This window comes from Sphingopyxis sp. YR583 (assembly GCF_900108295.1).
Taxonomy (GTDB): Bacteria; Pseudomonadota; Alphaproteobacteria; order Sphingomonadales; family Sphingomonadaceae; genus Sphingopyxis.
This window is the reverse complement of record NZ_FNWK01000001.1, coordinates 1,191,328-1,246,115: the sequence shown is the minus strand read 5'-3', so window position 1 is coordinate 1,246,115 and position 54,788 is coordinate 1,191,328. Positions and strand designations below refer to the sequence as shown.

At 65.5% G+C, this 54,788-nt stretch carries 57 protein-coding genes (2 of these 57 only partly in view); 26 read left to right on the top strand and 31 right to left on the bottom strand.

The genetic code is table 11. The features are described from left to right. The 4 genes in view from BLW56_RS05725 to BLW56_RS05710 are tightly spaced (each overlapping or abutting the next) and all read right to left on the bottom strand, a layout consistent with a single transcriptional unit that may run on beyond the window. Window positions 1-81: the beginning of a DUF979 domain-containing protein gene (locus BLW56_RS05725; RefSeq protein WP_093509640.1), read on the bottom strand. 858 nt of this gene lie to the left of the window's left edge; the window shows 81 of its 939 coding nt (coding positions 1-81); its start codon is at window positions 79-81; its stop codon lies off the left edge, out of view. Continuing rightward, complete coding sequence (locus BLW56_RS05720; protein WP_093509639.1) at window positions 78-749, bottom strand: DUF969 domain-containing protein; 672 nt, start codon at window positions 747-749, stop codon at window positions 78-80. Before BLW56_RS05720 ends, BLW56_RS05725 begins: the two co-directional genes overlap by 4 nt. Continuing rightward, window positions 750-4,367, bottom strand: a complete 3,618-nt coding sequence (locus tag BLW56_RS05715) for a hydantoinase B/oxoprolinase family protein (RefSeq protein ID WP_093509638.1) — start codon at window positions 4,365-4,367, stop codon at window positions 750-752. Next, window positions 4,351-5,970 (bottom strand): CHASE domain-containing protein, encoded by a 1,620-nt coding sequence (locus BLW56_RS05710; RefSeq protein WP_093509637.1) that lies wholly within the window; start codon window positions 5,968-5,970, stop codon window positions 4,351-4,353. The genes BLW56_RS05715 and BLW56_RS05710 overlap by 17 nt, the downstream gene beginning before the upstream one ends. A gap of 169 nt (window positions 5,971-6,139) precedes the next feature. Here BLW56_RS05710 and BLW56_RS05705 point away from each other — a divergent pair, with 169 nt between their 5' ends. Further along, a complete protein-coding gene (locus BLW56_RS05705; RefSeq protein WP_093509636.1) occupies window positions 6,140-6,790 on the top strand; it encodes a glutathione S-transferase family protein in 651 nt (216 codons plus the stop codon). Window positions 6,791-6,799: 9 nt separating this feature from the next. Here BLW56_RS05705 and BLW56_RS05700 read toward each other — a convergent pair whose 3' ends face one another. From BLW56_RS05700 to BLW56_RS05685, 4 genes are all read right to left on the bottom strand, one after another. Then, window positions 6,800-7,468 (bottom strand): helix-turn-helix domain-containing protein, encoded by a 669-nt coding sequence (locus BLW56_RS05700; protein ID WP_093509635.1) that lies wholly within the window; start codon window positions 7,466-7,468, stop codon window positions 6,800-6,802. An 87-nt stretch (window positions 7,469-7,555) separates the two neighbouring features. Beyond that, window positions 7,556-9,160, bottom strand: a complete 1,605-nt coding sequence (locus tag BLW56_RS05695) for an ABC-F family ATP-binding cassette domain-containing protein (RefSeq protein ID WP_256203318.1) — start codon at window positions 9,158-9,160, stop codon at window positions 7,556-7,558. Between the two features lie 134 nt (window positions 9,161-9,294). Beyond that, window positions 9,295-10,380, bottom strand: coding sequence for a PepSY-associated TM helix domain-containing protein (locus BLW56_RS05690; protein WP_093510808.1), 1,086 nt, complete (start codon window positions 10,378-10,380; stop codon window positions 9,295-9,297). An 18-nt stretch (window positions 10,381-10,398) separates the two neighbouring features. Beyond that, on the bottom strand, window positions 10,399-12,543 hold the full coding sequence (locus BLW56_RS05685; protein WP_093509634.1) for a TonB-dependent receptor: 2,145 nt from the start codon (window positions 12,541-12,543) through the stop codon (window positions 10,399-10,401). A 125-nt stretch (window positions 12,544-12,668) separates the two neighbouring features. Here BLW56_RS05685 and BLW56_RS05680 point away from each other — a divergent pair, with 125 nt between their 5' ends. Beyond that, window positions 12,669-14,981 (top strand): patatin-like protein, encoded by a 2,313-nt coding sequence (locus BLW56_RS05680; protein WP_093509633.1) that lies wholly within the window; start codon window positions 12,669-12,671, stop codon window positions 14,979-14,981. On the opposite strand, the gene dnaJ is transcribed toward BLW56_RS05680, so the two are convergent. Together dnaJ and dnaK are read right to left on the bottom strand one after the other, a co-directional pair. Further along, on the bottom strand, window positions 14,982-16,103 hold the full coding sequence (dnaJ, locus tag BLW56_RS05675; RefSeq protein WP_093509632.1) for a molecular chaperone DnaJ: 1,122 nt from the start codon (window positions 16,101-16,103) through the stop codon (window positions 14,982-14,984). A gap of 61 nt (window positions 16,104-16,164) precedes the next feature. Further along, window positions 16,165-18,075 (bottom strand): molecular chaperone DnaK, encoded by a 1,911-nt coding sequence (gene dnaK, locus BLW56_RS05670; protein WP_093509631.1) that lies wholly within the window; start codon window positions 18,073-18,075, stop codon window positions 16,165-16,167. A 166-nt stretch (window positions 18,076-18,241) separates the two neighbouring features. On the opposite strand from dnaK, the gene BLW56_RS05665 reads away from it, so the two are divergent. The 5 genes from BLW56_RS05665 to rmuC are packed head-to-tail and all read left to right on the top strand — an operon-like array spanning window position 18,242 to window position 21,695. Further along, window positions 18,242-18,775, top strand: a complete 534-nt coding sequence (locus BLW56_RS05665; RefSeq protein ID WP_093509630.1) for a copper chaperone PCu(A)C — start codon at window positions 18,242-18,244, stop codon at window positions 18,773-18,775. 6 nt (window positions 18,776-18,781) lie between these two features. Next, window positions 18,782-19,258: a vgr related protein gene (locus BLW56_RS05660; protein ID WP_093509629.1), complete on the top strand. Its 477-nt coding sequence runs from the start codon at window positions 18,782-18,784 to the stop codon at window positions 19,256-19,258. Then, the gene (locus BLW56_RS05655) at window positions 19,259-19,831 is read left to right on the top strand and encodes a hypothetical protein (RefSeq protein WP_093509628.1); all 573 of its coding nucleotides are present in this window, start codon (window positions 19,259-19,261) and stop codon (window positions 19,829-19,831) included. A gap of 15 nt (window positions 19,832-19,846) precedes the next feature. Next, a complete protein-coding gene (locus tag BLW56_RS05650) occupies window positions 19,847-20,290 on the top strand; it encodes a PH domain-containing protein (RefSeq protein WP_093509627.1) in 444 nt (147 codons plus the stop codon). A 52-nt stretch (window positions 20,291-20,342) separates the two neighbouring features. Next, complete coding sequence (rmuC, locus tag BLW56_RS05645; RefSeq protein ID WP_093509626.1) at window positions 20,343-21,695, top strand: DNA recombination protein RmuC; 1,353 nt, start codon at window positions 20,343-20,345, stop codon at window positions 21,693-21,695. Window positions 21,696-21,704: 9 nt separating this feature from the next. Here the strand turns inward: rmuC and BLW56_RS05640 are convergent, their stop codons facing one another. Genes BLW56_RS05640 through BLW56_RS05605 form a run of 8 tightly spaced genes read right to left on the bottom strand, consistent with a single transcriptional unit; the run spans window position 21,705 to window position 27,752 of the window. After that, window positions 21,705-22,406: an META domain-containing protein gene (locus BLW56_RS05640; RefSeq protein ID WP_093509625.1), complete on the bottom strand. Its 702-nt coding sequence runs from the start codon at window positions 22,404-22,406 to the stop codon at window positions 21,705-21,707. Between the two features lie 53 nt (window positions 22,407-22,459). After that, window positions 22,460-23,272: a TrmH family RNA methyltransferase gene (locus tag BLW56_RS05635; protein ID WP_093509624.1), complete on the bottom strand. Its 813-nt coding sequence runs from the start codon at window positions 23,270-23,272 to the stop codon at window positions 22,460-22,462. Window positions 23,273-23,276: 4 nt separating this feature from the next. Beyond that, window positions 23,277-23,555: an HPr family phosphocarrier protein gene (locus tag BLW56_RS05630; protein WP_037555414.1), complete on the bottom strand. Its 279-nt coding sequence runs from the start codon at window positions 23,553-23,555 to the stop codon at window positions 23,277-23,279. Then, window positions 23,552-23,980, bottom strand: coding sequence for a PTS sugar transporter subunit IIA (locus BLW56_RS05625; RefSeq protein ID WP_093509623.1), 429 nt, complete (start codon window positions 23,978-23,980; stop codon window positions 23,552-23,554). Before BLW56_RS05625 ends, BLW56_RS05630 begins: the two co-directional genes overlap by 4 nt. Before the next feature lie 14 nt (window positions 23,981-23,994). Next, a complete protein-coding gene (gene rapZ / locus BLW56_RS05620) occupies window positions 23,995-24,936 on the bottom strand; it encodes an RNase adapter RapZ (protein ID WP_093509622.1) in 942 nt (313 codons plus the stop codon). 7 nt (window positions 24,937-24,943) lie between these two features. Further along, window positions 24,944-25,390, bottom strand: a complete 447-nt coding sequence (locus BLW56_RS05615; RefSeq protein WP_093509621.1) for an HPr kinase/phosphorylase — start codon at window positions 25,388-25,390, stop codon at window positions 24,944-24,946. 54 nt (window positions 25,391-25,444) lie between these two features. Further along, window positions 25,445-27,052 (bottom strand): sensor histidine kinase, encoded by a 1,608-nt coding sequence (locus BLW56_RS05610; protein ID WP_256203317.1) that lies wholly within the window; start codon window positions 27,050-27,052, stop codon window positions 25,445-25,447. Beyond that, window positions 27,042-27,752, bottom strand: coding sequence for a response regulator transcription factor (locus BLW56_RS05605; RefSeq protein ID WP_093510807.1), 711 nt, complete (start codon window positions 27,750-27,752; stop codon window positions 27,042-27,044). The genes BLW56_RS05610 and BLW56_RS05605 overlap by 11 nt, the downstream gene beginning before the upstream one ends. Between BLW56_RS05605 and BLW56_RS05600 the strand changes: the two genes are divergently transcribed. From BLW56_RS05600 to BLW56_RS20585, 3 genes are read left to right on the top strand one after another with little or no spacing between them, the layout of a single operon-like run. Next, window positions 27,739-27,969, top strand: a complete 231-nt coding sequence (locus BLW56_RS05600; protein WP_177175838.1) for a hypothetical protein — start codon at window positions 27,739-27,741, stop codon at window positions 27,967-27,969. The two genes, BLW56_RS05605 and BLW56_RS05600, sit on opposite strands and share 14 nt — an antisense overlap. Window positions 27,970-28,028: 59 nt before the next feature. Next, on the top strand, window positions 28,029-29,630 hold the full coding sequence (locus BLW56_RS05595; RefSeq protein WP_093509618.1) for a phosphoenolpyruvate carboxykinase: 1,602 nt from the start codon (window positions 28,029-28,031) through the stop codon (window positions 29,628-29,630). Window positions 29,631-29,679: 49 nt separating this feature from the next. Further along, window positions 29,680-30,159: a hypothetical protein gene (locus tag BLW56_RS20585; RefSeq protein ID WP_093509617.1), complete on the top strand. Its 480-nt coding sequence runs from the start codon at window positions 29,680-29,682 to the stop codon at window positions 30,157-30,159. Here the strand turns inward: BLW56_RS20585 and BLW56_RS05585 are convergent. The 3 genes from BLW56_RS05585 to BLW56_RS05575 all read right to left on the bottom strand — a co-directional run bounded on the left by BLW56_RS05585 (window position 30,128) and on the right by BLW56_RS05575 (window position 33,126). Then, the gene (locus tag BLW56_RS05585) at window positions 30,128-30,613 is read right to left on the bottom strand and encodes a hypothetical protein (RefSeq protein WP_177175837.1); all 486 of its coding nucleotides are present in this window, start codon (window positions 30,611-30,613) and stop codon (window positions 30,128-30,130) included. The two genes, BLW56_RS20585 and BLW56_RS05585, sit on opposite strands and share 32 nt — an antisense overlap. 145 nt (window positions 30,614-30,758) lie before the next feature. Next, window positions 30,759-32,603 carry a DUF885 domain-containing protein gene (locus tag BLW56_RS05580; protein WP_093509615.1) on the bottom strand — a complete coding sequence of 615 codons (1,845 nt, stop codon included), beginning with the start codon at window positions 32,601-32,603 and terminating at the stop codon, window positions 30,759-30,761. A gap of 124 nt (window positions 32,604-32,727) precedes the next feature. Beyond that, window positions 32,728-33,126, bottom strand: coding sequence for a DUF3597 domain-containing protein (locus BLW56_RS05575; protein ID WP_039577117.1), 399 nt, complete (start codon window positions 33,124-33,126; stop codon window positions 32,728-32,730). Window positions 33,127-33,302: 176 nt separating this feature from the next. Between BLW56_RS05575 and BLW56_RS05570 the strand changes: the two genes are divergently transcribed. Continuing rightward, window positions 33,303-33,908 (top strand): DUF937 domain-containing protein, encoded by a 606-nt coding sequence (locus BLW56_RS05570; protein ID WP_093509614.1) that lies wholly within the window; start codon window positions 33,303-33,305, stop codon window positions 33,906-33,908. 32 nt (window positions 33,909-33,940) lie between these two features. Here the strand turns inward: BLW56_RS05570 and BLW56_RS05565 are convergent, their stop codons facing one another. The 3 genes from BLW56_RS05565 to rplU form a co-directional block, all read right to left on the bottom strand. After that, window positions 33,941-34,549, bottom strand: coding sequence for a GNAT family N-acetyltransferase (locus BLW56_RS05565; protein WP_093509613.1), 609 nt, complete (start codon window positions 34,547-34,549; stop codon window positions 33,941-33,943). Between the two features lie 240 nt (window positions 34,550-34,789). Next, entirely contained in the window at window positions 34,790-35,059 is a 270-nt protein-coding gene (gene rpmA / locus BLW56_RS05560) for a 50S ribosomal protein L27 (protein ID WP_093509612.1), read from the bottom strand. A gap of 51 nt (window positions 35,060-35,110) precedes the next feature. Beyond that, window positions 35,111-35,590, bottom strand: coding sequence for a 50S ribosomal protein L21 (gene rplU, locus BLW56_RS05555; RefSeq protein WP_093509611.1), 480 nt, complete (start codon window positions 35,588-35,590; stop codon window positions 35,111-35,113). Between the two features lie 228 nt (window positions 35,591-35,818). On the opposite strand from rplU, the gene BLW56_RS05550 reads away from it, so the two are divergent. Continuing rightward, complete coding sequence (locus tag BLW56_RS05550) at window positions 35,819-36,328, top strand: hypothetical protein (protein ID WP_093509610.1); 510 nt, start codon at window positions 35,819-35,821, stop codon at window positions 36,326-36,328. Window position 36,329: 1 nt separating this feature from the next. Here BLW56_RS05550 and pspF read toward each other — a convergent pair whose 3' ends face one another. Continuing rightward, the gene (gene pspF, locus BLW56_RS05545) at window positions 36,330-37,352 is read right to left on the bottom strand and encodes a phage shock protein operon transcriptional activator (protein WP_093509609.1); all 1,023 of its coding nucleotides are present in this window, start codon (window positions 37,350-37,352) and stop codon (window positions 36,330-36,332) included. A gap of 178 nt (window positions 37,353-37,530) precedes the next feature. Between pspF and BLW56_RS20580 the strand changes: the two genes are divergently transcribed. The 10 genes from BLW56_RS20580 to BLW56_RS05500 all read left to right on the top strand — a co-directional run bounded on the left by BLW56_RS20580 (window position 37,531) and on the right by BLW56_RS05500 (window position 41,196). Continuing rightward, window positions 37,531-37,701: a hypothetical protein gene (locus BLW56_RS20580; protein ID WP_177175836.1), complete on the top strand. Its 171-nt coding sequence runs from the start codon at window positions 37,531-37,533 to the stop codon at window positions 37,699-37,701. Between the two features lie 97 nt (window positions 37,702-37,798). Then, window positions 37,799-38,461 carry a phage shock protein PspA gene (pspA, locus tag BLW56_RS05540; RefSeq protein ID WP_093509608.1) on the top strand — a complete coding sequence of 221 codons (663 nt, stop codon included), beginning with the start codon at window positions 37,799-37,801 and terminating at the stop codon, window positions 38,459-38,461. Window positions 38,462-38,473: 12 nt separating this feature from the next. Continuing rightward, window positions 38,474-38,749 carry an envelope stress response membrane protein PspB gene (gene pspB / locus BLW56_RS05535; RefSeq protein ID WP_093509607.1) on the top strand — a complete coding sequence of 92 codons (276 nt, stop codon included), beginning with the start codon at window positions 38,474-38,476 and terminating at the stop codon, window positions 38,747-38,749. Between the two features lies 1 nt (window position 38,750). Continuing rightward, a complete protein-coding gene (gene pspC / locus BLW56_RS05530) occupies window positions 38,751-39,131 on the top strand; it encodes an envelope stress response membrane protein PspC (protein WP_093509606.1) in 381 nt (126 codons plus the stop codon). Between the two features lie 43 nt (window positions 39,132-39,174). After that, the gene (locus BLW56_RS05525; protein ID WP_093509605.1) at window positions 39,175-39,474 is read left to right on the top strand and encodes a hypothetical protein; all 300 of its coding nucleotides are present in this window, start codon (window positions 39,175-39,177) and stop codon (window positions 39,472-39,474) included. A 14-nt stretch (window positions 39,475-39,488) separates the two neighbouring features. After that, window positions 39,489-39,806, top strand: a complete 318-nt coding sequence (locus tag BLW56_RS05520; protein WP_177175835.1) for a hypothetical protein — start codon at window positions 39,489-39,491, stop codon at window positions 39,804-39,806. A gap of 16 nt (window positions 39,807-39,822) precedes the next feature. Further along, window positions 39,823-40,086 carry a hypothetical protein gene (locus BLW56_RS05515; RefSeq protein WP_093509604.1) on the top strand — a complete coding sequence of 88 codons (264 nt, stop codon included), beginning with the start codon at window positions 39,823-39,825 and terminating at the stop codon, window positions 40,084-40,086. 30 nt (window positions 40,087-40,116) lie between these two features. Beyond that, complete coding sequence (locus BLW56_RS05510; protein ID WP_093509603.1) at window positions 40,117-40,386, top strand: hypothetical protein; 270 nt, start codon at window positions 40,117-40,119, stop codon at window positions 40,384-40,386. Between the two features lie 23 nt (window positions 40,387-40,409). After that, on the top strand, window positions 40,410-40,655 hold the full coding sequence (locus BLW56_RS05505) for a hypothetical protein (RefSeq protein WP_093509602.1): 246 nt from the start codon (window positions 40,410-40,412) through the stop codon (window positions 40,653-40,655). A gap of 130 nt (window positions 40,656-40,785) precedes the next feature. Continuing rightward, window positions 40,786-41,196, top strand: a complete 411-nt coding sequence (locus BLW56_RS05500; RefSeq protein ID WP_093509601.1) for a SufE family protein — start codon at window positions 40,786-40,788, stop codon at window positions 41,194-41,196. Between the two features lie 100 nt (window positions 41,197-41,296). On the opposite strand, the gene BLW56_RS05495 is transcribed toward BLW56_RS05500, so the two are convergent. From BLW56_RS05495 to BLW56_RS05485, 3 genes are all read right to left on the bottom strand, one after another. Beyond that, complete coding sequence (locus tag BLW56_RS05495) at window positions 41,297-44,746, bottom strand: TonB-dependent receptor (protein ID WP_093509600.1); 3,450 nt, start codon at window positions 44,744-44,746, stop codon at window positions 41,297-41,299. Window positions 44,747-45,016: 270 nt separating this feature from the next. Continuing rightward, entirely contained in the window at window positions 45,017-46,288 is a 1,272-nt protein-coding gene (clpX, locus tag BLW56_RS05490) for an ATP-dependent Clp protease ATP-binding subunit ClpX (protein ID WP_093510805.1), read from the bottom strand. A gap of 189 nt (window positions 46,289-46,477) precedes the next feature. Further along, window positions 46,478-47,128 (bottom strand): ATP-dependent Clp protease proteolytic subunit, encoded by a 651-nt coding sequence (locus BLW56_RS05485; protein ID WP_093509599.1) that lies wholly within the window; start codon window positions 47,126-47,128, stop codon window positions 46,478-46,480. Between the two features lie 177 nt (window positions 47,129-47,305). Here BLW56_RS05485 and BLW56_RS05480 point away from each other — a divergent pair, with 177 nt between their 5' ends. Continuing rightward, on the top strand, window positions 47,306-48,124 hold the full coding sequence (locus BLW56_RS05480; protein WP_093509598.1) for a DUF2711 family protein: 819 nt from the start codon (window positions 47,306-47,308) through the stop codon (window positions 48,122-48,124). A gap of 18 nt (window positions 48,125-48,142) precedes the next feature. Here the strand turns inward: BLW56_RS05480 and fdxA are convergent, their stop codons facing one another. From fdxA to BLW56_RS05465, 3 genes are all read right to left on the bottom strand, one after another. Then, window positions 48,143-48,481 carry a ferredoxin FdxA gene (gene fdxA, locus BLW56_RS05475; protein ID WP_093509597.1) on the bottom strand — a complete coding sequence of 113 codons (339 nt, stop codon included), beginning with the start codon at window positions 48,479-48,481 and terminating at the stop codon, window positions 48,143-48,145. A 171-nt stretch (window positions 48,482-48,652) separates the two neighbouring features. Beyond that, entirely contained in the window at window positions 48,653-48,952 is a 300-nt protein-coding gene (locus BLW56_RS05470; RefSeq protein WP_093509596.1) for an RNA-binding S4 domain-containing protein, read from the bottom strand. Further along, the gene (locus BLW56_RS05465; protein WP_093510804.1) at window positions 48,952-51,729 is read right to left on the bottom strand and encodes a helicase-related protein; all 2,778 of its coding nucleotides are present in this window, start codon (window positions 51,727-51,729) and stop codon (window positions 48,952-48,954) included. Before BLW56_RS05465 ends, BLW56_RS05470 begins: the two co-directional genes overlap by 1 nt. A gap of 301 nt (window positions 51,730-52,030) precedes the next feature. On the opposite strand from BLW56_RS05465, the gene BLW56_RS05460 reads away from it, so the two are divergent. The 3 genes in view from BLW56_RS05460 to BLW56_RS05450 are tightly spaced (at most 60 nt apart) and all read left to right on the top strand, a layout consistent with a single transcriptional unit that may run on beyond the window. Further along, window positions 52,031-53,548 (top strand): M23 family metallopeptidase, encoded by a 1,518-nt coding sequence (locus tag BLW56_RS05460; protein WP_256203316.1) that lies wholly within the window; start codon window positions 52,031-52,033, stop codon window positions 53,546-53,548. Window positions 53,549-53,608: 60 nt separating this feature from the next. Next, window positions 53,609-54,613 carry a porphobilinogen synthase gene (hemB, locus tag BLW56_RS05455; protein ID WP_093509594.1) on the top strand — a complete coding sequence of 335 codons (1,005 nt, stop codon included), beginning with the start codon at window positions 53,609-53,611 and terminating at the stop codon, window positions 54,611-54,613. Between the two features lie 4 nt (window positions 54,614-54,617). Then, on the top strand, window positions 54,618-54,788 hold the 5' portion of the coding sequence (locus BLW56_RS05450) for a fused MFS/spermidine synthase (RefSeq protein WP_093509593.1). 2,082 nt of this gene lie beyond the right edge of the window; the window shows 171 of its 2,253 coding nt (coding positions 1-171); the start codon lies at window positions 54,618-54,620; its stop codon lies beyond the right edge, outside the window.

Sequence of the window (54,788 nt, the reverse complement as noted above, 5' to 3'; positions counted from 1 at the left end):
GGTCCGATCCTGCAAACCAAGCGCGGCGAAAGCGGCGAAGGTCAGTCCCGCGAAGACATAGACGAAGCCGAGCGTGATCATGCGCCCGCCTCCCGCTTCTGCATCCGTTTTTCGAGGCGGCGGAGACGCAGGCCGTGGATCAGGAAGGCGGCGATCGCGGTCGGGATCGCCCAGAGCGAGAAGTGCAAAGGCTCGATCTGATAACCGTAGCCGTCGAGCAGGCCCTTCATCAGCAGGATCGAGCCGATCGCGAGGAAGATATCCTCGCCGAAGAAAAGGCCGATATTGTCCGTCGCGGCCGAGAAGGCCTTGACCTCTTCGCGCTGTGCGTCGGTGAGCGCTTCATTCCCTGCTTCGGCAGCGGCCTCAGCCATCGGGGCAACGAGCGGGCGGACGGTCTGGGCATGGCCCGCGACCGAGGTCAGCCCGACCGCCGCCATCGCCTGCCGGAGCAGGAGATAGCCGGTTAGCAGGCGGCCGAGCGTCGCGCCCTTCATCCGGTCGATCAGGCTGCGGGCGTGCTGCTGGAGGCCATAGGCTTCGAGAAGGCCGATAACGGGGAGGACGATCCAGATGATAGAGACGTAGCGCGTGTCGTTGAACGCCTTGCCGAAGGCGGCGATGATCGCAGTGATATCGAGCCCCGCGGCGAGGCCCGTCGCGAGCGCCGAGGCCATGATGACGAGCAGCGGGTTGAAGCGGAGCAGGAAGCCCGCGATGATGATCAGGATGCCGATCAGGACGAGCATCTATTCCTCTCCCGCATTTCCATAGCCGCCGCCGCCCGGCGTTTCGATCACGAAAGCGTCGCCCGCGCCCAAATCGGCGCTGCCGGTCGCGGCCAGCATTTCGACCCGGCCGTCGGCGCGTTCAATCCAGTTTCGGCCGGGAGCGGCGTCCGCGCCGCCCGCAAGGCCCGCGGGCGCGATCCGGCGGCGGTTCGCGAGGATGTTCGCGGCCATTGGCGCGCGGAAGCGGATGCGGCGCCGCGCGCCGTCGCCGCCGTGCCAGCGGCCCGCGCCGCCCGAGCCGCGGCGGATCGAGAACTCCTCGACGATCACGGGGAAGCGCGTTTCCATGACCTCGGGATCGGTCATGCGGCTGTTGGTCATATGCGTCTGGATCACGCTGGTGCCGTCGAAGCCGGGGCCGGCGCCCGAGCCGCCGGCGATCGTTTCATAATATTGGTGGGCGTCATTGCCGAAGGTGAAGTTGTTCATCGTCCCCTGCGCGCCCGCCATCGCGCCGAAGGCGATGAACAGCGCATCGGTGATGACCTGGCTGGTCTCGACGTTTCCGGCGACCACCGCGGCGGGATAGCGCGGCGAGAGCATGGAATCCGGCGGGACGATCAGCGTGACGGGGGCGAGGCAACCCTCGTTCATCGGGATCGGGTCGTCGAGCATGGTGCGCAGGACATAGAGCACCGCGGCGCGAACGACAGGCGTCGGGGCGTTGAAGTTGTCGGGGAGGGTGAGCGACGAGCCGGTGAAATCGATCGTGACGTGGCGTGCTTCGCGGTCGACCGTCACCGCGACCGCGACCTCGGCGCCATTGTCCATCGGATAGCGGAAGGCCCCGTCGTCGAGGCGTGCGATGAGCTGTCGCACCGCGGCTTCGGCCTGCCGCTGGCCGTGCGCCATATAGGCGGCGACGGTTGCCGCGCCGTGTGCGGCGCAGAGGTCGGCAAGCGCGCTTGCGCCGCGCTGGCAGGCGGCGACCTGTGCTTTCAGATCGGCGATATTGAGCGCGGGGTTGCGGGCAGGCCAGTTGCCGACGTTGAGGTGCGCGTGGACGGCCGCGTCGAGGAAATTGCCGTCATCGACGATCAGTTCGTTGTCGAAGAGGATGCCCTCGTCTTCGATGCTGCGGCTGCCCGGGGGCATCGAACCGGGGGCGATGCCGCCGAGGTCGGCATGGTGGCCGCGCGCGGCGACGAAGAAGCTCGGCGTGTCGTCCCCATCATCTTCTTTGGCGACGAATACCGGCATGATCACGGTGATGTCGGGCAGGTGGGTGCCGCCGTCATAGGGGGCGTTGAGCGCATAGGCGTCGCCGCGCCGGATACCACGGCCGTCGGTGGTGCGCTGACGAAGAATGGTGCGGACGCTTTCGCCCATCGATCCGAGATGCACCGGCATATGGGGAGCATTGGCGACGAGGCTGCCGTTTCCGTCGAAGATCGCGCAGGAGAAGTCGAGCCGCTCGCGGATGTTGATCGACGAGGCGCTGTGCTGGAGCGCGCCGCCCATTTCCTCGGCGATCGCCATGAACAGGCTGTTGAAGATTTCGAGGCGGATCGGGTCTGGGTGGGTCGGATCGTCAGCGACCGCGACGTGCGTTTCGGCGAGGCGGCTGCGGGCGAGGAGCAAGGTGCCTTCGCTCTGGACCTCGGCGCGCCAACCCGGTTCGACGATGGTGGTCGAGAGCGGGTCGATGATGATCGCGGGGCCGGCGACGGTGCGGCCGGGCGCGAGGGCGCTGCGCTGGTGTAGGGGGACGCTATGTTCGGCGCCCGCGAGCCAGGCGGTGACGGTTTCGGGTTCGGCCTCGGCCAATGGAGCGGGCGGCGCGATGGTCGCGGGGGTATCGCCCGTCTCGGTCAGTTCGACGCGGATGCGGTCGATCACCAGATTGTCGTGCGGCGCGTAGCCGAAGCGCTGCCGGAAGGCGGCGGCGAAGGCGCTGGCTATTTCGGCTGGCGAGGCCAGCGGCAGTTCGATCGCGTTGTCGCTGTCGGCGAGGCGGACGAAGAGCAAGGTTTCGCGGACGGTTTCGGTGTCGGGAGACAGGTCGGCGCTGGCCTGCCCGGACAGTTCGGTTTCGACGGTGGCTAACGCCTTGGCGCAACCGGCGTCGAGTTTGAGCGCCAGCGTGCGCTCGCGGATCGCTGAGGGTCTGGCGAGCCCCATGCCATAGGCCGAGAGCACGCCCGCGAGCGGATGGAGCAGGATTTCGTCGACCCCGAGCGCGTTGGCGACCAGGCAGACGTGCTGGCCGGCGGCGCCGCCGAAGCCGACGAGGCTGTAACCTTGCGTGAGGTCGTGGCCGCGCGCGATGGTGATGCGCTTGATCGCGTTCGCCATCTGCTGGACCGCGATGGCGAGCAGTCCCTCGGCTAAGACCTCGGGGGTGATGTTTCCGACTTCGGCGGCCATCGCGGCGAATTTTTCGACGACGATATCGCGGCCCAGCGGATGGTCGCCATTCGGGCCGAAGAGTTTCGGGAAATGATCGGGCTGGATCTTGCCGAGCAGGACGTTGCAGTCGGTGACGGTGAGCGGCCCGCCGCGGCCATAGGCGGCGGGGCCGGGGTTGGCGCCGGCGCTTTCGGGGCCGACGATGAGGCGCGCGCCGTCCCATCGGCAGATCGAGCCTCCCCCGGCGGCGACGGTGTGGATGCGCAGCATCGGGGCGCGGATGCGGGTGCCCGCGACGATGGTCTCGTTATCGCGTTCGAGGCTGCCGGCATAATGGCTGACGTCGGTCGAGGTACCGCCCATGTCGAAGCCGATCAGCCGCGTCTTGCCCAGCGGCGCGGCGCTGCCGGCCATGCCGACGATGCCGCCGGCGGGCCCCGAGAGGATCGCGTCGCGGCCGTGAAAAGCCGCTGCCGAGGCGAGGCCGCCCGAGCTTTTCATGAATTGCGGGTCGATGCCCCCGTTCGAACTGGCGCCCAACTGCGCGACGAACTGGTCGACATAGTGGCGGAGCACCGGCGAGAGATAGGCGTCGGCGAGCGTCGTGTCGCCGCGGCCGACGAGCTTGATGAGCGCGCTGACGTCGTGGCTGGTCGAGATTTGCGTGAAGCCGAGTTCGCGCGCGATTTCGGCGAGGAGCCGCTCGTGCGCCGGATATCGATAGCCGTGCATCAGGACGATCGCGATGCTGGAGAGGCCGCGATCGCGTGCGGCTTGCAGCGCGGCGCGGGCGGCGTCTTCGTCGAGCGGCGTCAGGATTTCGCCGTCAGGTCCGACGCGTTCGGCGATCTCGGCGACCGCTGCATGCGGCGGCGGCGTGCGGTCGAGCCTGCGCGCGAACAGGTCGGGACGATCCTGATAGCCGATGGTGAGGGCATCGCCGAAACCGCGGGTGATCGCGAGCAAAGTCGGCTCGCCCTTGCGTTCGAGGAGCGCATTGGTGGCGACGGTCGAGCCCATGCGGATCGCGAGCGGAGGAAGCGCGCCGGCTCCCGCGCCGGTAAGATCGCGGATCGCGCCGACCGCCGCGTCGCCGGGGCGCGCCGGGTCTTCGCTCAGATATTTGGTGGTGACGACCGCGCCGTCGGGGCGGCGGGCGACGACATCGGTGAAGGTGCCGCCGCGGTCGATCCAGATGTGCCAGCGTTCGTCAGTGTGTGGGGGCATTATCCGGCCATCGAATGACGATGGCGAGGCGGTTGTCAACCGCGCTGCGTTTCCAGCTGCCCTTGAGTTGCCGCTCGATCATCGTGCGGATGAACCGGGTACCGAAGCTTTCGCTTTCGATATGCGGCGTTTCGGCAAGATCGCTTTCGACCCAGTCGAGCTCGATGTCGCCATCGTCTCGGTGCCAGCCGACGGCAAGGTGCCCCTTGCCCGCCAGTGCGCCATATTTGATGCTGTTCGTGACGAATTCGTGGAGCGCGAGCGAAATGGCCTGAGCGCCCTCGTCGTCGAGGCGGACTTCGGGGCCTGCGATGGCTGCGAGCTGGTCCGGCGACACGCCGGCGAGCTCGAGTTCGCGGCGAACGATGCGGCCGAGTTCGACGCTGTCGACCGCGCCGGTGACGAGCATCTGCTTGGCGTCGGACAGGGCACGCATGCGGCCGTCGAATTTCGCCTCGAACTCTTCGAGCGTGGCAGATTCGCGCAGTGTGATGCGGGCAAGCGCGCCGATACGGGCGAAGGCGTTTTTCATCCGGTGCGCCATTTCGCCGATCATCAGCTCGCGGTCTTCGGCGTGGCGGGCCTTTTCCTCGGCGAGCGCCTGTGCCTCTCCAACGCGGCGTTGCTGGACGCGGTGGAGCTGCGTCGCGAGCGCGGCGAGCGCGAGGCCGAAGAGGAAGATACCGAGCGGGCGGCCGAGCCGTTCGAGCAGGCGGCCATAGGAAATGCGCATCGTCCACTGGCGGTCGGCGATCCGCAGCACCTGTTCCTGCGCGTCCCAGCCCATCTTGCCATGGCGGAAAACGACGGGCGCCGAGGGGCCGGCTCCGGCGCGGATTTCGAGCCCGTCGATCTGGCCGAGCTGCGGCCCGAGGATGGCCTTCATCATGTCGTTGACGCGGAAGGGGGCATACACAAAGGCTTCGACGGGGCGGGTGCCGGTCGTTTTTGCCGCCTCGTCGGTCACGCTGGGCTCCGAACCGCGGGTATAGACGGGAAGGTAGATGAGAAAGCCGGGCTGCTTGACCGTAGCGGCCTTTTCCTGCGCGAGGTGGACGATACCGCTCGCCGCGGGGCGGCCCGTCTGCCACGCGCGGCGCATCGCCTCACGCCGTACCGGCTCGCTATACATGTCGAAGCCGAGCGCGACGTGCCGACGCGGCGTATAGGGTTCGACCAGGACGACGGGAAATCCGACCTGCTGGTCGGTCGCCGGCCACACCTTGATATCCTCGCCGTAATTTTCCCTGAGCCGCGCTTCGAGAGCGTCGGGGGTGCCGGCGCGCATCGCGGCGGCGATCCCGATGCCTTCCATGCCGGGTGCCTGGACCTGCGGCTGGAGCGCGGCGAGATAGGAACGGATGCCGGGCCCGCTCGCGCCGCTATCGGACTGGTAGAGCGCGCGAACGCCCTCGAGGATCGCGACATGGTCGCGCAGCCGCATGTTGAACTGCGCCGCGACGCGTTCGGCCTGATCGGCTTCTTCGGCCTGATTATAAAGAAAACTGGCACTCGCCGCGACGATGGTCGCCAGCAGGATGACCAGCCCGACGAAGCGGACCAGCAGCGCTAACAGCCGATCTGCCCAGGTTGAAGGGCGCATTGTTAATATCCCGCTGATGGCTGCCGCAGCAGCGCCCCCTCCGTCACCGATCTTTCACGCGAACGGACTGATAGCAAGTTAATTTCGTGCCGCTTCGGTTCCGTCGCCCGGCCGGTTGCAAGTGAAAACCCGTCGCCTATGATATGGGTTAAGAAACGGGAGAAGCAGGATGATCATTTACGGGTCGGTGGTGTCGCCGTTCGTGCGGAAATTGCTGGGTTATCTGGGTGAAAAGGGGATCGAGTTCGAGCTGAAGGGTGTCGGCATCGGCGATCCCGACCCGGGGTTTCGCGCCGCGTCGCCGCTCGGCAAGATGCCGGCAATGGACGACGACGGCTTCATGCTCGCCGATTCGAGCGCGATCATCCAATATATCGAGGCGAAATATCCCGAGCCCGCGCTGATCCCCGCCGACCCGCAGGAACGCGGCCGGGTAATCTGGTGGGAGGAGTTCGGCGACACGGTATTCGCGGCGTGCAGCGGCAAGATATTCTTCAACCGCATCGTCGCGCCGAAATTTCTTGGTCGCGAAGGCGATCTGGCTGCGGCGGCGCAAGCCGAGGGCGAGGAATTGCCCAAGCTGCTCGCCTATCTGGAAAGCGCGCTTCCGGCGTCGGGTTTCCTCGTCGGCGACCGGCTGACGCTCGCCGATATCGCGGTCGCCTCCCCGCTGATGAATTTTCGCCATTGCGGCGCGTGCGTCGATCCGGCGACGCATCCGAAGATCGCTGCGTGGAGCGAGGCTATCTTGTCGCGGCCCAGCATGGCCCCATGGATTGCGAAGGAAGAAAAACTGATCGCGCGGGTGATGGCGGCGTAGATCGCGCCGCTAATATTCGACGAAGATCCGCACCCGGTCGACGCTGACCCCCATGGCGTGCGCGATTTCCTCGCGGCTCCGCTCGATCAGCTCCTGCGCGTCTTCGGGCGCCGCATCGTCGAGCAGATCGGTCGCCGGGACTCCCAATATGCCGGCGAGCTGCGCCATGCGCCCGTGCTTGGGGCGCGACCGGCCGGTTTCCCAGCTCGAGACCGACGGCGCGCTGACGCCCATTTGTTCGGCGACCTCGGCCTGATTGAGCCCGGCCTCGGTGCGCAGTCGTTGCAGGCGGTCGCCAAAGGCTTCGTCGATTGCGGGTTCGGCGACCTCCGCTTCAACCACGGGGTCCGGGTCGACCGCGGCCTTGAGTTCCACGGCGCTGAGCGTTGCGGGCGATACCGGGCCTTCGAACTGGCATCCGACATGCCGCCCGCTCGCCCAGATGACGACGGCGGTAATGTCGCCGGCGTGCGGAAGCTCGATTTCTATCCGGTCGCCGGCCGATAGCTTGACGTCGCTTTCGAACAACAGGCCCGTTCCCGAGATATTGTGGATCTGGACCTCGATACCCGTGCCGTCATGGTGCGAGCCCCGGGCGAGAAGGCTGAGTTTCCGGCGGTCGTTGAAACGCCTGTCGGCACCGGGCGCCGAGGGAAGAAAATATCCGGAAATGGCCATAGGCGGTTGTTGGTGCCGGCTGGTTAAAAGAAGGTTAGCGTGGCGGCGAAAGATGGTGCGCCGATGTAAAAATCGGGCGGACGCCGGTTAAACCCCGTCGTTCACGATGCGCGTCAATTCGATCGTCCGTGTCGTCCCGATCGCCTCCAGAAACGCCGTGTCGTGACTGACGACGAGCAGCGCGCCGTCATAGGCGGCAAGGCCCGTTTCGACGGCGGTAAGCGATTCGATGTCGAGATGGTTTGCGGGCTCGTCGAGGATGAGCAATTGCGGCGGCTGCGGCGCGCCAAGGACGCAGGCGAGACCGGCGCGCAGCATCTGGCCGCCGCTGAGCGTCCCGACGATGCGGTCGGCGGCATCGGCGCGAAAGCGGAAGCGCGCGAGCGCGGCGCGGCACTGATTATTCGTCGTTCCCGGGTTGAGGCGTAGGAAATTGTCGGCGATCGACAGCGCGGGGTCGAGCAGGCTGACACGCTGGTCGAAGAGCGCGAAGGGGACGCCGACGCGAATGTCTCCAGACCAGGGCGCCAGCGTGCCCGCGATCAATGCGAGCAGCGTCGACTTGCCCGAGCCATTGGGGCCGGTGACCGCGATGCGTTCGGGGCCGGTGACGACGAAAGACAGGCCCCCTATGATCGGCCGGCCGTCGATATAGCCCGCGGTGACATGGTCGAGCGCGAGCACCGTCCGCGATCCGGCGAGACCCGAGGAAGGCAGGCCGACCGAGAGCGGGTCGATAATCTCGATCTTCGCACGCGCGGCAGCGAGCTGTCCTTCGGCCTCGCCGCGCTGCCGTTCGGCGAGGCGGCTCCCCGCGGCGCGGGTTTCCTCGGCGCGGCGTTTGAGCCCGCCGATGAGGATTTTGGGCATGTCGCCGCGCGCGGCCTTGGCGCGCCCGCGCGAATCGCGGCGATCCTGTTTCTCGGTGGCCGTCTGCGCCTGCCGCTGCGCCGCATCGGCGCGCTTTTCGGCGCCCGCGAGTTCGGCCTCGACGGCCGCCTGCTCGATGTCCTTGCGCGCGCGATAGGCGCTCCACCCGCCGCCGTAGCGCGCGGCGCCGAGGCCGGTCAGTTCGACGATCGCATCCATTTCCTCGAGCAATTCGCGGTCGTGGCTGACGACGATCGCGCCGCCGCGCCAGCGAGCAAGGAGGTCGCGAACCGCGCCGCGCCCTTCGCGATCGAGATTGTTGGTCGGCTCGTCGAGCAGCAGGAAGTCGGGCGCGGCGAACATCGCCCCCGCGAGCGCGGCGCGCGTGCGCTGACCGCCCGACAAGTGCGCGAGCCGCGTGTCGGCTGGCAGGGGCAGGCCGACGCCCGCAAGCGCCTCGTCGATCCGCGCTTCGAGCGTCCAGTCGGCGTCGCCGATCTCCTCGACGCTCGCCTCGCCGGCTTCGGCTTTGCGGAGCAGGGCGAGGGCGTCCCGCGCGCCGAACAGGTCGGCGATGCTGTCCTGCGCCGCGACCTGCACCGTCTGGCGAAGCATCGCGATGTTGCCGTCGATGGCGATGCTGCCCGACGTGGGCGCGAGTTCGCCGGTCAGCAGGCGCAGCAGCGTCGATTTGCCGACGCCGTTGCGCCCGACGATGCCGGTGCGTTCGGACTGGAAATTGAGGTCGAGGCCGGAAAGGACGGCGCGGCCGTCAGGCGCGGACCAGCCGAGGTTGGAGATCGTAATGGAGGGCATGAACATGGACTTTCCTGGCGGCAAGGCGGGGCTGCGTTGCGGTCAGGTTGCGGTCCATGGCGAAATTCTCCGATCGGTTGAGCGCCGAATGTAGGGGCTATGGTTGCGGCATGCAACCATGACAGGCGCGCGGCACCTGCCTATGCCGAAGCGAGTGCGGCCTTTTTCACCGCGCGTTTCGCGGGCTTCGGCCGCTTGAACCAGAAGGTCCACACCGCGAGGCTGCCGAGCATCGTCAGCGTAAGGCCCGAGATGGTGAGCAGGATGCGCCACGCCCAGCCGCCGACCTTTGACGCGTGGATCGGGAAGGCCATGTTGAACGCCTGTGCGCCGGGGGCGAGCTTCAGCGCATCGCGGACACCGAGCACTTCGCCTGTCGCGGCGTCGAACGCCAGTGTCGAGCGGCCATTGGGCAGCCATTCGGCGGGCTGCTTCATGCGCAGGCTGATCGGGTCGCCGGGCTTGCGCGGCAGGCTGAGGATACGGAATTCGGCGTCGGGGAAGCGGCGGCGCGCTTCGGTGAGCATCGCGGTATAGTCGGGTTTGTCCGCGAGCGGGCCGCCCTTGTATTTCGGCGGGTCGAGCGCTTTCGCGGTCTCGGCGAGCGGACCGAAGGGCGCGACGACGCCGAGCGCGAACGGACGGAAGATCATCATCGTGCCCGTGACGATCGAGATCAGCAGCAAGGGCGCGACGACAATGCCGAGGTCGCGGTGGTGCATCACGATCGAGGGACGCGACATCCGCTTGGGCCAGAGGCGGAACTGGAAGGTCTTGCGGGTGCGCCACCACAGGATCACGCCACTGATCACGAAGAACAGGCCGCAAAGCCCGGCGATGCCGATGACCCACTCGCCGCTGTCGCCGGTGAACAGATGGTGGTGGAAATCGAAGATCCAGAGCTCGGGCCGTTCCCACTGGCTTGCCCAGCGCGTGACGATCTCCCCCGACTGGTTCGCATAGGCGCCCGCATCCTTGCCGAAGCGGAGCTGGTGGAGCCCAAAGCGTTCGTCGGCAAAGATGATGCCCTGCGCGCCCGGCGTTGCCATCAGCCGTTCGGTGGTTGCGGCGACCGTCGTCAGGTCGCCGCGCAGCGGATCGCCGGTGCCCGGAAATCCGATCCACAGATAATCATAGAGCAGGATCGTGCCCGACAGGCCGAGCAGCGCCAGCACGAGGCCGATCAGGCCCCCCGTCCAGCGGTGCAGCGTGTCGAGCAGCTTCATCATGTCGAAAACGCCCCTTTAGAACCTGTAGTCCCAGCCGAGCGTGACGGTCCGGCCGCGCCCGGTAAAGAAGCGCGCATTGTCGGTCGCGACGACGGTCGAGCGGATCGTCTGGCTGTTATAGGTGACATAGTCGACATCGAACAGGTTCGACGCTGCAAGCGTGACCGCGCCGAGACGCGACAGATCGTAACGCAGCACCGCATCGGTCAGCGTGTAGCCCGAAAAGGCAGTGTTGGCCGCCGCGCCATCGAATTTGCGGTCGAGATAGAGGCCCGCCTGCACGCGCGCGGACACCGGACCGTTGTTATAGCTCGCCCAGAAATTGACCCGGTCGGGCGAAATATTCGCGCCGTCGAGGTCGATATCGACCTTGTCGTCCTTGTTGCTGTCGGTTCGGCCCGACAGATGGGCATAGCCGGTGCCGAGCTTCAGCCCGTCGACGGGCAATTGAACCGCCAGATTGATCTCGAAACCTTCGATTTCGATGCGCTGGCGCTGAACGTCATAAACGCCCGCGCTGTTCACGACCAACAGGCCGCCATCCTTTGAGGTCGACCAGAAATAGGACGCGCTGGCATCGAGCGGTCCGCGCTTGATTTCAATGCCGACCTCGCGATTGTTCGAAATGACGGGGGTGACGTTGACGTCTTCGATGCGGAAGTTCGGCTGGGTCGCGCCATTGACGGCCCGCAGGATGCGGCCGACGTCGGCGATCGAATAGCCTTCGGCATAGCTGGCATAGGCGCGGAGGCCTTGCGCCGGCTCGAAGATCACCCCGCCGTTGATCAGCAGATCGTCGAAATTGCGGGTGCCGCCGCTGACCCGCGCTGAATTATAGGAAGCCAGCGTCACATAATCGTCGACTTTGAGCTGGCCGTTTTCCCAGCGCGCGCCGCCCGCAACGCGCAGGGCGCCGTCGAACAGTTTCAGATTGGCCTGGCCGAAGGGGGCGAGGGTGCGGAAGGTTGTCGGCGGAACCCAGTAGCGCGCGGTCGCGATCATTTCCTGCTGGGTCTTGTCCCACATCGAGTCGAAGCCGAGCGTGACGTTGAGCGCGTCGAAAAATTGCCGTTCATAGCTCACGCGCGCGCCGATCTTGCGCGAGCGGTTCGCCGACTGGTCGAACAAGGTGCCGATGGGGGCGATGCTGGCGTCCTGGAAGGTCGCGCTGACATCGCCGCCGAAAATATCGCGCGACCGGTTGAAAAAGGCCTGGAAGATCAGGTTGCCGCCGCCAAGGTCGGTGTCGGTCAGCGTCAGATTGACGGTTTCGACGCGGTTGGAGGCCGCTTCGCCCTGTATATCCCCACGGCGCGAGCTGGTGGGAAGGCCTGTCGTCCGGTTGCCCGCGACCTGCACCCAGTCGCCATTGCCTTCCAGATTGAAGCGCGTGGCGAACAGTTCGATCCGCGCGGTCGATGACAGGTCATAGCCCAGTCGCGCAAAGAAGCTGAGGCTCTTGCTGTCCTGCACATCGCCCTGCGTATTGTCGATGCCCACGCGGCGGCCGGCACCGTCGTAATAGAGGCCGCGCGTTTCATAGGCGACGCCACCGGTGACGTCGAATCCGCCCTGGCGATAGGCGAGCAGCCCGCCGAGCTTGCCGCCAAAGCTGTTGCTTTCGAAATTGCCGGTCGATCCCTGCACCAGCGCGCGGCCCGAGAGGCCGTCTTCCTGCGGCGCCCTGATCACCACCTGATTGACGACGCCGCCGGTCGCGCCAATTCCCTGCAGCGCGTTCGATCCATAGATCAGCTCGACGCGGTCGAGGAAGAAGGGATCGATCGTATAGCCGTCGCGCGATCCGTCGCGGATCGGGGTCGATTGCGGGATGCCGTTGATCGCATAGAGCGGTGAGCGGCCGCGCAGCGTTTCGCCCGAGCCCGAGAGTTTCTGGCGCGTCGGCGAGAAGCTGGGGGTCAGGTTCGCGACTGCGTCGATGACCGAGCCGGCGACCGCCACCTGTTGATCGAGGCTTTCCTTGGAAATGACGTCGATCGTCAGCGGCAGCGCGTTTGGCGGCAGGATCGTGCGCGCGGCGGTGACGACGATCGTGCCTTCGCTTTCGTCGCCATCGGCGACGGGCGCACTGTCCTGCGCGAAAGCGGGCGAGGAAAGCGCCGTGCAGGCGAGCGCGGCGAAGACGAATTTGCGGTTCATGGGGAAAGCTCCTGTTTTCGGAGCGCGCGCTAGTGCGAACCATTCGCAAAATCAAGAAGAAAGGCGCTTCATCCTCGACCGAGGGAGAGGGGACAGGCCCGCCAAAGCGCGCTATCACGCTGACCATGCGGGAAAAGGAACTGCGCTTCGCCCTGATTTGCTACGGCGGCATCAGCCTTGCGGTCTATATGCACGGCATCACCAAGGAGGTCTGGCGGCTCGCGGCGGCGTCGCGCGCCTTTCACGAAGGGGCGCTGCAGACCGGATCGGGCCGCATCTATGGCGAGCTTCTCGCGGCGCTTGCCGACCAGGGCGGGGTCAAGCTGCGCGTGCTCGCCGACATCATCGCGGGCGCCAGTGCGGGCGGGATCAACGGCATTTTTCTGGCGCGCGCGATTGCGAGCGGCCAGTCGCTCAATCCCTTGACCGAGCTGTGGCTGAAGGACGCCGACGTCGATTATCTGCTCGACCCCGATGCGCGGCCGCTGTCGGCGGCGACGAAATTCTGGGCCGTGCCGATCGCCGGCTGGATGATGAAGAAACGCGGCAATGTGATCGACCGCACCGTCGGTGAGGGCGCGCAGGACGAGGTGCGCGCCAAGCTGTCGCGCCTTGTGCGTGCGCGATGGTTCGAGCCGCCCTTTGGAGGCGAGACCTTTTCGGGATTGTTGCTCGACGCATTCGACGCGATGGACAAGGGGCCGGTCGGGCCGGCGCTGGTGCCCGCGGGACAGCCCGTCGACCTGTTCGTCTCGGTCACCGACTATGCCGGACATCAGACCTTCCTGTCATTGAACAGCCCGCCGCGCGTGACCGAGGACGAGCACCGGCTGATCTTGCGTTTCCGGCAGGACGAGCGCGCAGGCAGAAGCCTGGGCGATGTCCCGTCGCTCGCCGCCGCGGCGCGCGCCACCGCGAGCTTCCCCGGCGCTTTCCCGCCCTTCACCTTGCGCGAACTCGATCGCGTGCTGCACAATCGCCGGATCGCCTGGCCCGGACGCGAGGCCTTTATCCGCACCCAGCTTCCCGCCGGCGGCGACACCGACCCCGCCGACCGCGTGCTGATCGACGGATCGGTACTTGCCAATGCGCCGTTCCGTCCGGCGATCGCGGCGCTGAAGCAGCGGCCCGCGCGGCGCGAGATCGATCGCCGCTTTGTCTATATCGACCCCAAACCCGATTATCGCTCGATCAGTTTCGGCAAGCCCGCCGACGTGCCCGAAGGCGAAGACGCAAGGCTTCCCGGCTTCCTGTCGACGATTCTCGGCGCGCTGTCCGAAATCCCGCGCGAGCAGCCGATCCGGGAGAGCGTCGAGGCGATCGAGGGTATGTCGCGCCGTATCCGCCGCATGCAGCATATCGTCGATGCGATGAAGGTCGAGGTCGAGGAACAGGTCGCCGCGCTGTTCGGCACCACCTTCTTCCTCGACACGCCGACCCCGGCGCGGCTGCAGAAATGGCGTGCGAAGGCGCAGGATCAGGCCGCGGCGCGTGCGGGCTTTTCCTATGCGCCCTATGGCCACCTCAAGCTGTCGTCGGTGGTCGAGGAACTGGTCGGCGCGATCGACCGGCTGGCTCCGCCCGAGGGCGACATTCACCGCCGCAACCGCCGCGATGCGCTGTGGACCGAAATCCGCTCGCGTGGGCTCGACCGGCTGTCGGGCAAGCGCGGCATGGGGGCGAGCGACGATGCGGTCGTCTTTTTCCGCATCCACGACATCGGCTTTCGCATCCGCCGCCTCCGCTTCCTCGCGCGCGAACTCGACCGGGTGGTCGAAGCGAAACGCGACGTGCGTGACCCCGCGTGCGACGCGATGCGCGACGCCGTCTATGCCGCGCTCGGCCTCTATCTGGAGCGGGAGGGCGACGATTGGCTGTCGGACGTCGATGTGCCCGCCGATGCGGGGCCGGCGGCGTGGATCGACGCGATCGGGGAACGCCGCGACCTGATCGGCGCCGATGCGGGCGCCGACGAACGCGTGGCCGCAGGGCTCGCGCAATTGCCGAAGGACGACCGGCGGACGCTGCTGCTCGCCTATCTCGGCTACCCCTTTTACGACATCGCGACGCTGCCGCTGCTGCAGGGCGAGGGATTCGACGAGTTCGACCCGATCAAGGTCGACCGCATCTCGCCGTCGGACGCGACCGCGATCCGCACCGGCGGCGCAGCGGCGATGCTGAAAGGCGTCGAGTTCAACAGCTTCGGCGCTTTTTTCAGCCGCGCTTACCGCGAGAACGACTATCTATGGGGTCGCCTCCATGGCGCCGACCGGCTGATCGACATCGTCGCGAGCAGCGTGACGGGCGAGGGCGCGTTGCCGGTGGAAGAGTTGAAAGCGATCAAGCGCCGCGCCTTCCACGCGATCCTCGATGAAGAGGAGGGGCGGCTGCCGAAGGTGAAGGCGCTGATCGACGAGCTGCGTGGAGAGATCGGCTGATCAATCCGTCAGATCGTCCCACATTTCCTTGATGCGGCCGAAGAAACCTTGTGAGGCAGGGCATTCCTCGCCGGTCTCGGTCTCGCGGAACTCGCAGAGCAGTTCTTTCTGGCGCGCGGTCAGTTTCGTCGGCGTTTCGACGTCGATCTGGACGACGAGGTCGCCATGACCGCGGCCGTTCAGCACCGGCATGCCGGCGCCGCGCTGTCGGAGCTGCTTGCCCGACTGGATTCCCGCGGGAATCGTGATGTCGTGCTTCTTGCCGTCGAGGCCGGGGATGCTGATCTCGCCGCCCAATGCCGCGGTCGTGAAGCTGATCGGCGCACGCGTGAACAAAGTCGTGCCCTCGCGTTCGAAGACCTTGTGCCGTGCCATATGGAGGAAGATGTAGAGGTCGCCCGGCGCCGCGCCGCGCGCGCCGCTCTCGCCTTCGCCCGACAGGCGGATGCGCGTGCCTTCGTCTACCCCGGCGGGGATGTTGACGGTCAGCGTCTTGCGGCGGTCGACGCGGCCTTCGCCGTGGCATGAATTGCACGGGTCGGCGATGACTTCGCCCGCGCCCTGACAGGTCGGGCAGGTGCGCTCGACCATGAAGAAACCCTGCTGCGCGCGGACCTTGCCGTGGCCGGCACAGGTGGTGCAGCGGTTGGTCTGGGTACCGGGCTTGGCGCCCGATCCGTCGCAGGTGTCGCAGCGCGCCGCGACATCGACCTGAATCTCGCGCGTGACGCCGGCGAAAGCATCCTCGAGCCTGATTTCCATGTCGTAGCGCAGATCGGCACCGCGCGCGGGACCGCGCTGCTGGCGCCCGCCACCGCCGAACGCCGAACCAAAGATCGATTCGAAAATATCGCCGATATCGCCGAAATCGGCGCCACCGCCGCCGCCCGCGCCGCGCACGCCTTCCTTGCCGAACCGGTCATAGGCTGCGCGCTTCTGCGGGTCTTTCAGGCAGTCATAGGCTTCGCTGATCGCCTTGAAACGCGCTTCGCTGTCATCGCACCCCGGATTCTTGTCGGGGTGATATTTCATCGCGAGCTTGCGATAGCTCGCCTTCAGCGTGGCGTCGTCGGCGGTGCGCTCGACTTCGAGCAGTTCGTAATAATCGATGTCGAGCGACATAATCTATCGGCCCCCTCAGCTCCGCCGCACCTCGAGAGACACGGCGGAGAGAGTTTCATTCTTACTTCTTGTCGTCTTCGACTTCCGAGAATTCGGCATCGACGACGTCTTCGTCGGTCTTCGCCGCACCGGCATCGTCATCGGCGCCGGGGGATGCGGCCGACTGCTGCTCCTTCTCGTAGATCGCCTGGCCGAGCTTCATCGCGACCTGCGCGAGTGCCTGGCTCTTTTCGGTCATCGTTGCGGGATCGCCGCCTTCGACCGCGGTCTTGGCTTCGGCGACCGCGGCTTCGATCTCGGACTTCAGGCCCGCGTCGACTTTGTCGCCATGCTCGCGGAGCTGGCTTTCGGTCGAGTGGATCAGGCTTTCGGCGTTGTTCTTCGCCTCGGCGGCTTCACGGCGCGTCTTGTCCTCTTCGGCGAACTGCTCGGCGTCCTTGACCATCTGGTCGATGTCCGCGTCGCTGAGGCCGCCCGAGGCCTGGATCTTGATCTGCTGTTCCTTGCCGGTGCCCTTGTCCTTGGCATGGACCGACACGATGCCGTTGGCGTCGATGTCGAAGGTCACTTCGATCTGCGGTACGCCGCGCGGTGCGGGCGGGATGCCGACGAGGTCGAACTGGCCGAGGATCTTGTTGTCCTGCGCCATTTCGCGCTCGCCCTGGAACACGCGGATCGTCACCGCCGACTGATTGTCGTCGGCCGTGGAGTAGACCTGCGACTTCTTCGTCGGGATCGTCGTGTTGCGGTCGATCATCTTGGTCATGATGCCGCCCAACGTTTCGATGCCCAGCGACAGCGGGGTCACGTCGAGAAGCAGCACGTCCTTGACGTCGCCCTGCAGCACGCCTGCCTGGATCGCGGCGCCGATCGCGACGACTTCGTCGGGGTTCACGCCGGTGTGCGGTTCCTTGCCGAAGAAATCCTTCACGACTTCACGGACGCGCGGCATGCGCGTCATGCCGCCGACGAGCACGACTTCGTCGATCTCGCTCGCCGAGATACCGGCGTCCTTGATCGCCTTCTTGCAGGGTTCGAGCGTGCGCTTGACGAGGTCTTCGACCAGCTTTTCAAGGTCGGCGCGGGTGATCGTCTTCACCAGATGCTTCGGCCCGTTGGCGTCGGCGGTGATGAAGGGCAGGTTGACTTCGGTCGTCGCCGCGGTCGACAGTTCGATCTTCGCCTTTTCGGCCGCTTCCTTCAGGCGCTGCAGGGCCAGCTTGTCGCCGCGCAGGTCGATGCCTTCGTCCTTCTTGAAGCCGTCGGCCAGATATTCGACGATCTTGCTGTCGAAATCTTCACCGCCGAGGAAGGTGTCGCCGTTGGTCGACTTCACTTCGAACACGCCGTCGCCGACTTCGAGGACCGAAATGTCGAAGGTGCCGCCGCCAAGGTCATAGACCGCGATCGTCTTGTTCTCGGTCTTGTCGAGACCATAGGCCAGCGCGGCCGCGGTCGGCTCGTTGATGATGCGCAGGACTTCGAGACCCGCGATCTTGCCGGCGTCCTTGGTCGCCTGACGCTGTGCGTCGTTGAAATAGGCGGGAACGGTGATGACGGCCTGTTCGACCTTTTCACCCAGATAGGCTTCGGCGGTTTCCTTCATCTTCTGAAGGATGAACGCGCTGATCTGCGACGGCGAATAATCCTCGCCGCCCGCCTTGACCCACGCGTCGCCGTTCGAGCCCTTGGCGATGGTATAGGGGACGAGTTCCATGTCCTTCTTGGTCATGGGATCGTCGAAGCGGCGGCCGATCAGGCGCTTCACCGCAAAAACCGTGTTTTCGGGATTGGTGACGGCCTGGCGCTTCGCCGGCTGGCCGATCAGGCGCTCGCCATCCTTTGCAAAGGCGACGATCGACGGGGTCGTGCGGGTGCCTTCGACATTTTCGATAACCTTGGGTTTTCCGCCTTCCATCACCGCGACACAGCTGTTCGTGGTGCCGAGGTCGATCCCGATCACTTTGGCCATTGGTATTACGTCCTTGTTGCTTCCTTGGCGCCCTGAAAAGGCACGCCATTCGTTGAGTCCCATGGGGGTTTGATGGGGGCGATATAGGTGCGCTTATCCTTGGCACAAGGGCTTTGAGGGCTTATCGGGGATGGGAAATGACGCGCTTTTACGGAGTCCTCCCAAAATGAAACCTTTTGCGATCCTTGCACTTGCCGCCACCGCGCTGACCCTGACGGCTTGCGGGGAAAATCTGGGCAAGGGACAGCCGCTCAATGTGGTCAGCGGTCATATCGTGATGGGCGCGACGCCTGACCGTCCGGCGGTGGGCTATTTCCGCGTCCAGGGCGGACCGCAGCCGGTCCAGCTCGTCGCGGTGACCGCCGACCTCGCGCAGCGCGTCGAGATGCACGAGAGCGTCAAGGAAAATGGCGTCGTGACGATGAAGCCGCTGCTCCGCGCCGATGTGCCGGCGAAGGGCGAACTGGTGTTCAAGCAGGGCGGCAAGCATCTGATGATCTGGGGCATCAATGGCGCCGCGGTGCGCGCGGGCAAGCTGCCGATGGCGTTCGTCTTCACCAACAACAACAACGAACGCATCCTGTTCGACATGGTGATCAAGCCGGCGGAAGGCGCCGCGGCGGCCGATCATGGCGCGATGGATCATGGTGCGATGGAAAAGAGCGCCGAAAAGGCCGCCCCGGACGCTGCGAAGAAATAAGCGCGGGTGCCGCGTCCGTCGCGACCCCTGACGACCGGCGAAATCGCGCTCGCCCGGACGGTGTTCGGCGGCGCGATCGCATATGACCGCGTGCGCATCTGCCACCATAAATGGATTTTCTTCCAGCCGCGCCATATCGTGATGGCGCCGATGGGCAGCCTGCATTTCAACCCGCACGGCGATCTTTATTGCGAGGATTTCAGCGCCGCGTCGCAGCGTCTGCAGGGCCTTTTCATTCACGAGATGACGCATGTCTGGCAGGCGCAGACGCGCGGGCGCTGGTATCTGGTGCTGATGCGTCACCCGTTCGCGACCTACAGCTACAGTCTGAAGCCTGGCTGGCTGCTCGAACGTTACGGGCTCGAGCAGCAGGCCGAGATCGTGCGCCATTACTGGCTGCTCACGCAGGGGATGATCGTTGGCGGCGCGCCGGGGCTGGAGGCCTATCGCGCGATCCTGCCGTCATCGTGGGACATGGTGTAGATGGAAGATTTCGAATTTGTCTTCGCGCTCTACAGCCTGCTCCTCGGCCTCTCGATGGTCGAGCTGCTCGGCGGGCTCGGCCGCGCGATCGAGGCGCGCTTCGCGGCGGAGGAAAGCCACGCGAAATTCGCGATCGGCTGGCTGACGCCGCTGCTCGCGATCTTCGTGATGCTCGACCTGCTCTCCTTCTGGAGTGCTGCATGGCTCGCGCGCGGCGATATCGCGGTGTCGAGCACCGCCTTGCTCAGCGTCGCGGCGTTCGCGAGCGTCTATTTCCTTGCGGCACGGCTGGTCTTCCCGTCGCATCCCGGGGGCTTTGCCAATCTCGACGTCCATTATTTCCGTGTCCGCCGGATCGTGCTCGGGCTTTTGCTCGCACTGCTCGCGGCGCAGCTTGCCTATTACGCCTCGCAGCCCAAGCTGGCAGCGGCGCTCGCGCATCCGCTTGCGTGGGCCCTGACGCTCGTGCTTGTCGCGCTGATGGTCGCGGCAATGTGGGTCAAGGATCGCCGCTGGAGTATCGCGATCCTCGCGACGCTCGTCGCGCGTTATGTCGTCATCTATCTGATCTGACCGAAGGAGGCGTTCATGCCCGAAGTTCTCGACCGCTTTCGTTCCTCGACCTGGGGCTGGCTGCGCGGGTCGCTCGCCGGATGGCTGACGCTGTTGCTCTGCCTTGTCGGGGTCGGGCTGGTTATTGCGCTGGTCCAGTGGATCCGTTTTCTGGGCGTCACCTATGAACTCACCGAAGACCGGCTGATCCTGCGCAAGGGCATTTTCGTCAAAAGCATCGACGAGATCGAGCTGTACCGCGTCAAGGATGTGCGGATGGATTTCACGCTGATCAGTCAGTGGGCGGGAATCGGCACGATCGGGATCGATTCGAGCGACGAGACGACGCGCGAGGGCGCGCTGGTCATGCCATATATCGAACGCGCGGCCGAGCGGCGCGAGGAATTGCGCCGACTGGTCGACATCGCGCGGCAGAAGCGCCGCGTGCGCGAACTCGACGTGTCGAGCGAATTACTCTGACCGGCCAATTAGCGGCTAGCCAGATAGGCGGTGTTCGTCCTATGTTCCGTTCATGGATGGAAGCTCGCTCATTGTCGCCCTTGTTGCCCTTGCCATCGGCGGTTTGATCGGTTGGCTTTTCGCCGGCCGGGAGTCGGGCGCGCTCAAGGCCGAACGCGACGGGCTTTCGGAACGGTTCAAGAGCGCGGTGACCGATCTTGCGGCCGAGGCCGAGGCGCGCAAGTCGGCCGATATCCAGCTTGCCGCCTTGCTCAGCGAACAGCGCGCGCGCGACGAAGCGCATGATGCGCAGATTGCGCAGCTCAAGGACGCGCAAGCCGCGCTCACCGCGCAGTTCCGCGAGGTCGGGCAGGTCATGCTCGACGGCGCGCAAAAGGCGTTCCTGGAGCGCGCAGATGCACGCTTTCGCCAGAGCGAAGAGACGGCCGGACACAATCTGAAAGCGCTTTTGAATCCGGTCCACGAGCGATTGCAAAAATATGAGGAAGCGGTCGGCAAGGTCGAGGCCGAGCGGCGCGACGCCTTCGGCCTGCTCCACGGCCAGATCGCGGCGATGCGCGAGGGCACCGAACGCGTGTCGAGCGAGGCGGCAAAGCTCGTCAATGCGCTGCGCAACGCGCCGAAAGCGCGCGGCCGCTGGGGCGAGCAGCAGCTTCGTAACGTGCTCGAAAGCTGCGGTCTTGCCGAGCATGCCGACTTCCAGACCGAGGTCAGCGTCGAAGGCGACGGCGGGCGGCTGCGCCCGGACGTCGTGGTGAAGGTCCCGGGCGGACAGAGCCTCGTCATCGATGCCAAGGTGTCGCTTAATGCCTATCAGGATGCGTTCGGCGCGGTCGACGAACGCGAGAAGGTCGCCCATCTCGCCGCGCACGCTGCGGCGATGAAGGCGCATGTGAACACGCTCGGCGCCAAATCCTATTGGAACCAGTTCGACGACACGCCCGATTTCGTCGTGATGTTCGTGCCGGGCGAGCATTTCCTCGCGGCGGCGCTCGATCAGGATCACGAGCTTTGGGACTATGCGTTCGAACGGAAGGTTCTGCTCGCGACGCCGACGAACCTCATTGCGATCGCGCGCACGGTCGCGGCGGTGTGGCGGCAGGAAAAGCTGGCGGGGCAGGCGCGCGAGATCGCCGCGCTCGGCAAGGAGCTTTACGCGCGCATGTCGGTGATGGGCGCGCATATCGCACGTGTCGGCAAGAATCTCGATCAGGCGACCGGCGCGTACAACGCCTTCGTCGGCAGCTTCGAATCGCAGGTGCTGACGCAGGCGAAACGCTTCGAGGCGCTCGATATCGAAACCGGCGACAAGGAAATCCCGTCGCTTCCGGTCGCCGAGCAGGCGGCGCGGCCGTTGGCAAAGCTGGCGGCGGCACCCGCGGCGGTCAACGACGCCGGCGAATAAGCTCCGCGATCAGATCGCGCGCCGAAGCACCGCGGTCCGGCCTTCGCTGCCCGTCAGGATCAGCGTCCCGTCGTCGGCAAAGGTCAGGCTGACCGGCGTCGCCATCAGTTTGAAGAAGGCCTGTTCCAGCTTCATGCCCGGACACGCCATTTCGGTCGCCATCAGCGGCCCGGCCTTGAGCGTCCCGCCATCGACCGCATAGCTGCCCGAAAAGCGGTTGCAGCCGGCGCTGCCGCTCAGCCGGTTTCCATCGAATTGCAGCGACGTCGGTCGGTCCCCCGCCACGGGCGTGCCGCCGATCGACACGAAACTCCAGTTGGTGCCCGCAAGCTCGGTCGGCGGCAGGATCTTGCCGCCACATCCCTTCACCGTCTTGCCGTCGGCAACCACCGTCACCGTGTCGCGGTAACGGCGGTCGCTCATCCCGTCGCTGCATTCGCTGTGGGTGATGTCGACGGTCAGCCGGTCGGTGACATAGCGTTCGCCGTTGAAGGACGGTTTGGCGCCGGGGTTCGGCACCATGATCTTGGTCTCGCCATAGTCGCCGTCATAGTTGAGCCGCGACGGCGTGATTTCGAGCGTCCAGCCGGGCTCGGTGCCAAGCGCCATATAGGCGGCGGGTTGCTCGCCCGGACCTTGCGGCGGGGTTTCGGCGGCGGGGGCGCAGGCGGCGAGGATAAAAAGCGAAGCGGGTAGGGCGATCCTGATCATGCGGCATCTCCTGAACGCATCTTGCTGATCGATCGATGAACCGCGCGGCCCGGCTATTGGTTCCGCCGCTGGTTCAGCACCTCATAGGCCATTACCGCAGTCGCCACCGCGGCGTTCAGGCTGTCGGCCTTGCCCATCATCGGCATCTTTACGCGGACATCGGCGGCGGCGGCATATTCGGGGGGCATGCCCTGCGATTCATTGCCGGTGAGGATGAAGGTCGGCGCGGCATAGCGTACCGCCTGATAATCCTGCGTATCCGCGCCGAGCCATGTCGCGACGAGTTGGCCGGAGCCTTGGCGTAGCCATGGGAGAAACTCTTCCCAGCGTGCGATCACCAGTTTCTGTGTGAAGATCGCGCCCATGCTCGCGCGCACCGCCTCGACCGCATAGGGATCGGTGCTTTCGTCGAGCAGGATCAGCCCGCCGGCGCCGACGGCGTCGCCGGTGCGCAGCATCGTGCCGAGATTGCCGGGATCGCGTAGGCGCTCGGCGACGAGCCAGATCGGCGCGGCGTCGCGGTCGAGATCGGCAAGCTGCGTCTTCGGCTCGGCATAGATGCCGACGATTGTCTGGGCATTGTCCTTGCCCGACAGTTTCGAGAGGATTGCGGGCGTCGTGTCGATGACCTCGCCGCCGCTCGCGAGCACCGCCTCGACCAGCGCCTGGGCTAGCGGATGCGCGGCGCCCTCTTCGGCGAGGAACAGCCATAAAGGCAGCACGCCTGCCTCGCGCGCCTCGGTCGCGATGCGCAGCCCTTCGGCGAGAAACAGCCCCTCGGCGCGCCGATGCCGCTTTTCGCGCAGCAGGCGCATCCGCTTGACCAGCGGGTTGGAGAAGCTTTCGATACGGCTGCGGCGAGCCATGGCGTCAATCCTCGCCGAAGCTGTCCTTGACCAGCCCGACGAGCTTCAGCAGCGCCGCATCGGCGCCGTCGCCCTTCGTATGGATCGTGATCGAATCGCCCTTTGCGGCGCCGAGCATCATCAATCCCATGATCGAGGTGCCGTTGACGCGCGATCCGCCCTTTTCGACCTCGACCGACACGCTTTCGGGCAGCCGGCTGACGAAGGTCACGAACTTGGCGCTCGCTCGTGCGTGGAGCCCACGCTGGTTGGTGATTTCGACCGTCTCGCTATTTTCGTTCAAGGGCCTACTCCCAACATCTCCGACGCGACCGAAATATATTTCTGGCCGGCTTCCTTCGCCGCGATCACCGCGGCGCGAAGTTCCATCGTCTTGCGCGCGCTTTCGAGGCGGATCAGCATCGGCAGGTTGACCCCGGCGATCACTTCGGTGCGCCCCGATTCGAGCAGGCTGATCGCCAGGTTCGACGGGGTTCCGCCGAACAGGTCGGTCAGCATCACGACGCCGCGGCCTTCGTCGACCTTGCGAATCGCATCGGCGATTTCCTTGCGGCGCATTTCCATATTGTCGTTCGGGCCGATGCAGACGGTCGCAATGGCCCTTTGGGGACCGACGACATGCTCCATCGCACGCACCATTTCCTCGGCAAGGCGGCCGTGCGTGACGAGCACCATTCCCAGAAGCGGCAAAGCCTTATCGTTCGCCATGAAGTCGTCGACCCTTATATGTTGCCGCCGGGCGCGGAAGCCGCGGGCGGGGGCCTGCCCTCAAGCCCATCTTGCGGGGCAGAGTCAAGATTGCGGTGGGTCAGCGTCGGCTCATATCCGGACTCGCGTAGCGTTTGGGCAACACGGCTCGCCACATGGACCGAGCGGTGGCGCCCACCCGTGCAACCGAAAGCGATGGTGACATAGCTTTTGCCCTCGGCGCGGTAACGCGGCAGCAGGGTCAGGATCAGTTTCTCGATCTGCGCGACGCTGTCCTCATAGGCCGGGTCGGCGATGACATAGGCTGCGACATCGGCGTCCAGCCCGGTTCCGGGCTTCAGCTTCGGATCCCAGTGCGGATTGCGCAGATAGCGCATGTCGAAGACGAGGTCGGCGTTGCGCGGCAGGCCGCGCGCGAAGCCAAAGCTCAGGACATTGAGCACCGGCTCGTCGTCGCCCGTGTCGCCAAAACGCTGGCGGATTTCCTGCTGCAGATCGTTGCTGCTGTAATTGGTCGTATCGACGACATGCTCGGCCCAGCGGCGGAGCGGCTCCATCATCTCGCGCTCGCGCGCAATACCGTCGGCGGCGGGGCGGTCCTCGGCCATCGGGTGACGGCGGCGCGTTTCCGAAAAGCGGCGCTCGAGCTCGGCGCCGGCGCAGTCGAGGAACAGGGTCTGGATGTCGCGCCCGCCCGCGTCGCGCAAATCCTTGATCCGGCGCACGAGAAGTGCCGGACGGAAACCGCGGCTGCGGCTGTCGATCCCGATCGCGAGCGGCCGTCCCGCCTCGCTGCGCTGCATCGGTGCGTCGATCAGCGTTTCGAGCAGCGCGAGCGGCAGATTATCGACGACCTCCCAGCCGAGATCCTCGAGCACCTTGAGCACGGTCGACTTGCCCGCGCCCGACAGGCCGGTGATCAGCAACAGGCGCGATTCGGCGGCTATGTCGGTCATTTATGCCTCATGCCGCGGGTGCCAGCCGTTCGAGCGCGATCAGGATCTTGATCGGGGCCGATGCCTCGAACGCCGACAGCAGCAACGCCGGAAGCGCGTGGCCCGCGACGGTTTCGACCTGATTGACCGCGGGCATGCGGTCGTAACGGTCGGTCAGGCGCACCGCGAGCGCGAGCGGGACGGGGGCCGTCCACGGGCGTTCGACGATCCCGATCCCGCGCACCTCCAGCTTGCCCGCCAGATTTTCGGGGGGGCGGCACCACAGCCGGCCGCGTTCGAACCAGATGTCGCAGCGGTCGTCGGCGACCAGCCGCGCGCCGCGGTCGATCAGCCGCAGCGCAAGGTCCGACTTGCCCTGTCCCGAATTGCCGAGGATCAGCACGCCGCCATTGCCCGCCGCGACGCAACTGGCATGGATATTGACGATGTCCGTGTTGGTCCGGCTCGGAAGCATGTGACACGGCTTACCGACGACGGTGCGGTGCCGCAAGATGATAGGATGAAGGCCTCAGCCCGCCTCGGTCCCGCCATCGCGGGCGGGGAGGGTGATGAGCAGGCTGGCCCCCGACCGCCCGTCGTCGCGATCCTTGGCGTTGATCGTCCCGCTATGCCCCTCGACGATGGTGCGCGCGATCGCGAGACCGAGCCCGCTGTGCCGGCCGAACGCTTCGCCGGGGGGGCGTTCGCTGTGAAAGCGGCGGAAAATGGCGTCGCGCTGCGCCGGGTCGATGCCGGGGCCGTCGTCGTCGACCTTGATATGGACCTCGTCGCCGAGGCGGGTTGCCGAAATGCACACAAGGCCGGTGTCGGGCGAGAAGCTGATCGCATTGTCGATGACATTGTCGATCGCGCGTTCGAGCCGGTGCCCGTCGCCCATCACCACCGTGGTGCCCTTGCGCGGGCGTGCGAAGGCGACACGCGGGTTCGGAACATTGGGGTCGACGCGCGCCGCGCGTGCCGCGAGCATCGATTCGATCATGAGGCCGACGTCGATTGGCTCGAACAGGGTGCGCGACAATTGCGCGTCGACCCGGCTCGCCTCGCTGATGTCGTTCACCAGCCGGTCGAGCCGGCGAACATCCTCGTCGGCTATCGCAAGCAGTTGCGCCCGCTGTTCGTCGGTCTTGACGCGTCCCAGCCCCTCGATCGCCGAGCGGACCGACGCGATCGGATTTTTGAGTTCGTGCGTCACGTCGGCGGCGAAATGTTCGCCGGCGTCGATGCGCTCACGAAGGGCTTGCGTCATGTCGCTGAGCGCGCGCGCGAGCGTCCCGATCTCGTCGCGGCGGCTGGGCAGGCGCGGAACCACGACTTCGCGCGCGCGGCCGAGGCGGACGCGCACCGCGGCGCGGGCAAGGCGGCGGAGCGGGCGGACGATAGTGCGGGCAAGGAACAGCGAGAGCAGGACCGACGCCATCAGCACCATCGCGACAACGATCGCGATGCGAAAGCGTTCGGCGCGCACGGTGCGCGTGATGTCGCGCGCGTTGAGCGTCATCAGCGCCGTCTGCGGCGTATCGAGGTCGACGACGCGCGCGGCGCTGAGCAGCGGGGTGCGTTCGGGGGCGTAGCGGAAGCGGCTGGCTGCGGCGTCGCTGCGCTGCGCTTCGATCACCTCCGGCCAGGCCTTCGCATTGTCGACGCGCGGTTCCTCGAATTCGGGATAGGCTGGCGCGCCGACGATCCAGTCGATGCCGCGGTCCATCGCGCGCGCGGCGTCGCGTTTCCAGGGTTGAAGGTCCGGATCGCGCAAGGTGTAGGTCGCGGGCCCCGTCTCGAAACTGTCCGAAATCCGCCGTCCGTCGGGCGCGTAGAAACGCAGGCGCGACTCGGTCGCGGCGGTGAATTCGTCGATCAGCCGGGTGCGCTCTTCGGGCCGCGCCGCTTCGAGCGCGCTGTCGAGCATCGCGAGCTGGTCCTTCATCACCTCGATCCGCGTGTCGACCAGCCGGCTGCGATAGGAATCGAGATAATAGAAACCGCCCGCGAACAGCGCGATGGCAAGAATATTGACCGCAAGGATGCGCGTCGTCAGCGACCAGCGCGCCGACCAGACGAGCGGCGATTCCTCCTGCTCGGCGATGCTCGCGTCGGGTTTGAGGGCGTCAGCTTTCATCGGCAAAGCGATACCCCGCGCCATAAAGGGTTGCGATCGCGTCGAATTCGGGATCGACCTCGCGGAACTTGCGGCGCAGGCGCTTGATGTGGCTGTCGATCGTGCGGTCGTCGATATAGACATCGTCCTGATAGGCGGCGTCCATCAACTGGTTGCGGCTGCGCACGATGCCGGGGCGCGCGGCGAGGGTTTCGAGGATCAGGAATTCGGTGACGGTCAGCGTCACGTCCTTGCCGTCCCACGCGACCTTGTGGCGCGCCGGATCCATCTGCAGCCGTCCGCGGGTGATCGGCTCGGCGACGGGTTCGTCATTCTCGCTGGGGGCCGACCGGTTGAGCTCGACGCGGCGCAGGATCGCGCGGATACGGGCGATCACCAGCCGCTGCGAAAAGGGTTTCGCGATATAATCGTCGGCGCCCATCGCGAGGCCCAGGGCCTCGTCGATCTCGTCATCCTTGCTGGTCAGGAAGATCACCGGCAACTGGCTCTTCTCGCGTAGCCGGCGGAGCAGCTCGAGCCCGTCCATCCGCGGCATCTTGACGTCGAAAACGGCGAGGTCGGGCGGATTGTCGATCAGCGGCTTCAGCGCCGCCTCGCCGTCCGAATAGACGCGCGTTGCGAAGCCTTCGGCCTGAAGCGCGATGGACAGCGATTGCAGGATGTTGCGGTCGTCGTCGACCAGCGCGATGGTTGCCGTCATGCTCTTTCCGTTTGGCGGGCCCAAGCAGCGATTAGCCTATCCGCGGGTCAGCGACAACATCGCGGCGCAGTTGCAGCTTCGCTTCATCATGTTCATCGCAAGCGCCGCGCAGCTCCGCTTTAATCTTTTGACCTCCCCCGCCAAGCGGGCTAACGCGGCCGGGATTTCGGAATCGGCGGTCACGTCGGCACCCATGCAAATGCGGGCCAACCTATGAGTGCACTAAGCATTGCATAGGTATGCAACGACGTCGCCGGACAAGGAGAGGCGAAGGCAATGACCAAGGTTGTGATCGGCACGGACAGCGTCGAAACGAAGGCGGAGGTCTCCGAAAACTGGGGCACGCCGCAGCTGATCGAGGACGCCGTCCGTCATGGAGAAGGCGTGCTCGCCAAGGACGGCCCGCTCGTCGTCGAAACCGGCAAGCACACCGGGCGCAGCGCCAAGGACAAGTTCATCGTCCAGGACGCCGAAACCGCCGACACGATCTGGTGGGGCAAGACCAATGTGCCGATGACCCCCGATCATTTCGCGGCCTTGAAGGCCGACTTCTTCGCGCACCTCGCCGAGCGTCCGCGCCTGTTCCGTCAGCAGCTCTTCGGCGGCTCGCAGCCCGAGCACCGCGTCGCGGTGCAGGTCGTCACCGAATTCGCCTGGCACAGCCAGTTCATCCGCACCTTGCTCTGTCGCCCGACCGCGGCGGAGCTGGCGGCGTTCGCGGCCGAATATACGATCATCGACTTGCCGAGCTTCCGCGCCGACCCGGCGCGCCACGGCACGCGCACCGAAACCGTCGTCGCGGTCAATTTCTCCGAGAAGCTCGTGCTGATCGGCGGCACGCAGTACGCCGGCGAAATGAAGAAGTCGGTGTTCGGCATCCTCAACTATCTGCTCCCCGTAAAGGGCGTGATGCCGATGCACTGTTCGGCGAACATGGGCCCGGGGGGCGACACGGCCGTCTTCTTCGGCCTGTCGGGCACCGGCAAGACGACGCTGTCGGCTGACGCCTCGCGCACGCTGATCGGCGACGACGAGCATGGCTGGTCGGACACCGCGGTCTTCAATTTCGAGGGTGGCTGCTATGCCAAGATGATCCGCCTCTCGCCCGAGGCGGAGCCCGAGATTTTCGCGACGACGAAGCGTTTCGGCACCGTGCTCGAAAATGTCGTGATCGATCCGGTCACGCGCGAGCTCGATTTCGACGATGCGAGCCTCGCCGAAAACAGCCGCGGTTCGTACCCGATCGATTTCATTCCGAACACGTCGGAACGGAATATGGGCCCGGTGCCGCAGAATATCATCATGCTCACCGCCGATGCCTATGGCGTGTTGCCCCCGATCGCGAAGCTGACCCCCGACCAGGCGATGTACCACTTCCTCTCGGGCTACACCGCGCGCGTCGCCGGCACCGAAATCGGCGTGACCGAGCCCGAGGCGACCTTCTCGACCTGCTTCGGCGCGCCCTTCATGCCGCGCCACCCGTCGGTGTACGGCAATCTGCTGAAAGAGCGCATCGCCAAGGGCGGCGTCCAGTGCTGGCTCGTCAACACCGGCTGGACCGGCGGCATGGCGACGATGGACGGGATCAAGCGCATGCCGATCAAGGCGACGCGCGCGCTGCTCAACGCCGCGCTCGACGGCAGCCTGAACGACGCCGAATTCCGCAAGGATCCGAACTTCGGTTTCATGGTCCCCGTCGCGGTGCCGGGAGTAGACAGCAGCCTGCTCGATCCGCGCGAAGCGTGGGCCGACAAGCAAGCTTATGACCGTACCGCGCAAACGCTCGTCGGCCAGTTCATCGACAATTTCGCGCAATTCGCGGACCATGTCGACGAAGGCGTCCGCCAGGCGGCACCGCAGGCGGCCGTCGCAGCCTGATTGACCCGGACCTCTTCCGGGTGCTCATTCACCCGGAAGGACCGGACCAATGACGACCGAATATTCACCGCGCCTGTTCGAGCGCGACGACGAAATCCGCGCGATCGGCGAAGGCCTGCTCGCGCGCACCCTGACGCGCGAAGCGTGGACGCACGAGGCGCATCTGGGGGCGTGCCTGTGGCTCGTCAGCGAACGCGCCGACATCGACGTCGATGCGGAGATCGCGAGCATCATCAGCCGCTATAACGAGAGCGTCGGCGGGGTGAACGACGACCATGGCGGCTATCACGACAGCATCACGCGCGCCTATGTCGCGGGGGTGCGCCTGTTCTTGTCGGAAACGGCCGAGACGGCGCTGGCCGCGCGCGTCAACGCGATGCTGCTGTCCGACGTCGGCCGCCGCGACTGGCCGCTGCGCTTCTACAGCCGCGAACTGCTCTTTTCGGTTCCGGCGCGGCGCGGGTTCGTCGAACCCGATTTGATGCCGCTGCCGGTCTTTACCGCCCGCGATACATACAGGACAGAATGACCTTGCTGGCGTCGCGGTGGTCAGTTCGCAGCGACGCGATGCTCAAACTGCCCCGGGGCACGATGCCCTCGATCCGGTCGACATGCAGGTCGGCGGGGTCTGCGATCTTTCGCGTGCATATGCCGTCGGTGCAGGTCGTCCGAAAGCTGCCGGCCGTCGGGTAGGCAGCGAGAAAGCGATCGCGAAAGGCGGCCAGCGTGCCCGAGAAGCTATATTCGACCGTCGCCAGATAGCCGACGCCGCCGAAAGCGCCACCGCTGTCCTGACGGACGACATGCGTCGCGGTCCCGCCGAGCAGCGCGACGGAGACCGGCGCATAGTTTCCGCTCTGGACAGCTGCCTGGGTCAGCTTGTGCGCGGCGGCGATGTCGGCGAGCTGTGTTTCGGCGAGCTTCGCGGTTGGCGGACAGGCGGGAGGCCCGGCGGTCTGGGTGACGAAAAGAAGCGCGACCATCTGGGACATCGCAGGGAGCATCGGTTGTCCTTCCATTCAACCTCGCCGGGAGAGGCGACCCTTACGGCCCTAAAGGCCATGTCGGGTCGCGCAAGGCAAAATGCTCCTTGTTTCCTAAAGTCTTGTAACGCCCGCCCGCGCTGGATCAGCCCTTCGCGCCCCGCACATATTCGTCGACATTCTGCGCGAGGACGTCGAGCGGCACATTGCCCCCCTTGACCACGACATCGTCGAAATCGCGGAGGTCATATTTCGCGCCGAGCGCCTTTTGCGCCAACCCGCGTTGGCGGACGATCTCGCTATGCCCGACCTTGTAACCGCACGCCTGTCCGGCCCAGCTGCAATAGCGGTCGACCTCGCTCGCGACCTCGAGCGGGTTCGAGCCATTTTCCTTGACGAAAAACTCGACGCCCTGCTCGCGCGTCCAGCGCTTGGCGTGGATGCCGGTGTCGACGACGAGGCGGCAGGCGCGGAACGCCAGCGACTGGAGATAGCCGAGGCGCCCGACCTCGAAATCGTCGTAGAGGCCAAGCTCGTCGGCGAGTTGTTCGGCGTAGAGCGCCCAGCCTTCGCTATAGGCGTTGAATGCCAGCATCGTCCGAATGAGCGGCATCTGGTTCGCATATTCGCCCTGCCACACATGGCCGGGGATCGCCTCGTGCATCGTAAGGTCGGGCAGCGAATATTTGCTGTGCAGTTCGGTGGTGCGCAGGTTGATCCAGAATTTGCCCGGCACCGTGCCGTCGATCGACCCTGCGCCGCCATAGGCCGCGGGCGCGCCGGGTTCTTCGGCCAAGGGGAGCCGCTTCACCTCGACATTGCCCTTCACCAACGTGCGGAAGGCGCGCGGCAACTCGGCGCGGATCTTGCCGAGCCAGGTCTGGATATAGGCCTGAATCTCGGCGCGACCCGCGTCGTTGTCGGGGAACTTATATTTGGGATCCTGGGCCAGCGCATTCATCCGGTCGCCGACCGAGCCCTGCGTGTACCCTAGTTTTTTCAGGATCGGGTCCATCCGGCCGTGCAGTTCGGCGAGTTCCTCGCGGCCCATCTGATGGACTTCATCGGGCGTCATCCGCGTCGTCGTCGATGCGCGGAGGCCCCACGCATACCATTCGTCGCCGCCGGGCCGCGCCCACATGCCGGCGTCCATCGTCGCCTTCGGCCGCTGCACCTTCAACTCGGCAAGCTGGCGTTCGAGTGCAGCGGCGACGGGGCCCTGCACCACCTTCGCCGAACGTGCATTCCAGTCGCCTGCGATCTTCGCCTCGCCTGTGCGGCGGACGAGGCTTTCAACCATCGACCCGCCAGCCTTGGCATCCGCGATCGTCGCTTCCATCTGCTTGACCGCCTTGTCGATCAGGAAGGCGGGGGCGATCATCCCCTGCGCGCCCGCGGCCTTCAGCCGTTCGGTCTCGCCATCGAGGACGCCGGGAAAGGCATTGAGGCGCGAGAGATAGGCTTCGGCATCGGCCGAGGTCTTCACCGGATGGTCGCTGTCGAGGAATTTGGGGACGTCGAGATAGGCGCCGACATTCTGGATCACGACATAAGGCGTATTGCGCCAGCCGCCGACCGCGACGTCGCCATAGGGGAGGGCAAAACCGTCGAGTGCGACGCCATAGGCGCTTTCGACGACCGCGAGGCTGGTGCGCGTGCCATGGTCGAGCCCCGTCTTGTCAAAGGCGCGAACGCGCGCGACGTCGGCCTTCAGCGTATCGGCGACGGCCTTTTGCCCTGCCGCCGAGCGATCGCCGAGCTTGCCGCGTTCGGCGGCGCGCGCGCCGGTATCGATGCCGAGCGAGGTCGCGCCTTCGGGTGACAGGGCGATGAGGTTATCGGCAATCGAGTCGAGCAGGTTTTGCGCCGCGCCCTTCGGCGGCGACTGCAGCGCGGCGGCGGGGCCGGCGATCGCGAGGCCGGCGGTGCCCGCGCCGAGCGTGGCGAGGGTCTGGCGGCGGCTGACGGAGATGGAAAGCGGATTGGACACGGGGCGGCTCCCTGGCGACTTGTTTCTGTTGAAACCTGTCTAGGCACGCCCGCGCGGGGGTCAACGAAAAGGGGCCGGGAAGGGCTTTACCTCCCGACCCCTGTCGAAAATTATCGGCCGTCTGTCAGTCGGTGAGGTCGGCGGGCACCTTGCCGCCGTTCGCCGCGAGTTCGCGCATCACCGCCTTGTGCAGCCAGATGTTCATTTCGGCGCTGCCGTCGAGTTCGCCGGTATAGCCGAGCTCCTGCGCCAGTTCCTTGCGGTTGGCGAGGCTCGAATCGATGCCGAGCAGCTTCATCAGGTCGACGATCGAGGTCCGCCAGTTGAGATCCTGCCCGGCGTTCGCGGCTTCGGCGGTGAGGATGGCGTCGACATCGACGGGAGCGGCTGCCGCGGCGGCCATCGCCTGCGTCGCGGCGTCGAGCGCGGTGCCGACGGGGCTGGGCGCGGCCGGGGCGGCGGGTTCTGCGGCGACCGCCTTCTTGCCGAAGATGGCGTCCTTGATCTTGCCGAAAATGCTCATTGTTTAGCTCCCACTATGGATGCGGTCTTTCCCGCGAGGGGCGAGTCGCATGACCGCAGGATGGACCTATGCATCTGGAAATGACAGCCAAATGAACGACTCCTCCTCCTCGCGCCTGATGCTATACTCAGGCCTATCGGCGTGGTTCGATCCGCGTCGAAGCGGGAGTAAGCGAAATGAATCTGACCGACATTCTGGCGCAGGCCGGCGGCATCGAATCGATGGCGAAAGAGCTGGGCATTCCGCCCGCGATGGCCAAACAGGGCGCCGACGCGTTGCTTCCCGCGATCCTCGGCGGGTTCAAGAAACAGGCGCAATCGGCCGGCGGGGGCGCCGAGGGACTGGGCGGCCTCGGTGGGTTGCTCGGCCAACTCGGCGGCGGTGGTTTGCTGGATTCTGTTCTCGGATCGCAGCCGACGCCCGTCGACAAAGGCAATGACGTGCTCGGCCAGATTTTCGGATCGAAGGATGTCAGCCGCACCGTCGCGGGACAGGCCGCGGCGCAGACCGGCCTCGATTCGGGCATCCTCAAACAGATGCTGCCGATGCTCGCGATGATGGTCGCGGGCTATATGGCGAAGCAGGGCGGCGACAGCGGCGGGCAGTCGGGCGGCCTCGGCGGCATGCTCGGCAATGTGCTTGGCGGGGCGATGGGCGGCGGCGCGGCCCCGTCGGCGGGCGGCCTCGGCGGGCTGGGCGGTCTCGGCAAGATGCTCGACATGGACGGCGACGGCAATCCGCTCGACGACATCATGGGCATGGTGAACAAGATGCGCGGATAGGCGCCGCCCCTCCCGCAAGCGCGAGGGAGGCGTCACGCCGCCATCAGGCGCAGTTCCTCCCGGAAATCCTCGTCCACCCCGATGCGGCTTCGCATCGGGGTGACCGAACCGTCCGAGTCGGCGTCGCCTTCCTCGAACAGCGCGCACGCGGCTTCGCCGCCGCGTGCGAGGCTGTAGCGCTGCGCGACCTTGCCGGTGGGCTTAAAGCCGAGCTTGCGGAGCACCGCACCCGACGCCGGATTGTCGACGAAATGGCCCGCCGACAGCTTCGGCAGGTTCATCGCGCGCGCGATATGGACGAGCTGCCGCCCGGCCTCGGTCGCGAAACCGAGACCCCAATAGGGCCGTGCGATCCAGTAACCCATTTCGAGGGCTCCCCCCAGATCGGCGTCGGGGCTGGGCGAGATGCCGCAGCCGCCGACAAGGCGCGGTGCGCCGCCGGTGCGGGCAAAGATCAGGAAACGCGGCTGGTCGGGATCGAGCGGCTTGCTGAGAAACTCCTGCGCCTGCGTCTCGCCATAGGGCCAGGGCGCGGTCGCGAGGTTGCGGACCACGGTCTCTTCGCCGATCGCTTGGGCGAGCGCGGGGGCATCTTCCAGCCAGCCGGGCCGCAGCAACAGTCTTTCGGTACGCGCGAACATGTCTTCTAACTCCCAGTGCCTGTCGCCTTGGCGCCAGATGGTGACGCTTTGACGACATTCGATATGGAGGGAGATGGATGGCCCGATTTTCGCGCCCGTCCGTCGCAAGTGACGGATTTCGGACAAGAAAAAAGGGAGTACGGGGGTGACCCGTCTCCCTCTTTTCGAACTTTGTTTCCGCCTGCGGCGGAAAGGACCGTTCCGGGTCATCCCTTGATGGACGACCCTGGAAGATCGTCCTTATTCGGCGGCTTCCGCCATGACGTCGACCGACACATATTTGCGGCCAAGCTTGCCATCGTGGAATCGGACCTGGCCGTCGGCGGTTGCGAACAGCGTGTGGTCCTTGCCCATGCCAACGTTGACGCCCGGATAAACGCGGGTGCCGCGCTGACGCACGATAATGTTGCCGCCGATCACTTCCTGACCGCCGAACTTTTTCACGCCAAGGCGGCGGCCGGCTGAGTCGCGACCGTTGCGCGAAGAACCGCCTGCTTTCTTATGTGCCATGACTGATGCTCCTTAATTCGTTCGAGAGAGGGCCGAGCCGCGCTGCCGCGCTCAGGCTTCCTTCTTGGGGGCTGCCTTCTTGGCAGCGGGCTTCTTTTCGGCGGCGGCTTCGGCCTTCGGAGCAGCAGCCTTCTTCGGAGCGGCTTCCTTGGCGGGTGCAGCAGCCTTGGCTTCGGTGGCCGGAGCGGCTTCTGCCTTCGGAGCGGCTTCCTTCTTCGGCGCGGCCTTCTTGGCATCGCCGACGGCGAGGATGCGCAGCAGCGTCAGCGACTGGCGGTGGCCGTTGCGGCGACGATAGTTGTGCCGGCGGCGCTTCTTGAAGACGATGACCTTTTCGCCGCGCGTCTGGGCGATGATCTCGGCCGAAACGACGAGGCCTTCGGCGCTCTTCACTTCGCCGCCGTCACCGGCCAGCAGGATGTCGCCCAGCGACACGGTGTCGCCAGCTTCACCGTCGATCTTTTCAACGGCGATCTTGTCTCCAGCGGCGACGCGATACTGCTTGCCGCCCGTGCGCACGATTGCGAACATGGTCTTCCATCCAATCAGAAACTAAAACACCCACGCTGCCAGTCACCCGCCGAAGCAGGCGATTTTTCCGGCATGCGGGAAAGTCAGCGCCACTAGCGAGACAGTGCGCCGCTGTCAACCGCCAAATCCCGTGCTTTTCGTCCAAAAGCGCGGGCCGGGGTCGATTATCGCCGACGTCGCCGATTCGGTGCTTGCTGCGCCGTCGGTGCGCCCATATCAGGGGCGACGATGAAGCGCGCCCTTCTTTTTGCTCCACTGCTCCTGTCGCTGCCCGCCTGTGCGGGGACGCAGGCCAATGACGGACCTTCGCTGGCAAAGCGCGCGGTCGAGGGGCGATTCGATGTGGCGCCGCCCGCGGTCGTCGTCGCGCCCCCCGGCCCGCTGCCGACCGACCTCGCCGGACGGCTTCAGCGTTGGGAATCGGACGGGGCGGCCGGGCAGCAGGCTTTTGCCGCAGAGCGCGGCGCGACCGCATCGGCGGTTTCGGCTGCGGCGGGCGCGCCGGTTGCCAGCGAGCGCTGGGTCGTCGCGCAACAGGCGATCACGCGGCTGACCGCCGCGCGCGCGCCGCTGACGACAGCGCTCGCCGATATCGACCGACTCTATATCGAACGCAGCGTCGATGATCAGATCGACGGGCTTCCCGATATCTATGCGTTGCGCGATCGGCTCGCCGACCTCGCCTCGGCGCAGGATGCGGTGCTGGAGGCGCTGAACGCGCAATTGCCGGGGCAATGACCTACTGATTCAGTCCGTGCTTTTTCAGCGCGTGACGGATCTGGTCGTAACTCAATCCCAGCGCCTCGGCCGCGACCTTCTGGTTGAAGCGACAGCGCGCCATGGTGTCCGACAATATCTGCTTTTCATAGCCGTCGACCGCGGCGCGCAGGTCGCTGACCGGGCCCGATGGGGGCGTCGACGGCGCGGCGGGGCTTGCGGGTGTCGCTGGCGCCACTGCCTGTGCCGCCGGCTTGCGCACCACCGGTTGCCAGGGGCTCGCGAACGGGTCGAAGCTCAGGGCATCGACCGGCTTTTCAGGATCGGCCCAGCGATAGATGGCGCGTTCGATGACGTTCCTCAGTTCGCGGACATTGCCCGGCCAGTCATGCCCCTCCATCGCGGCGAGTGCGCGCGGGCCGAAGCCCGGCCATTCGTCCCAGCCGATCACCGCCGCCATGCGCTGGCCGAAATAGGTCGCGAGCACCTCGATATCGCCTTCGCGTGCGCGAAGCGGGGGCAGGGTGATGACCTCGAACGACAATCGGTCGAGCAGATCTGCCCGGAAACGATTGTCCTCCACCAGCGCGGGCAGATGTTCGTTGGTCGCCGCGACGATGCGCACGTCGACGCGGATGGGGCGCGACGAGCCGACGCGCGTCACCTCGCCATATTCAACCGCGCGCAGCAGTCGCTCCTGCGCGCCCATCGACATCGTCGCAAGTTCGTCGAGAAACAATGTGCCGCCGTCGGCCTCTTCAAAGCGTCCCGCGCGCGTGCGCGTCGCGCCGGTGAAGGCGCCGGCCTCGTGCCCGAACAATTCGGACTCGATCAGCGTCTCGGGCATCGCGGCGCAGTTCATGATGACATAGGGTCGATCCCATCGTGTCGACAGGCGGTGGAGGCGCTCGGCGATCAACTCCTTGCCCGTCCCGCGCTCGCCGATCACCAGCACCGGACGGTCGAGCGAGGCCGCGAGGCTCGCGCGTTCTACCGCGTCCTGAAACGCCGCCGACTGGCCGATAAATTGGGTTTCGCGCTCCATTCCCAATCATTGGCAAATTTTCCCGCTGATTGGCAAGTTAAATCGATTTATGCCATGATTTGCGCGCGAAGTTCGGCGGTTTTCTGCGCCTTTGTGCAATTGGCACGCCTCCTGCAAAGATTTCTGCGAACCGGCGCAAATCGCTCCGGTGCAGCGAAAACACAGGGAAGGTTAATCCATGAAAACGATGTTTGCCCAAGCCGCCACTTTCGCGCTCAGCGCGTCCGGAGCGCTGGCCATCCTCGTCGGCGTGATCGACCAGCCCCAGGTTGCCGCCAGCGTCACCGGCACCCCCGCCGGTCCGCTGGTCGCCGCTGTCATGTCCCCGGCGGTCAGGACTTTAGCCTGACCGGCACTGGTGCCGGGGCACTCTCCCCCCTTGCCCCGCCCCGGCACCAGCTTTTTTAACAAGATACCGATCTCAAGTTTTCGACAGGAGTTTCCAAATGGGTATTTTCTCACGAACCCGCGACATCATCGCCGCCAACGTCACCGACCTGCTCGACCGGGCCGAAGACCCCGAAAAGATGATCCGCCAGATCATCTTCGAGATGAATGAAACGCTCGTCGAAGTCCGCGCTTCCGCCGCCCGCACGATCGCGGACCAGAAGGAAATGCGCCGCCACATCGCCAAGCTCGAAAGCCTGCAGGACAGCTGGAAGGAAAAGGCCGAACTCGCGCTGTCGAAGGACCGCGAAGACCTCGCCACCGCCGCGCTCGTCGAAAAGCAGAAGGCCGGCGACATGGCCGAGAAGCTCAAGGCCGAGATCGCCGTCCTCGACGACGCGCTGACCGGTTACGAGGCCGACATCGCCAAGTTGCAGAAGAAGCTTTCGGAAGCCCGCGCGCGCCAGTCGAGCGTCGTCAACCGCCTCGAAAGCGCCGAGAATCGCTACAAGCTGCGCGAGATGACCAACGGCGACCGTGTCGAAGACGCCTTCTCGCGCTTCGAGATCCTCGAACGCCGCGTCGACGAAGCCGAAGGCCGCGCCGATGCGCTGGGCCTCGGCTACAAGAAGTCGCTCGACGAGGAAATCGCCGAGCTGCAGGCGGCCGACAAGGTTGCCGACGAGCTCGCCGCGCTGAAAGCCGCGCAGGGCAAGAATTAAGGAGCCGGACCGATGGAAGAGATCATCATTGTCCCGATCGTCATCGGAACCCTCTTCCTCGGTCTGCCCTGGCTGATCCTCCACTACATCACCAAGTGGAAACAGGCCAAGACGCTGACCGGAGAAGATGAACAGCTGCTCGACGAACTTTACGATACCGCACGGCGCCTCGAAAACCGCCTGCACACCGTCGAACGCATCATCAGCGCCGACCATCCCGACTTCCGCCCCGCGGTACGCAGCGATGAAGACCTGGCGCAACTCGAAAACAATAGCCGGAGGAACTGAGATGTCTGCCAGCCGCACGAAATTCTACCTCGACAAGCAGAACGCCAAATGGAGCGGCGTGTGCGCCGGGATCGCCGACTACAGCGGGATCGACGTGCTCTGGGTTCGCGTCGGCGCGGTCCTCCTGACCCTGATGGGCGGCTTCCCCTGGACGCTGATCGCCTACTGGATGGTCGCCTGGATGGGCACTGCGAAACCCTTCGCGCTCTATGGCTCGAACGAGGAAGCGAAATTCTGGCAGGGCGTTCGCTCGAACCCCAGCGCTTCCACCCGCGACATCCGCTCGCGCTTCCGCGACATCGACCGCCGGCTTGCCGACATCGAACAATATTACACCAGCCACAATCGCCGCCTCGCCGACGAGATCGACGCGCTGCGCTGAGGGGCACCCAAAGATCCTTGGGGCACAAACAGGGAGATAGAGAATGAACTTCGGTGGTACCGGTTTCGTCCTCGCCATTATCGCATTGTCGATCGGCGGCTGGATGTTCACCACCTGGATCCGTGCCAAGCATGGCTATCCGGTTGAAAATGAATGGGGCGGTACGGTTCATCGATCCGACCCCGACGCTGATCGAAAAATCGCCCTGCTGACCGATGACAACGCCAAGCTGGCGGGGCAGGTCAGCCGACTGGAAGAGCGGATTTCGGTGCTGGAACGCATCGCGACGGAAAATAATGGTCAAGCGGCGCAGCTCGCCGACCAGATCGACCGCCTGCGCTGAGAGGATAGACGATAATGGAACTCGACCTTCTGAACGCCATTGCCCCCGTTGCCGCGATCGTCGGCCTCGCCGGGGTCGGCGGCTGGGTCTTCACCACCTGGCTTCGCGTCAAGAACGGCTACCCGCTCGAAAACAGCTGGGGCAAGGCGGTCTATCCCAAGACCAGCGACGAGGCGATGGAACGCGTCAAGCTGATCAGCCAGGAAAATGCCCAGCTGCGCGCCGAACTCGGTTCGGTGAAGGATCGCCTCGCGGTGATCGAGCGCATCGTCACCGACGAGGGCCACCGGCTGAGCCACGAGATCGAGGCGCTGCGGCGCCCGTCGAACTGAACCGAGGAGCCCCGACATGGAAGCCATCGTCATTCTCTTCATCGTCGTCGGGCTGCCGGTCACGCTCGGCATCGGCTACGCCGCCTATGAACGCCACCTCAAGTTCAAGGAACGGCAGTTCAAGGCGATCACCAACGAAACCGCCGAAAAGGCCGCGCAATATGCGGCGCAAACCGAACGGCTGGAGGCACGCGTCCGCGTTCTCGAGCGCATCGTTACCGACAAGGGAATCGATGTCGCCGACGAGATCGAAAAGCTGCGCGACACCCCGCTGAACTAAAACAAAGATTTACGGAAAGGATTCTTCCCCATGAACCCGTTTGAAATGGTCATCGGCATCGTCCTCATTGTGACGATCGGCAGCATCATTCGCGCCAAGCACGGCATTCGCCGCGACAACAAGGGCAATGAATTTTTCGTCGGCAACGCCGGCAACGACGCCGAAACCAAGGCGCTGCAGGCCGAAATCCGGGCGCTGAAGGATCGCATCCAGGTGCTCGAACGCATCGCCACCGATAACAATCGCGCCGTCACGCTCGATCAGGAAATCGAGAAGCTGCGCGACAGCAGCAAGATCTGAACGCCCGAAAAGGAGCAACGCTCATGGCTTTCATCACCCCCGACTTCACCGCCGCGGCCGTCGCGCTCAGCGCGCTCAGCATCGTCAGCCTCGTCGCCCTGCGCGGCTGGCGCGACTGGATCCAGCTCAAGCGCGAAGAGCTTGCGGCGGGCCACCTGCCGCTGGCACAGGATGCCGCGGTCCCGCACGCCGGTTCGCGGATCGAGATCGCAGACCTCAAGGAACGGCTGCGCAAGCTCGAAGCGATCGCGGCGGGGGTCGACCTCTAATCACTCCCGACATGCGCGGCACCGGCCCGCTCCCCTGTCAGCCGCCATCCGTCCGGCGGCTGACAGGGGAGCGGGCCGATGTCGTTTCGGGGCCTTCCAACTTGCGTGCTTCTGTGCGAGGGGCGCCGCCATGCGCAGTCTCGACGATATCTTCGAAGAATATGACTTTCTCGACGGCGACGATCGCTATCGCCTGCTGATCGAGCTCGGCCGCGCGCTCGAGCCGATGCCCGACGCGCTCAAGACCGACGCGACGCTGGTCCGCGGATGCTCGGCGAGCGTCTGGGTCTATCCGGTGCCGCAGGATGATGGCCGGCTCCATTTCCTTGCCGACAGCAACGCCGCGATCACCAAGGGCATCGTCGCGCTGGTGCTGACCGCGGTGCAGGACAAGGCCGCTGGCGAGGTGGCCGCGATGGACGTCGCGGCGGCGCTCGCGCCCTTCGACCTCACGCGCCAATTGTCGTCGAACCGCACGCAGGGCGTCCCGAACATGATCGCGCTGGTGCAGGACACCGCGCGCCGGATCGCCGCAGGCTGAGCTTTCGCTAGCGGCGCGCCCGTCGCCGCTTTCATTTCAGGCAAAGAAAAGGGCGCGGGAGTTGCCTCCCGCGCCCTAATTCCTTGCGTCTCTGTCGAGATTAGAACTCGTAAGACACGCCAACCTTCAGGCGCCATACCGACGAGCTGACGTTGACCAGATTGTCGGCGTCGAAGGTCGCGATACCTGCGGCGTTGGTGAAGATATACTTGCCCTGTGCATCGACGCCGCTGACGTTGGCGATGTCCTGACGACCCGCAAAATCGCGGCGGCGCTGGACGTTCCAATCCTGGTCGAGGAAGTTCAGGAAGTTGTCCATTGTCGCGTAGAGCTTGATCTTGTCCTTCTTGCCGAAGAGGTTGCCCGGTCCGGGCAGCTCTTGCGAGAAGGACAGATCGACGTCGAAATACCAGTCGTTCGAGCAGGTGTTACGATCGATCGTGCGGCCCATATATTTCTTGGCGCAACCGAGGTTGCTCGCGAAATCGGCGATGGTCTGGGCAACTCCCGGGGTCGACAGGCTCGAAACGTTCGGATCGTTCGCACCCGTCGGGATATAGGCGAGCGCGTTATCCGCACCGGAGGCGCTGTCGCCGAACACACCCGTACCCGTGAAGGTCAGGCTGTACGGACGGCCCGACCGGGCAACGGCGGTGAAGCCGAAGCGCGTACCGAGATCGCCGAAGAAGGTTTCCTCGAACGACGTCGACAGCGTGATGTTGTGACGGCTGTTGAAGAAGCCACGCGAAGCGGCCGGGTTCTGACGGTCGAACGCAGCGGTCTGGTCATAATTCGACCCAGCGGTCGAATTGTACATGTTGCGACGATCTTGCGAATCCGAGAAGGCATAGCCGAGGCTGAAATATGCCGAACCGCCGTCGGTGAAGATGCCGCCGTCGAAATTCTTCGACAGCATGAACGAAGCCGAGTGGCTGCGGAAGCTGCCGCCATTGGTCAGCATCAGTTCGTCTTCGCGCGCCGTGGTATAGCAGGCCGCATTGACGCCTGTGTAAACCGGGGTCGGGGTGATGCCGGTCAGCTGGGCGGTGCAACCCGCGTTCAGCGGATCGATCGTCGCATAGACCGGACGACCATCGATCGCGAAGCCGTTCAGGCCGCGACGAATGTCGGGAACCTGGCTGAGATCGACGATCGTGTAGGCGTCACGATATTTGCTGTAGATATAGTCGAGGTTCAGGTTCCAGCCGCTGAAGAACCCGCTGGGGGCGAAGTTCAGTTCCGACGAGAAGCCGATGTTGGCACGAAACACCGACGGGATCTTGATGTCGGGATCGATCGACTGCGTGAAGCCCTGGCCGCGCGCAGCCGAAGCCGAAGCAGCTTGCTGGAAGCAGGTCGGAACGCCCGTGAACTGACCATTGGTCAGGACGCTGATCTGCCCGGTGGGGCAGCCGGCCGCCTGGGTCGAACCCAGCGCAAAGGCGCTGCCGTCATTCTGGAAGGCGTTGCCGAACCAGACGAGCGGATCGCCGCCCGAGAAGATGCCGACGCCGCCGCGAAGCTGTGCGCGGCTGAATACGGCAAAGTCGTTCATGTCGTATGTCAGCGCGAGGCGCGGCATCACGATCGGGGCCAGATTGCTGAAGCCGGTCGCATTGGTGATACCGTAGCGCTGCTGGAAGACCGGATTATAGTCCGGGCGACCACCGTCATACCAGTCGACGCGGACGCCGGCGACGGCGCTGAGCGCGTCGTTGATCTGCCATTCGTCCTGCGCAAAGACCGAGTAGAGGTTGCGGGTGAACTGCGCGGCGGCGCTATTGATGTCGCCCGTTGCCGTGACGTTACCGAACGCGCCTTCGGTTGCGCCGCTGACGACGTTGGCCGGCGTCGTCGACGTCTGGTTGTTGCCGGTACCCGGCGACAGCAGGCCTGCGCGCAGGTCGGCGATGCTGCTGAATACCAGCGTACCGGTCGCGTTCTGGACAAACAGGTTGAACAGATCGGCGCGGTTGAGTTCGGCGCCAACCTTCAGCGTGTGAGCGCCACGCTCCAGCTTGGCGACGGCGCGATACTGGTCGATGTTCGTCCGCAGATCGTTGGCCGAGCGCGACGTACCGGGTCCGGCGAGGACGGCGCCGTTGATACCCGATCCGTTGCTGCCGGGGGCACCCACCGCGTTGTTGATGCCGACGATGATGCGCGGAATCGGGTTCGCCGATTGGGCTTCGCCGCCGCCGACCGGATCCTGAAGATCCCGAACTTCCGAACGCGAATAGCGCAATTCGGTCGAGAAGCTGTCGGTCCACTGCGAATAGAGGCGACCCGAATAGTAATTCGACTTGGTGCCGCTGTTGTAGAAGGTGTTGCGGCCGACCGCCTGCGGCGAGTTGCCGGTGAACAGGTCGTCGGGGCGGATCACCGACTCTTCGAGCCGCTGATAGGTCGCTTCAAGGCGATGCTGGTCGTTGATCTGCAAGTCGGCACGAACGAAATAGCGGTCGTTCGTGTAAGGGCGGTTGGTCACCAGCGGGCCAGTATCGACCTTGTAGACGTCGCGCAGAACCTGCGAAATCTCGTTGAACTGGGTCAGCGAGATGCCGGCCTGCGAGTTGGCATAGCCTGCACCCGACGGACCGTCGTCCTGCGACTGGCCGGCTTCCTGATGCTCATAGGCACCGAAAATGAACAGGCGATCCTTGATGATCGGCGCGCCCAGCCAGGCGCCCCAGCGCTTGTCGGGCTTGATCGGCGCCACGGCGACGCCGCGGACGCTGTCGCCGCGCATGCCGTTGTCCGAATATTCGAAGAAGCCGCCAAAGCGATAGTCGTTGGTACCCGACTTGGTCACGACATTGACTGCGCAACCCGTGAACTGGCCATAGTCGACGTCGAAGGGCGCAAACTGGACCTGCGTTTCGCGGACCGCGTCATAGGGCAGCGGCGTCGAGCTGCGCGACGAGAAGCCGGTGTCGTTCAGGCCGTAAACGTCGCCCTGGCTGATGCCGTCCACCGTGAAGGCGTTACCGCGGTCGTTGGCGCCAAGGCACGAAATGCGATCGACGCCCGAACCACCATCGTCGCGGTCGAGGCTGACGCGCGGGTCGAGGCGGATGATGTCGCGGATGTCGCGGTTGAAGCTCGGTGCATTTTCCAGCACTTCGGCGGCGAAGCTGGTGCCCGGCCCGACTGCCAGCTGGGTTACGCGAACGCGCGAGCCCGTAACGACGATTTCGCCGCCGCCCGATGCCAGCGCGAAGGTGAGCGAGGTGTTGCCCTGCAAAGTCGTGTAAACGTCGCTGAGCGACTGGCCTTCATAGTCACCTGCGTTGGCCGACACGCTGTAGGGGCCGCCCGTAACCAGGCCCGAGGCAGCAAAGCGTCCGTCTGCACCGGTGGTGATGGTGCGTGCGGCGCCGGTGCGGGTGTCGGTGATGACGACCGTCGCGCCGCTGATCGGTGCGCCGTTGTCGTCGTTGACCTGACCCTGGATGCCGGTGGTGATTTGCTGTGCCTGCGCCGGCGCCGCCACGATGGTGGCGACGCTGATAGCCATCAGGCTAGCGGCGATCGAATAACGAAGTTTCATGTCAGGATGTCCCCTTGGTGCAGTAGTTGGCAGGCGCGCTAACGGGGCGCGCCTGACCTGCGAGCGCCCCTGAAGCCCGCATGTGGCACGATTGTGACAGCAAATGTGACAGTGCAAGCCGCGAGGGCCGCGCCGTATCCAAAGAAATGGAAAAAACGCGAATTTGCGTCGCGCGCGCGGTTTTATCCACAGGCGCTAATGCATTTTTTCTGAAAACTGTTGCTGCAATGCAACATAAAAGGGCGCCCCGCGGGGCGCCCCATGTGCGACTCAGGCGGCGTCGCCCGCGGCTTCCTTCGCCTTGTCGGCATAAACACGGACCGGATCCTTGCGGCCCTCGACGACATCCTTGTCGACGACGATCTCGACCACGTCGGTCAGGTCGGGCAGGTCGAACATCGTGTCGAGCAGGATCGCCTCGACGATCGAGCGGAGGCCGCGTGCGCCGGTCTTGCGTTCGATCGCCTTCTTGGCGACCGCGACCAGCGCATCGTCGGTGAAGGTCAGAGCGACCTCCTCCAGGTCGAACAGCTTCTTATACTGCTTGACCAGCGCATTCTTGGGCTCGCCGAGAATCTTGACCAGCGCGTCGATGTCGAGATCCTCGAGCGTCGCGATGACCGGCAGACGGCCGACGAATTCGGGGATCAGGCCGAATTTCAGCAGATCTTCGGGTTCGATATTCTTCAGCACTTCGCCTTGGCGGCGTTCGTCGGGGCCGGCGACATGCGCGCCGAAACCGATCGACTTGCCCTGCAGACGGTCGCCGATGATCTTTTCGAGCCCGCTGAACGCGCCGCCCGCGATGAACAGGATGTTCGTCGTGTCGACCTGCAGGAATTCCTGCTGCGGATGCTTGCGGCCGCCCTGCGGCGGAACGCTCGCGGTCGTGCCTTCCATCAGCTTGAGCAGCGCCTGCTGCACGCCTTCGCCCGACACGTCGCGGGTGATCGACGGGTTTTCGGCCTTGCGCGAGATTTTATCGATCTCGTCGATATAGACGATGCCGCGCTGCGCCTTTTCGACATTATAGTCGCTGGCCTGCAACAGCTTCAGGATGATATTCTCGACATCCTCGCCGACATAGCCGGCTTCGGTCAGCGTCGTCGCGTCGGCCATGGTGAAGGGCACGTCGAGGAAGCGTGCGAGCGTCTGCGCGAGCAGGGTCTTGCCGCTGCCGGTCGGGCCGACGAGCAGGATGTTCGACTTCGCCAGTTCGACATCGTCGCCGCGGCCGCTGTTCGCGAGGCGCTTGTAATGGTTGTGGACCGCGACCGACAGCACGCGCTTGGCGGTGTTCTGGCCGATCACATAGGAATCGAGATGCTGGCAGATTTCCAGCGGCGTCGGCACCGCGCCGTCCTTGCGTGCGGCGATCCCGCCCTTGATTTCTTCGCGGATGATATCGTTGCACAGCTCGACACATTCGTCGCAGATGAACACGGTCGGACCGGCAATCAGCTTGCGGACTTCGTGCTGCGACTTGCCGCAGAAGGAGCAGTAAAGGGTGCTCTTGCTGTCCGAGCCACTCAATTTCGTCATAAACATTCCCATGGCGGGCCCAAAAGGGGCGTCGCCTCTCTTATCCTAGCCCCCGGTCACCCAATTACAATATGGCAATTGGGTGACATCGGTTCAATGTCCAGCTTGGCACCAAGATGCCAAGCGGACGTCAAGAAACGCGGTTACCGGCAACTTTCGTCGGCAGGCCGGCGCCGCGATATGATCGGGTCAGGGCGTCGGACCTTCGCTCACATCCTTCGGCGCGTCGTCGCCGGGCAGGCCCGGGCGGCGGTCGTACACATGGTCGACAAGGCCGAAGGCCTGCGCTTCGTCGGCCTCGAGGAACGTGTCGCGGTCCATCGCCTTTTCGATCTCTTTCAGCGACTTGCCCGTATATTTCACATAGAGATCGTTCATCCGCTTGCGGATGCGCAGGATTTCCTTGGCCTGGATCTCGATATCCGACGCCATGCCGCGTGCACCGCCCGACGGCTGGTGGACCATGACGCGGGCGTTGGTCAGCGCGACGCGCATGCCGGGCTCACCGGCGGCGAGAAGGAAGCTGCCCATCGACGCCGCCTGGCCGATGCACACCGTGCCGACGCGCGGGCGGATATATTGCATCGTGTCATGGATCGCCATGCCCGCCGTGACGACGCCGCCCGGCGAGTTGATGTACATATAGATGTCCTTCTTCGGATTTTCCGATTCGAGGAACAGAAGCTGGGCCGTGATCAGCGAGGCCATATTGTCCTCGACCTCGCCGGTGACGAAGATGATCCGTTCGCGCAGCAGGCGGGAGAAGATGTCGAAGCTGCGTTCGCCGCGGCTCGTCTGCTCGACGACGACGGGAACAAGGGCTGCGAGCGGGTCGATCATTGGAATTTCGTCCTTGTGTTATCGGGATGCCGCACCGGAGAATCCGGTGGGCTGCCCCTCCGCGACCTACATCGTCGCGCGGCGAAAGGGATTCAAGGGGGGAAACGCGCGTGCTTATGGTTTGAATTCGGACGCCGTGTGGCAGACAGTGGCGCGGATAGTGCGTAGGAACGGGCGATGGATCAGGACGAGCTTACGAAATTCGGGCCGCCCGACGATACGCCCATATTGCCATGGTATGGCGGTGCTTTTCAGCACGCCTTCGTAGCGCTCCACCCATTTTTTTCCGTCGAAGGCCTACACCCGGGTGCATGCGAAAGCGGTTCGCTCACCCTGCTGCGGTCCGAGATGCCCGATGGGGCGGAATTGCTCGAGTGGGCCGATGAAGCGAAGGCTGCGCGAAAGCTCGGCAAGGAGATCGAGGCGGACGCGGTCGACACGATCGCCAAGCGTTTCGGCCGCACGATCGGGTGGCAGGCGGTTGCACGGGCGGCCGGTTTCTCCGATCACTGCGAACTCGACCGCGCGCTTCGGACGAATATCCACGGGCTTCGCGACGACCTTGCCGATTCTGCGTCGACCGAACGGCTGCTCCGCTATTGCGATAGAGAGGCGCTGTTTTTGCCGACCGAAGGCCGGTTCGAACCCGTGATGCAAGGCGCGCTGATCCAGATGTTCGCGCGTGCCGGTCATCGCGAGATCATCGCGGGCGACGAATTCGGAGACGAAGAGCGGCTCGTCGACCTGTCGGCGCTTGCGGGCAAAAAGCCGTGGGTCGGCGTGGAAGACGTGCCCGCCTATGGTGCGCGGCGCCTTTTTGCGCCCGACCGGTCGCTACTTGCCTGGGTGCATTGGGACAGCTTTTACACGCTGATATTGGGGACCGAGGCAGGGCTTGCCGGGATCCGGCTCAGCCAGCTCTTCGAAGGCTTCTGGTGTGATACCGCAACCACCGCCTACTGGTTGACCGAGCCGCCCATTCCGCTGGTCGAATAGCGGCGTAACCCAATTCGGTCAGTCGCCTTCGCCGGGTTCGGGCGAGAAGAGCGTCTCGAACTTGTTCTCGACGCCCTTAAACTCGTCGGCGTCGGGCGGCGTGTCCTTCTTGACCGTGATGTTCGGCCATTCGGCGCTGAACTTGCTGTTCACTTCCAGCCATTTCTCAAGGCCGCTCTCGGTGTCGGGCAGGATCGCCTCGGCCGGGCATTCGGGTTCGCACACGCCGCAGTCGATGCATTCATTAGGGTTGATGACGAGCATATTCTCGCCCTCATAGAAACAGTCGACGGGGCACACCTCGACACAGTCCATATATTTGCACCGGACGCAGGCATCGGTGACGACATAGGTCATGGGTTCAGCTCCCTTTGTCGGCGGCACCCTTGCCGTCCGACATCCATCGGACACGCCTCTATTCCGCGTTGACGCGGCACGTCAACGCAAAGCGACAGTTGCGAATCACTCTCACTCGATACGAAAAAGCCGGGGGTTTCGGGCGACAGCTTTTCCTGTCGGCACGATAGCTCAACTGGAGGCGGCGGGTGCCTGCGAGTCGAGGCGGACATAACAGGCCTGCGCCTCGGGCGCGGGGCCGCGGCGGAGGGGGAGCGAGAGCAGGCGAATGACCTCGATCTGTTCGCCCACCGGCAGCACCAGCGTCGCGCCCGCATGCACCGCGCACGACGAGCGCGTGATCCGCCGCCCGTCGAGCCTGATATGCCCCGCCTCGACCATCGCCTGCGCGATGCTGCGCGAACGGGCGAAGCGCAGGAACCACAGCAGCTTGTCCAGCCGGATGCTCCCTGCGGCGCCCGGGCTCGCCATCAGTCTTTGCGCGCGTCCGCGAGCAGCGCGGCAAGGCCCGCGAACGGGCTGTTGGGCGAGGGACCGCGGCGCGGCTGCCGGTCGGGGCGATCGGGCCGCGGTGGGCGCGGCGTATCGACGCGGGGCTTGCCCGGCTTGCCGCGCTTGCCCTTCACCTGATGTGCAGGCGGCCGCCGCGTATCGCCGTTCGCCGCGGCGCGCGCCGGCGTCTCGGCATTCTTGCGCTGCGGTTTCGGTTTGCGGCGCGGACGCTTTTCGGCCGCCTTGCGCAGCCCCGACCAGCGCCAGCGCTGCAGCTCCGGCTCACCGACGCTGCGGAATCCGAAACTGCCGAGCAGCGCGCGGCGCGTTTCCTCGTCGAGCCCGAGCGAAGTCGCGAGCGCCGTGTCGATGACGAAGCCGGGCGGCGGCGCGCCATGCGCCTCCTCACCATGATCGTCATGATGATCGTCGTCGCCGCTCGCCATCGGTGCGGTCGGCGGTGCCGCCGCCTGCATCCGCGCGGCATGCGCCTGACGCGCCAGCTTTTCGGCCATGTCGATGCGCAGCCAGCCCGACGCGCAGCGACGAAAGCCCGCGATTGTCAGCCCGGCCTGGCTGCCCGCCTTTTGCAGCACCGCGCCGTGCGGCGGCAGCGCTGGAACGGGGGCGCCCTGCTGCGCCGCCGTCAGCGCCGCGCGCCAGCGCACCGCCTCGGGCTTCAAAAGCAGCGGATGGAACAGGTCGAGCGAGCCGATGGTAAAGCCGAGCTTGCGCAGCTGCGGGCGCTCTTCGGGGGTGAGGGCGGCCAGCTGATCCTCGACGGCGGCGCGGCCGATCGTCCCGCTGTTGTCGGTGAGCGCGGCGAGCAGCGCGCGCACGCGCGGCGGGGTGAACAGGTCGCCCGCCGCTTCGCCCATCGCGGCAAGCGGCCCTGCGTGGCGCGTGAGCTGTGCGGCGACGAAGCGCTGCAGCCGTTCGGAAATCGCCTGCACCTGATGCAATTCGAGCCGGCGGAGCGAGGGGTCGATCTGGATCGCCGGCTGGACGAGCGTCGGCCCGCGCGCGAGCGTCGCGATGGCGTGGCCGTGCCAGGCCAGCCGCGGCGGCGTCCCCGGCTCGGCGATCAGCGACAGCGCGCTGTCGTCGCCCTCGGCCAGTGCGGTCGCGCGGCGCGCCAGTTCGGCGCGGAGATGCTTTTCGGCCGCCGCGAGCAGCATGCGATGATCGCTCGCCTTGGCGACCGGATCGACCTTGAACTGAAATCCTTTCAGAGTACCGATCGGCTCGCCATCGACCGCGACGGTGCCGTCGGCGCCGACCGCGACCGGCAGCGCGGCATCCCGCTGCCCCGCGTCGCGCAGCAGCAGCGCGAGCCGGCGGTCGACGAAGCGCTGCGCGAGCGCCGCATGCAGTGCGTCCGAAAGCCGCGATTCGAGCACCTGCGTCTGCTCGGTCCAACCCGCCGCGCCCGCGATCCAGTCGCCGCGCTGCGCGATGAAACAGAGCGTGCGGACCGCGGCGATGCGGCTCGCGAGCTGGTCGATATCGCCCTCGACGTCGCTCAGCCGCGCAAGGCGCCGCGCGAACCAGTCGGGATCGATCGTCCCGTCGCCGTTCGTGCGCCACTGCCACAGCTTGAACACCGTGCGGCTGTGATGTTCGGCGCCCAATTGCTCGAAATCGGGGAGTCCGCACACGTCCCACAGGCGCTGGACGGCATCGAAATCGCCGCCGCGTGCGCGCACTTCCATGTCGCCCGCAAGATGTTTGAGGACCGCGATGTCGACCGCTTCGGGCGCAGCGCGCAGCATCGGCTGCGACGGCGGCTGCGCCAGGTCGGACAAAAGCTGGTCGAGCGATCCGAAACCGGGCGTCGGGTTGCGCCAGAACAGGCTGGAGAGCGGCGGGAAATGATGCCCCTCGATCGCGGCGATTTCCTCGGGCGTGAAGCCGCCTTGCGGCAGGCCGACGGTGCCGAAGCTGCCGTCCTGCTGGTGCCGCCCCGCGCGCCCCGCGATCTGCGCCATCTCCGAAACCGTCAGTCGCCGCAGGCGTCGCCCGTCGAATTTCTGCAAGCTCGCAAAGGCGACATGCTGGACGTTTAGGTTCAGCCCCATGCCGATCGCGTCGGTCGCGATGAGATAATCGACCTCGCCGGCCTCGAACATCGCGACCTGCGAGTTGCGCGTCTTCGGACTGAGCGCGCCCATCACCACGGCGGCGCCGCCCGAAAAGCGGCGCAGCATTTCGGCGATCGCATACACTTCCTCGGCCGAAAAGGCGACGATCGCCGACCGTTTGGGCAGGCGCGACAGCTTCGACGACCCGGCATAGCTCAGGGTCGAAAAGCGCGGCCGGGTGATGATCTCGGCCTCCGGGATCAACCCCTTGACCAGTCCTCTTATGCTCGCCGAACCGAGGATCATCGTTTCCTCGCGTCCGCGCGCGCGGAGCAGGCGGTCGGTAAAGACATGCCCGCGCTCGGGATCGGCGCCGAGCTGCGCTTCGTCGATCCCGACAAAGGCGACGTCGCGTTCGACGGGCAGCGCTTCCATCGTGCCGAGCAGGTAGCGCGCATCGGGCGGGATGATTCGCTCTTCACCGGTGACCAGCCCGACCTGCGCCGCGCCCTTGATCGCGACCACACGGTCGTACACTTCGCGCGCCAAAAGGCGCAGCGGAAAGCCGATCATGCCGCTCGACCGGGCGGTCAGGCGCTCGACCGCCAAATGGGTTTTGCCGGTGTTGGTGGGGCCAAGGACAGCCTTGACCGGCTGGGAAGAGGAAGAGGTCATTTTCTTGCGGACCAAGCTGGCATGCGCAGGGTTCCCGCGCAACAGGCGATCGTCGAACCGCAGGGCGGGGGCCGATTTTTTCGCCACTGTTGCATAATATCCCGACCCCGCCACGCCTCGCCGCAAGGACGTGCGACGGGTCGGCCATTAAATTGACTTTAACGACCTTTCTTTACAGACCAGCCCACGAAAACATCATTCGGCGGCCGGGTGTAGGGTTTGGTCGCCGAGCGGGGGTTGCAATTTGTTTCAGCGTCACGAACCCATCGCGGGGATGTCCGGCAACGCCGCCGCCCTCACGATGTCGCAAGCGATACCGCTGCGGCGCGCCGATTCCGGTGCCGAACCGCATCTCGGCTGGCGCGATCGGCTGGCAGAGCTCGACCTCGTTCCCGACCTTGGCGACAATATCGGTTCGGCCATATGGTGGCGCGGTCTCGCGACATTAACCTTGCTCTGCGGCACGGCGATCGCGACCTTCCCCGGTATCCAGCCGCTCGAGGTCGGCGGCACGCCCGCGCTCGACGCCGCCGATTTCAACGAAGCGCGTGCGCAGATGATCGTGCCGCTCGCTTTCGGCGGCGACACCGGACGTCATATGGCGGCGACCGACGCGGTCCGTCCGCTGACGCAAACCCCGGAACGCCCGCAGATCGAACTCGCCGCCACGCTGGGTAGCGGCGACAGCTTCGCGCGCCTGCTCGAACGTTCGGGTGTCGGCAGCAGCGAGGCGCAGGCGCTCGCCAATCAGGTGTCGGGCGCGGTTCCGCTTGCCGACATCGCGCCGGGCACGCGCATCGACCTCATCCTCGGCCGCCGCGCCGCGCGCACGATGCCGCGCCCGGTCGAGGCGCTCGCGATGCGCGCGCGTTTCGACCTGCGGATCGAGATGGAGCGTGTCGGCGGCCAACTTGTGATGCGCCGCATTCCGATCGCCGTCGATGCGACCCCGCTGCGAATCCGCGGCCGCGTTGGCGACAGCCTCTATCGTTCGGCGCGCGCCGCCGGTGCGCCGCCCGCGGCGATCCAGTCCTATCTGCGCGTCGTCGGCAAACAGATTTCGGTCGGCAGCGACATTCGGGCCGGCGACGAATTCGACATCATCGTCGACCATCGCCGCGCCGAGACGGGTGAGAGCGAGACGGGCAAATTGCTCTATGCGGGCCTGATCCGCGGCGGGAAACCGAAACTCTCGATGCTCGAATGGACGGTTGACGGCCGGACCCAATGGTATGAGGCATCGGGTGTCGGCGAACAGCGCGGCGGCATGGCGCGGCCCACAAACGGCCGGGTGACCTCGACCTTCGGCATGCGCCGCCATCCGATCCTCGGCTACAAGCGCATGCACAGCGGCATGGATTTCGGCGGCGGCTATGGCGCGCCCATCTATGCGGTGACCGACGGCGTCGTGACGATCGCCGGGCGGCATGGCGGCTTCGGCAATTATGTGAAGCTCAACCACGGCAACGGCCTCGGCACCGGTTACGGCCATATGAGCCGCATCGCGGTGCGCCCCGGCCAGCGCGTCAATCGCGGGCAGGTGATCGGCTATATCGGCTCGACCGGCCTCTCGACGGGCCCGCACCTCCATTACGAACTCTATCGCAACGGGCGCGCGGTGAACCCGTCGTCGGTGACCTTCGTCACCCGTGCCCTGCTCGAAGGCAAGGCGCTCGCCGATTTTCGAGCGCGCATCCGGTCGCTGACGTCGATCGCGCCCGGTGCCGCCTTGGCCCCGATCGCCCCGCAACAGGTCGAGGGGCCGAAGCTCGGCAGCCTCGCCGATGTGGCATCGAAACGCGCGGGCGACGGGATCTGACCCTTACCTGAAGCGGCAATATCCATTTGCCCCGCGGCCAAGCGCCGCTATGCACCCCGCATGACCCAAGCCGCTTTCCCCGACCTGCGCCTGCGCCGCACCCGCCGCACCGGCTGGAGCCGCGCGATGGTGCGCGAAACGCACCTCTCGCCCGCGAACCTGATCTGGCCGCTCTTCGTCGCCGACGGAACGGGCAAGGAAGAGCCGATAGCGAGCCTGCCCGGCGTATCGCGCTGGTCGGTCGACCTGCTCGTCGAGCGCGCGAAGGAAGCGGTTGCGGCAGGCATCCCGTGCCTTGCGCTCTTTCCGTACACGCAGCCTGATCGGCGCAGCGCGGACGGCGGCGAGGCGCTCAATCCCGATAATCTGATGTGCCGCGCCACCGCCGCGATCAAGCAGGCGCTCGGCGACGACATCGGCATCCTCACCGACGTCGCGCTCGATCCCTATACCAGCCACGGGCAGGACGGGCTGATCGACGATGCCGGCTATGTGCTCAACGACGAGACGGTCGAGGTGCTCGTCGGGCAGGCGCTCAATCAGGCGCGCGCCGGTGCCGACATCATCGCGCCCAGCGACATGATGGACGGCCGCATCGGCGCGATCCGTCAAGCGCTGGAGGCCGAAGGCTTCGGGCATGTCCAGATCATGAGCTATGCTGCCAAATATGCCTCGGCCTTTTACGGACCGTTCCGTGATGCGGTCGGCTCGCGCGGGCTGCTCAAGGGTGACAAGAAAACCTATCAGATGGACCCCGCGAACAGCGAGGAGGCCCTCCGCGAAGTCGCGCAGGATCTCGCCGAGGGCGCCGACAGCGTGATGGTGAAGCCGGGGCTGCCCTATCTCGACATCGTTCGCGCGGTGAAGGACAATTTCGCGGTACCCGTCTACGCGTACCAGGTGTCGGGCGAATATGCGATGATCGAGGCCGCGGCAGCGGCAGCGGCGGGTGCGGGCGACCGCGACGCGCTCGTCCTCGAAACATTGCTCGCCTTCCGCCGCGCCGGTGCATCGGGCGTGCTCAGCTATCACGCGCTCCACGCGGCGCGGCTGCTCGGCGCCTGATAATATGATCGCTTCCGCATCGCCGCGCCGCTGGCTGTTCGTGCTGACGATCCTCGTCGGCAGCTTCCTCCTCTTCCTCGTCCAGCCGATGGTTGCGCGCATGGTGCTGCCCAAGCTGGGCGGCGCGCCCGCGGTGTGGAACAGCGCGATGCTCGTCTATCAGGCGCTGTTGCTC

Excerpts from the sequence above, each read along its gene's own strand:
- BLW56_RS05720 (WP_093509639.1), bottom strand. The coding sequence starts at position 749 with ATGCTCGTCCTGATCGGCATCCTGATCATCATCGCGGGCTTCCTGCTC.
- BLW56_RS05715 (WP_093509638.1), bottom strand. The coding sequence starts at position 4,367 with ATGCCCCCACACACTGACGAACGCTGGCACATCTGGATCGACCGCGGC.
- BLW56_RS05710 (WP_093509637.1), bottom strand. The coding sequence starts at position 5,970 with ATGCGCCCTTCAACCTGGGCAGATCGGCTGTTAGCGCTGCTGGTCCGC.
- BLW56_RS05705 (WP_093509636.1), top strand. The coding sequence starts at position 6,140 with ATGATCATTTACGGGTCGGTGGTGTCGCCGTTCGTGCGGAAATTGCTG.
- BLW56_RS05700 (WP_093509635.1), bottom strand. The coding sequence starts at position 7,468 with ATGGCCATTTCCGGATATTTTCTTCCCTCGGCGCCCGGTGCCGACAGG.
- BLW56_RS05695 (WP_256203318.1), bottom strand. The coding sequence starts at position 9,160 with ATGTTCATGCCCTCCATTACGATCTCCAACCTCGGCTGGTCCGCGCCT.
- BLW56_RS05690 (WP_093510808.1), bottom strand. The coding sequence starts at position 10,380 with ATGAAGCTGCTCGACACGCTGCACCGCTGGACGGGGGGCCTGATCGGC.
- BLW56_RS05685 (WP_093509634.1), bottom strand. The coding sequence starts at position 12,543 with ATGAACCGCAAATTCGTCTTCGCCGCGCTCGCCTGCACGGCGCTTTCC.
- BLW56_RS05680 (WP_093509633.1), top strand. The coding sequence starts at position 12,669 with ATGCGGGAAAAGGAACTGCGCTTCGCCCTGATTTGCTACGGCGGCATC.
- dnaJ (WP_093509632.1), bottom strand. The coding sequence starts at position 16,103 with ATGTCGCTCGACATCGATTATTACGAACTGCTCGAAGTCGAGCGCACC.
- dnaK (WP_093509631.1), bottom strand. The coding sequence starts at position 18,075 with ATGGCCAAAGTGATCGGGATCGACCTCGGCACCACGAACAGCTGTGTC.
- BLW56_RS05665 (WP_093509630.1), top strand. The coding sequence starts at position 18,242 with ATGAAACCTTTTGCGATCCTTGCACTTGCCGCCACCGCGCTGACCCTG.
- BLW56_RS05655 (WP_093509628.1), top strand. The coding sequence starts at position 19,259 with ATGGAAGATTTCGAATTTGTCTTCGCGCTCTACAGCCTGCTCCTCGGC.
- BLW56_RS05650 (WP_093509627.1), top strand. The coding sequence starts at position 19,847 with ATGCCCGAAGTTCTCGACCGCTTTCGTTCCTCGACCTGGGGCTGGCTG.
- rmuC (WP_093509626.1), top strand. The coding sequence starts at position 20,343 with ATGGATGGAAGCTCGCTCATTGTCGCCCTTGTTGCCCTTGCCATCGGC.
- BLW56_RS05640 (WP_093509625.1), bottom strand. The coding sequence starts at position 22,406 with ATGATCAGGATCGCCCTACCCGCTTCGCTTTTTATCCTCGCCGCCTGC.
- BLW56_RS05635 (WP_093509624.1), bottom strand. The coding sequence starts at position 23,272 with ATGGCTCGCCGCAGCCGTATCGAAAGCTTCTCCAACCCGCTGGTCAAG.
- BLW56_RS05625 (WP_093509623.1), bottom strand. The coding sequence starts at position 23,980 with ATGGCGAACGATAAGGCTTTGCCGCTTCTGGGAATGGTGCTCGTCACG.
- rapZ (WP_093509622.1), bottom strand. The coding sequence starts at position 24,936 with ATGACCGACATAGCCGCCGAATCGCGCCTGTTGCTGATCACCGGCCTG.
- BLW56_RS05615 (WP_093509621.1), bottom strand. The coding sequence starts at position 25,390 with ATGCTTCCGAGCCGGACCAACACGGACATCGTCAATATCCATGCCAGT.
- BLW56_RS05610 (WP_256203317.1), bottom strand. The coding sequence starts at position 27,052 with ATGAAAGCTGACGCCCTCAAACCCGACGCGAGCATCGCCGAGCAGGAG.
- BLW56_RS05600 (WP_177175838.1), top strand. The coding sequence starts at position 27,739 with ATGGTTGCCGTCATGCTCTTTCCGTTTGGCGGGCCCAAGCAGCGATTA.
- BLW56_RS05605 (WP_093510807.1), bottom strand. The coding sequence starts at position 27,752 with ATGACGGCAACCATCGCGCTGGTCGACGACGACCGCAACATCCTGCAA.
- BLW56_RS05595 (WP_093509618.1), top strand. The coding sequence starts at position 28,029 with ATGACCAAGGTTGTGATCGGCACGGACAGCGTCGAAACGAAGGCGGAG.
- BLW56_RS20585 (WP_093509617.1), top strand. The coding sequence starts at position 29,680 with ATGACGACCGAATATTCACCGCGCCTGTTCGAGCGCGACGACGAAATC.
- BLW56_RS05585 (WP_177175837.1), bottom strand. The coding sequence starts at position 30,613 with ATGGTCGCGCTTCTTTTCGTCACCCAGACCGCCGGGCCTCCCGCCTGT.
- BLW56_RS05575 (WP_039577117.1), bottom strand. The coding sequence starts at position 33,126 with ATGAGCATTTTCGGCAAGATCAAGGACGCCATCTTCGGCAAGAAGGCG.
- BLW56_RS05570 (WP_093509614.1), top strand. The coding sequence starts at position 33,303 with ATGAATCTGACCGACATTCTGGCGCAGGCCGGCGGCATCGAATCGATG.
- BLW56_RS05565 (WP_093509613.1), bottom strand. The coding sequence starts at position 34,549 with ATGTTCGCGCGTACCGAAAGACTGTTGCTGCGGCCCGGCTGGCTGGAA.
- rpmA (WP_093509612.1), bottom strand. The coding sequence starts at position 35,059 with ATGGCACATAAGAAAGCAGGCGGTTCTTCGCGCAACGGTCGCGACTCA.
- rplU (WP_093509611.1), bottom strand. The coding sequence starts at position 35,590 with ATGTTCGCAATCGTGCGCACGGGCGGCAAGCAGTATCGCGTCGCCGCT.
- BLW56_RS05550 (WP_093509610.1), top strand. The coding sequence starts at position 35,819 with ATGAAGCGCGCCCTTCTTTTTGCTCCACTGCTCCTGTCGCTGCCCGCC.
- pspF (WP_093509609.1), bottom strand. The coding sequence starts at position 37,352 with ATGGAGCGCGAAACCCAATTTATCGGCCAGTCGGCGGCGTTTCAGGAC.
- BLW56_RS20580 (WP_177175836.1), top strand. The coding sequence starts at position 37,531 with ATGAAAACGATGTTTGCCCAAGCCGCCACTTTCGCGCTCAGCGCGTCC.
- pspA (WP_093509608.1), top strand. The coding sequence starts at position 37,799 with ATGGGTATTTTCTCACGAACCCGCGACATCATCGCCGCCAACGTCACC.
- pspB (WP_093509607.1), top strand. The coding sequence starts at position 38,474 with ATGGAAGAGATCATCATTGTCCCGATCGTCATCGGAACCCTCTTCCTC.
- pspC (WP_093509606.1), top strand. The coding sequence starts at position 38,751 with ATGTCTGCCAGCCGCACGAAATTCTACCTCGACAAGCAGAACGCCAAA.
- BLW56_RS05525 (WP_093509605.1), top strand. The coding sequence starts at position 39,175 with ATGAACTTCGGTGGTACCGGTTTCGTCCTCGCCATTATCGCATTGTCG.
- BLW56_RS05520 (WP_177175835.1), top strand. The coding sequence starts at position 39,489 with ATGGAACTCGACCTTCTGAACGCCATTGCCCCCGTTGCCGCGATCGTC.
- BLW56_RS05515 (WP_093509604.1), top strand. The coding sequence starts at position 39,823 with ATGGAAGCCATCGTCATTCTCTTCATCGTCGTCGGGCTGCCGGTCACG.
- BLW56_RS05510 (WP_093509603.1), top strand. The coding sequence starts at position 40,117 with ATGAACCCGTTTGAAATGGTCATCGGCATCGTCCTCATTGTGACGATC.
- BLW56_RS05505 (WP_093509602.1), top strand. The coding sequence starts at position 40,410 with ATGGCTTTCATCACCCCCGACTTCACCGCCGCGGCCGTCGCGCTCAGC.
- BLW56_RS05500 (WP_093509601.1), top strand. The coding sequence starts at position 40,786 with ATGCGCAGTCTCGACGATATCTTCGAAGAATATGACTTTCTCGACGGC.
- BLW56_RS05495 (WP_093509600.1), bottom strand. The coding sequence starts at position 44,746 with ATGAAACTTCGTTATTCGATCGCCGCTAGCCTGATGGCTATCAGCGTC.
- clpX (WP_093510805.1), bottom strand. The coding sequence starts at position 46,288 with ATGACGAAATTGAGTGGCTCGGACAGCAAGAGCACCCTTTACTGCTCC.
- BLW56_RS05485 (WP_093509599.1), bottom strand. The coding sequence starts at position 47,128 with ATGATCGACCCGCTCGCAGCCCTTGTTCCCGTCGTCGTCGAGCAGACG.
- BLW56_RS05480 (WP_093509598.1), top strand. The coding sequence starts at position 47,306 with ATGGATCAGGACGAGCTTACGAAATTCGGGCCGCCCGACGATACGCCC.
- fdxA (WP_093509597.1), bottom strand. The coding sequence starts at position 48,481 with ATGACCTATGTCGTCACCGATGCCTGCGTCCGGTGCAAATATATGGAC.
- BLW56_RS05470 (WP_093509596.1), bottom strand. The coding sequence starts at position 48,952 with ATGGCGAGCCCGGGCGCCGCAGGGAGCATCCGGCTGGACAAGCTGCTG.
- BLW56_RS05465 (WP_093510804.1), bottom strand. The coding sequence starts at position 51,729 with ATGACCTCTTCCTCTTCCCAGCCGGTCAAGGCTGTCCTTGGCCCCACC.
- BLW56_RS05460 (WP_256203316.1), top strand. The coding sequence starts at position 52,031 with ATGTCGCAAGCGATACCGCTGCGGCGCGCCGATTCCGGTGCCGAACCG.
- hemB (WP_093509594.1), top strand. The coding sequence starts at position 53,609 with ATGACCCAAGCCGCTTTCCCCGACCTGCGCCTGCGCCGCACCCGCCGC.